The 44553-nt window shown below is 51.8% G+C and carries 23 protein-coding genes (1 of these 23 cut by a window edge); 16 read left to right on the forward strand and 7 right to left on the reverse strand.

Going from position 1 to position 44553, the window contains the following annotated elements:
• The 7 genes from ACFPOF_RS16700 to ACFPOF_RS16730 form a co-directional block, all read left to right on the forward strand.
• A protein-coding gene (locus tag ACFPOF_RS16700; RefSeq protein ID WP_378134634.1) for a DUF4838 domain-containing protein crosses the window boundary here: on the forward strand, window positions 1–693 show its 3' portion. 1239 nt of this gene lie to the left of the window's left edge; 693 of the gene's 1932 nt are visible here — the last part of the coding sequence; its start codon lies off the left edge, out of view; its stop codon occupies window positions 691–693.
• A 138-nt stretch (window positions 694–831) separates the two neighbouring features.
• Complete coding sequence (locus ACFPOF_RS16705) at window positions 832–2514, forward strand: extracellular solute-binding protein (protein ID WP_378134636.1); 1683 nt, start codon at window positions 832–834, stop codon at window positions 2512–2514.
• Between the two features lie 69 nt (window positions 2515–2583).
• The gene (locus ACFPOF_RS16710) at window positions 2584–3483 is read left to right on the forward strand and encodes an ABC transporter permease (protein WP_378134638.1); all 900 of its coding nucleotides are present in this window, start codon (window positions 2584–2586) and stop codon (window positions 3481–3483) included.
• A gap of 36 nt (window positions 3484–3519) precedes the next feature.
• Window positions 3520–4386, forward strand: a complete 867-nt coding sequence (locus ACFPOF_RS16715) for a carbohydrate ABC transporter permease (protein ID WP_378136005.1) — start codon at window positions 3520–3522, stop codon at window positions 4384–4386.
• Between the two features lie 90 nt (window positions 4387–4476).
• Window positions 4477–6234 (forward strand): sensor histidine kinase, encoded by a 1758-nt coding sequence (locus ACFPOF_RS16720; RefSeq protein WP_378134640.1) that lies wholly within the window; start codon window positions 4477–4479, stop codon window positions 6232–6234.
• Window positions 6235–6237: 3 nt separating this feature from the next.
• Window positions 6238–7887: a response regulator gene (locus ACFPOF_RS16725; protein WP_378134642.1), complete on the forward strand. Its 1650-nt coding sequence runs from the start codon at window positions 6238–6240 to the stop codon at window positions 7885–7887.
• Between the two features lie 86 nt (window positions 7888–7973).
• Window positions 7974–12752, forward strand: a complete 4779-nt coding sequence (locus tag ACFPOF_RS16730) for a DUF4838 domain-containing protein (protein WP_378134644.1) — start codon at window positions 7974–7976, stop codon at window positions 12750–12752.
• A gap of 98 nt (window positions 12753–12850) precedes the next feature.
• Here the strand turns inward: ACFPOF_RS16730 and ACFPOF_RS16735 are convergent, their stop codons facing one another.
• The 4 genes from ACFPOF_RS16735 to ACFPOF_RS16750 all read right to left on the reverse strand — a co-directional run bounded on the left by ACFPOF_RS16735 (window position 12851) and on the right by ACFPOF_RS16750 (window position 20254).
• The gene (locus ACFPOF_RS16735; RefSeq protein WP_378134646.1) at window positions 12851–13936 is read right to left on the reverse strand and encodes a peptidylprolyl isomerase; all 1086 of its coding nucleotides are present in this window, start codon (window positions 13934–13936) and stop codon (window positions 12851–12853) included.
• A gap of 71 nt (window positions 13937–14007) precedes the next feature.
• Window positions 14008–16578 carry a right-handed parallel beta-helix repeat-containing protein gene (locus ACFPOF_RS16740; protein ID WP_378134648.1) on the reverse strand — a complete coding sequence of 857 codons (2571 nt, stop codon included), beginning with the start codon at window positions 16576–16578 and terminating at the stop codon, window positions 14008–14010.
• A gap of 233 nt (window positions 16579–16811) precedes the next feature.
• Complete coding sequence (locus tag ACFPOF_RS16745) at window positions 16812–18842, reverse strand: hypothetical protein (protein ID WP_378134650.1); 2031 nt, start codon at window positions 18840–18842, stop codon at window positions 16812–16814.
• A complete protein-coding gene (locus ACFPOF_RS16750; RefSeq protein ID WP_378134652.1) occupies window positions 18839–20254 on the reverse strand; it encodes a sialate O-acetylesterase in 1416 nt (471 codons plus the stop codon). The genes ACFPOF_RS16745 and ACFPOF_RS16750 overlap by 4 nt, the downstream gene beginning before the upstream one ends.
• Window positions 20255–20464: 210 nt before the next feature.
• Here ACFPOF_RS16750 and ACFPOF_RS16755 point away from each other — a divergent pair, with 210 nt between their 5' ends.
• Window positions 20465–21517, forward strand: a complete 1053-nt coding sequence (locus tag ACFPOF_RS16755) for an NAD(P)/FAD-dependent oxidoreductase (protein ID WP_378134653.1) — start codon at window positions 20465–20467, stop codon at window positions 21515–21517.
• Window positions 21518–22515: 998 nt separating this feature from the next.
• Here ACFPOF_RS16755 and ACFPOF_RS16760 read toward each other — a convergent pair.
• Both ACFPOF_RS16760 and ACFPOF_RS16765 read right to left on the reverse strand, forming a co-directional pair.
• Window positions 22516–23580, reverse strand: coding sequence for a Gfo/Idh/MocA family protein (locus tag ACFPOF_RS16760; protein WP_378134655.1), 1065 nt, complete (start codon window positions 23578–23580; stop codon window positions 22516–22518).
• Window positions 23581–23624: 44 nt separating this feature from the next.
• Complete coding sequence (locus ACFPOF_RS16765) at window positions 23625–25874, reverse strand: helix-turn-helix domain-containing protein (protein WP_378134657.1); 2250 nt, start codon at window positions 25872–25874, stop codon at window positions 23625–23627.
• Between the two features lie 384 nt (window positions 25875–26258).
• Here ACFPOF_RS16765 and ACFPOF_RS16770 point away from each other — a divergent pair, with 384 nt between their 5' ends.
• Genes ACFPOF_RS16770 through ACFPOF_RS16780 form a run of 3 tightly spaced genes read left to right on the forward strand, consistent with a single transcriptional unit; the run spans window position 26259 to window position 29654 of the window.
• Window positions 26259–27161, forward strand: a complete 903-nt coding sequence (locus tag ACFPOF_RS16770; protein ID WP_378134659.1) for an ABC transporter permease — start codon at window positions 26259–26261, stop codon at window positions 27159–27161.
• Between the two features lie 16 nt (window positions 27162–27177).
• Window positions 27178–28044 carry a carbohydrate ABC transporter permease gene (locus ACFPOF_RS16775; protein ID WP_378134661.1) on the forward strand — a complete coding sequence of 289 codons (867 nt, stop codon included), beginning with the start codon at window positions 27178–27180 and terminating at the stop codon, window positions 28042–28044.
• Between the two features lie 44 nt (window positions 28045–28088).
• A complete protein-coding gene (locus ACFPOF_RS16780; protein WP_378134663.1) occupies window positions 28089–29654 on the forward strand; it encodes an extracellular solute-binding protein in 1566 nt (521 codons plus the stop codon).
• A 233-nt stretch (window positions 29655–29887) separates the two neighbouring features.
• Here ACFPOF_RS16780 and ACFPOF_RS16785 read toward each other — a convergent pair whose 3' ends face one another.
• Window positions 29888–30037, reverse strand: a complete 150-nt coding sequence (locus ACFPOF_RS16785; RefSeq protein WP_378134665.1) for a hypothetical protein — start codon at window positions 30035–30037, stop codon at window positions 29888–29890.
• 353 nt (window positions 30038–30390) lie between these two features.
• Between ACFPOF_RS16785 and ACFPOF_RS16790 the strand changes: the two genes are divergently transcribed.
• The 5 genes from ACFPOF_RS16790 to ACFPOF_RS16810 form a co-directional block, all read left to right on the forward strand.
• On the forward strand, window positions 30391–31146 hold the full coding sequence (locus ACFPOF_RS16790) for a hypothetical protein (RefSeq protein ID WP_378134667.1): 756 nt from the start codon (window positions 30391–30393) through the stop codon (window positions 31144–31146).
• Window positions 31147–31213: 67 nt separating this feature from the next.
• Complete coding sequence (locus tag ACFPOF_RS16795) at window positions 31214–35077, forward strand: S-layer homology domain-containing protein (protein WP_378134669.1); 3864 nt, start codon at window positions 31214–31216, stop codon at window positions 35075–35077.
• Window positions 35078–35172: 95 nt separating this feature from the next.
• The gene (locus ACFPOF_RS16800) at window positions 35173–36540 is read left to right on the forward strand and encodes a dicarboxylate/amino acid:cation symporter (RefSeq protein WP_378134671.1); all 1368 of its coding nucleotides are present in this window, start codon (window positions 35173–35175) and stop codon (window positions 36538–36540) included.
• A 320-nt stretch (window positions 36541–36860) separates the two neighbouring features.
• Window positions 36861–43964, forward strand: a complete 7104-nt coding sequence (locus ACFPOF_RS16805; protein WP_378134673.1) for an RCC1 domain-containing protein — start codon at window positions 36861–36863, stop codon at window positions 43962–43964.
• Window positions 43965–44045: 81 nt separating this feature from the next.
• Window positions 44046–44553, forward strand: a 508-nt coding sequence (locus tag ACFPOF_RS16810; protein ID WP_417286517.1) for a S8 family serine peptidase, incomplete at its 3' end; no start/stop codon positions are given.

Genomic DNA, 44553 nt, shown 5'->3' on the forward strand with positions numbered 1-44553 from the left:
AATTTGAGCTATCTGAAAGCATGGCAGGCAATGTTCGGAGGAGAAGGCTTCGACTTCGACTATCATTTCATGTGGGCCCATCAGAAAGATCCCGGCCAAGTCGCGATATCCCGAATGCTGTACGCAGATATCCGGCATCTGCGCGAGATCGGATTGCATGGATACGTGAGCTGCCAGGTGCAAAGAGCGTTCTTTCCGAACGGGCTCGGCGTTACTGTCATGGGAAGAGCGCTATGGGACAGCACTCTGAGCTTTGAAGAAATCGCAGCCGACTATTTCCGTTCGGCTTATGGCGATGCCGGGGGGCAATGCCTGAACTACTTGACGGAGCTGTCGAAATTGTTCGATTTGCTTCATCTGGATGCCCCTTTCTCCACCTCCGAAGTTGGGCGCAACCCGGGCTTGTTTGAACGAATCGGCTCGACGCTGCGGAATTTCAAGCCGGTCATTGAACAGAATTTGTCGTCTCCGGATGCGTGCCGCTCCGTTTCGTGGATGCATCTGAAGGTGCATCAGGAACTATGGCTGGAGATGACGGATGCGTTGGGACTGCTTTATAACAGCGAAACAGAGGAAGCGCGCGCGCGATGGACAACTTTGAAAAACAGGCTTTGGGAAAAGGAAGAGCAGGTTCAGGAAGTGCTGGATGTATTCAATTTCGTGTACGTCTATGACGGCATCTTCGGGGGTTAGCATTCGGCAGACAGGATAAACCGACGTAAAAAGGTGTGCATGAAAGTAAAGTGTTGTGTATAGAGATGTCTTTTTTTCAGCCGATATAATAAGCTTGCACACGAACGAACTGCACAAAACGACGAGGGGGATTCGGAAATGAAACGCAAGAGCAGATTGGCGGTATCCTGTGTTCTTATTGCGGCGCTGCTGGTTGTAACCGCATGCAGCAGCAACAAATCGAATGAAGGCGCATCAAGCTCAAGCCCGCCTGCGGAAAGCAGCGCAGCCCAGACGAGCGGTACGGACAACGGTAAGAAGGAACCCGTTGAAATTACGATGGTTCGCGATAACGCAGCGGACATCAAGTACATTTCGGGCGAAACGATCGATAAAAACGCCGTAACCGACGCCTTGCAGAGAGACCTTGGCATCACGATCAAAAACTTATGGGTGGCAGAATCCAACCAGTATGCCCAAAAAGTGCAAATGAGCATTTCGTCCAACGATATTCCGGATTTGATGTTCGTCGACATGCCGCAGTTCCAGCAGTTGATCGAAGCGGACATGATTATGGATCTTACGGACGTCTACGAGAAAAATGCGACAGCGGATACGAAAGCTTATTTAACGGGAGACGGCGGCATTCAATTCGAGTCGGCCAAGAGCGGCGGCAAGCTGATGGCGATTCCCGCAACCAACGGTCCATACGGCGCATCAACCCAGGTATGGATCAGAAGGGATTGGTTGAAGCAACTCAATCTTGCTGAGCCGAAGACGATGCAGGACGTCATTAATATTGCAAAGACATTCGCCGAGAAAAAACCCGGAGGAGCAGGCAAATCCTACGGTTTGCCGATGACGAAAGAATTTTTGGCGGACGCTACGTTCGACATTAAAGGCTTCTTCAACGGTTTCCATGCGTACCCGAACCAATGGATCAAGGATGCTTCCGGGCAACTGGTTAACGGGAATATCCAGCCGGAGATGAAGACGGCGTTAAAGCAACTGCAGGATATGTACAAAGAGGGGCTCATCGATCCGGAATTCGGCGTCAAAGACGTGACGAAAGAAGGCGAACTGCTCGCCGCGAACCAGATCGGCATCGTATACGGTCCGTTCTGGCTCAGCGCATGGCCGTTGTTCACGAGCGCGGTCAAAGACGGCAAGTTGGTGCAGGATTGGTGGCCGTACCCGATCGTATCCGTCGACGATAAACCGGCGCTGTCGCAAATCGAGTTGGGCGTCGGCGGCTACTACGTCGTATCGAAAAAAATGAAGCATCCGGAAGCCGTCATTCAACTGCTGAACAAGTGGGTTCAAGCGTACACGAAGCCTGAAGAAACGGACAAGGTATATTTCCTCCAGAACGAGGAAGCGTCGAACTATTGGAAGCTCAGCCCGCTCCGCGTATTTTCGCAGACGGAAACCGTTCTGCTGGGAGAATCCGTGCCCAAAGCGGTCGAAGCGAAGGACGGCTCCAAGCTTGAAGGGGGGGAAGCGCCAAGCCGTTATGGCAAGATCATGAAATATTTGGATGGCGATGTGAAGGAATGGGCAGAATATCCGATTTCCGGTCCGGGCGGGGCCTTCTCCATCATGTACGACTACTTGCAAAACGACCGGTACCATAATAACGGTTTTTACGGCGCTCCGGGGCCGGTCATGCTTGAGAAGAGGCCGATTCTAGATGCGAAGATGAACGAGGTATTCGTCAAAATCATTATGAATCAAGTATCGATAGACGAATTCGACAAGTTCGTAGAAGAATGGAAAAAACTGGGCGGAGACGAAATGACGAAGGAAGTCAACGAATGGTACGCCGGCACGGCTAAGAAATAAGCAGGATAAGCAGGGAGGGGAACTGCAATTTGCGGCCATCCCCTTCCGATTTTTAGGAGGTAGCCGGAAATGATCATCAAGAGGTTTACGAAGGAATGGCCGCTTCATCTTCTGTTGCTGCCCGGCATCGCTTTCGCGATTGTTTTCAGCTACGTCCCGATGGCGGGCATTGCCATTGCCTTCGAGAAGTTTATTCCTACTCGGGGCATCTTTACTTCTCCATGGGTCGGATGGAAAAACTTCGAATATATGATCCACTATCCCGACATTAAACGGATCATGTACAACACCTTGTACATCGCGTTAATGAAAATCATCTGCGGCTTGATCGTGCCGATTACGATCTCGATATTGCTGAACGAGCTGCGCAAAGCCTTTTTCAAGCGGATCGTGCAAACGCTCATTTACTTGCCGCACTTCTTGTCGTGGGTGCTGCTTGGCGGCATTCTGATCGACTTGATGTCGCCGTCATCCGGAATTATCAACCAATTTCTAGGCTTTTTCGGCGTCAAACCGATTTTTTTCCTTGGGAGTAATGAATGGTTTCCGTATACGCTCGTCGTTTCGGACATTTGGAAAGAGTTCGGCTTCAGCACCATCGTCTATTTGGCGGCGCTCACGGGCATTAATCCTTCTTTGTACGAAGCGGCCGAAATCGATGGCGCGAGCCGGTGGAAACAAACGTGGCATATTACGCTGCCGGGCATACTGCCGATAGTCGTTCTTATGGCGACCTTAAGCATCGGCAATATTTTGAATGCCGGCTTCGAGCAAATTTTCAACTTGTATAGTCCTGCCGTGTTTGAGAGTGGCGATATTATAGATACTTTCGTTTACCGCATGGGATTCGAGCAGGTGCAGTATGGGCTGGCGACGGCTGTCGGGCTATTGAAATCGGTCGTTTCCTTAATTTTAATATCCATATCTTATACGCTCGCTTACCGGTTTGCCGGATATCGCATTTTCTGAGAAAGGAGGAGGGGAGCTTTGATTGCAGGCAAGTCCATGGGAAGAACCGTTTTTATTATCGGGAATTACGCTTTTCTGACGGCGCTTTCCCTGCTGTGCATCTTTCCGTTAATTCATATGTTCGCGTTATCGTTAAGCTCCGGGGCTGCTGCGGCAGCCGGCAAGGTTTCCTTATGGCCGGTGGATTTCACGACTGCCGCTTACCGGAACATCGTCAGTAAACCGGAATATTTAACCGCCTTCGGTATTTCAGGGAAGCGGCTTATCCTTGGAACGGCGATCAGCGTGGTTCTGACGATTGTTACAGCTTATCCCTTATCGAAAGACAACAGCGCTTTTCAATTCAGAACGTGGTATACGTGGTTTTTCGTGTTTACGATTTTGTTCGGGGGCGGTCTTGTTCCCTGGTTTATGACCATCAAGCAGCTCGGGCTGATGGATACGATCTGGGCGCTTGTGTTGCCCGGCGCGCTTACGGTGTTTAACGTCATTTTGCTGCTTAACTTTTACCGCGGGCTGCCGAAAGAGCTGGACGAATCGGCGAAGATGGACGGGGCGGGTCATTTCCGGACGCTGTGGAGCATTATCGTTCCGCTGTCCAAGCCGGCACTGGCGACGATCGGCTTGTTTACGATGGTGGGGCACTGGAACAGCTGGTTCGACGGTCTGATCCTGATGAATCGGCCGGAGCATTATCCGCTGCAAACTTTTCTCCAGACGATCGTCATCAAGAAAGACATGCGGTTCATGACTTCGCAGGATGCGGAGCTGCTCCGGTTAATATCCGACCGTACGAGCGGAGCCGCGCAAATCTTCGTGGCATCCCTGCCTATCCTGCTCGTCTATCCTTTCCTTCAGCGGTTTTTCATTAAAGGGATCGTATTAGGAAGCGTCAAGGAGTAGAGGGGGGACGAAAAAAGCCTGCTTCCCTTACCCGTATGATAAAGTGGAAATACGACACAATGTCATAGGACTTTGGGGGAACAGAACACCATGAAGAAGCTGAACGACCTACTGCGAAAGCGGACCACGATCTTCGTGAAATTGATGCTGACATTCGTCGCGGTGTTACTGCCGTTATACGTATTGACGATTATCATTAACCATAAAGGCGAAGAGAGCATCCGCAAGGAAATTTTCCAGTCGATCTCGGACCGCAACGATTTCTACTTGAAAACGCTTAAGATGGAAGTCGAGCGTGTAATGCGCGTCCTTCCGGAGTACGTCGCGGACAAAGACTTGATGACGTTAAGCGCAAGCGGAAACAGCTTAAGCGATTACCAGAAGATTGCCTTTATTAACGCAGTCCAAAGGCGTCTTCAGTTGATTAAATACAACAGCATTTACATCGAAGAGGTTAGAGCGTACATTCCGCTGCTTCAGCGGACGATTCTGAGCTCGACATTCAATACCTCCATTGATTTTCCGGAGTTCGAAGCGCTCCAGCTCAAGAACAATATCTCGAACAGTCCGCTCGTTTATTGGAACGACCGGTTGTTCGTCAGCATGCAGTACCCCGCTATCCCGAACCGCCGAGCGCTGTTCGTCGTCGGCGTGGAAATCTCGGTGCGCAAGCTGAAGGAAATGTTAAGCGAAATGATCAGCATTCCCGATGGAAACGCCGCGCTGCTCAATTTGAACCGGAATTGGACGATATCAAGCGAGCGGGACGATTCGAAAATGTCGGCGTTTCACGATTACTTCGCTGGCCGGATTAAGCAGGGAGTGAATGCAGGTTACGATACGCTGCGCATCGGCAACGTGTCGTACCTCGTTTCGTACACCTATTCCAAGGAACTGGAATCGTATTTGGTGAGCTACGTGCCGGAAAGCCATGTCACCGATCCGATCAACAAATACCGGTATTGGCTCATGGGCGTTTCCGTATTGTCCGTGTTTATCGTTTTGTTCTTCTCCCTCTCCATCTTTCGCATGATTCATCGTCCGTTAAAGCGGCTGATCGGCGCGTTCAAACGCATGCGGACGGGCGATATGATGCCGATCGTGTCCGTGCCGAGACAAGACGAGTTCGGTTATTTGTACAATGCGTACAACGACACGGTGATGCATCTGAAGACGCTGATCCAGGAAAATTACGAGCAAAAAATTCACAGTCAACGGTCCGAGCTCAAAAGGCTGCAATCGCAAATCAATCCGCATTTTCTGTACAACTGCTTTTTTGTGCTATGCCGGTTAATCAAATCCGAAGATTTGGAGCTTGCTTATAGCTTCTGCCAATATGTCGGCGACTACTTCCAGTTCATTACGAGGGACGATTCCGATCAAGTGCCGTTGGAGACGGAGTTCAAGCATGCGAGAACGTACGTCGAGCTGCAAAAGGTATGTTACGGGGAGAAAATTCAAATTTCCTTCGATGCCCTCGATCCCGCACTGGCAAGGTTTAAGGTGCCGCGCTTGATTTTGCAACCGATCGTTGAAAATATTTATAAACATGCCGTTTCGAAAATGTTGAGCGGGGGACAAATTGTCATCCATATGGAAACCCAAGGCGAAGATTTAACCGTGTATATGGAAGATAGCGGAAGCAGCCTGGCCGACGTTGACATCGCGCGGCTGAACGAACGACTTAGCCTATCGGCTCATGGCATCGAGGACACGACCGGAATTATTAACGTCCACCGGCGCATTCAAATCATGTATGGTCCGGAATACGGATTACACCTTTCGAGATCGAAGCTGGGTGGATTGCAGGTCGCCATCCGGTTGACGCTTAAGGAAAGCGAGGGCTAACGCATGTACAGATTGCTCATTGTGGACGACTTGCCAATCATTACGAACGGATTGGTCGAGCTATTCGAGAAAGAAGGAAATGCCCGGCTGGAAATCTACAAAGCGTATTCAGGCTTTGAAGCGCTTGAACTGATGAAAAAACAGCGCATCGATATCGTACTTTCCGACATCTTGATGCCCGGCTTGGACGGCATCGAGCTGCTGCGGCAAATCCGCAGAAGTTGGTCGATGTGCAAGGTGATATTATTGACGAGCCACAGCGAATTCAGTTATGTGCAGAGCGCGCTCTCGCTGGGTGGACTCGAATATATTCTGAAGACGGAGAACGACTCGGTGATCGTCCAGGCCGTACAGAAAGCGATTGACCGCCTGGATGAGGAGCAGGACGCGAGAAAACTGATCGAGAAGGCGCAGGCGCATATGAAGCTGGCGCTTCCGACGCTGCAGAGAGAGTATTTATGGCTTTTGCTGCAAGGGAAAAAGGTGGAAAATGAGCTTCTGGCCGAGCATTTCGCGAACATTCAGCTGTCTTTCCGGGTAGCCGATCCTGTGCTTTTGCTAATATGCCGGGTGGATGACTGGAACGAAATTACGACGGCGCCGGACAAAGCGTTGATCATTTATGCCGTTCAAAATATCGCCGAGGAATTTTTGGCCGAATCCGCCAAGCTCGTCTCGCTCGTGTACGAGCCGTCCAAAATCGTATGGATATTGCAGCCCCATTCCACCCTTGCGGAAGACTGGGAAAGAGCGTTCCATTATGTGAACGGCATGACGGAAATGATTCAGAGCAAGTGCCGGGAACTGTTGAAGCTGTCCGTTTCCTTCGTGCTTGGCAGCCGCGAAGTCGCCTGGTGCGACCTTGCCGAGCGGTTCCGCGCGCTGAAGTTTCTCCTTGTGCGCGGACTCGGCAGACAAAGAGGCACGCTGTTGACGGACTTGAAGGCGATGACGTATTCCGATGAACGGCGCGCAGGACTGCAGGAGCCGGTACCCAAAAGCGACGAGCTTCCAATTAAGATGCAACTGCTGATGAACGGGCTGGAGAACGGCAGCGAAACGGATTTTTACCGGCTGTATGAAGAGTTGTCGCCGATTTTCACGGACGAACGGGTGTCTCGTCTACACAAGCTCGAACTTTACCATGCGTTGTCTTTCATGTTCCTCACTTTCGTAAACAAATACGATTTGGAGAAGGAGCTTAAAGACCAATGCGATTGGGATCGGCTAATTCGTTACGACGAGCAAGTCTCCTGGGAAGAATGGAATCTCTATTTTCAACAGCTTGCCAGCGCTATCATCGCCTGGAACCTTAACGAACAAGAGCAGAGCACCCACGAGGTCGTCAAGAAGGTACATGATTTTATCGAAAATCATATTTCGACGGATATTTCGCTTATTCATTTAGCGGATCACGTGAATTTGAACCCCTCTTATTTATCGCGTCTCTATAAGCAAATTACCGGCAACGCTTTGTCCGATTATTTGACCGAAATCCGAGATCGGAAAGCAAAGGATCTATTGAGGAAAAGCACGCTGAAGGTGCACGAAATCGCGGCGGCGCTCGGCTATAACTCCTCCCATGCGTTTATCCGTTTTTTCAAGAAAATAAATCGGATGACGCCGCAGGAGTACAGGGAGCAATGGGGATAGCGAGAGGGGGGTGAGGCCGCAACGCGCTCATCTTATTTTGTGTTGCGTGGAAAGGGTTTTAGAAAATAACTTTTGGAGGCGCTTTCATGAAAAGGTCATCTGGAAAACGCACGACGTTGATCACGCTCATTTGCTTGCTGTTTTCTTCCTATTCTACGGCATTCGGTGCAGGCATAGCGGCTAATCCCAAAGCTGCCGCCAGTGATCTTGCCGGACATTGGGCGGAACCGCAAATCGCGGATTGGTTAGACAAGGGCTTGCTCAAGGGATTTCCTGACGGAACGGTACGACCGGACCAAACGATTACGAGAGGAGAGCTGGCTGCTCTCGTTAACCGGGCATTCGGATGGGTAGAAGCGGCGGATATTCGTTTTGCGGATTTGGCAACAACGAATTGGGCTTATTCCGATATCGCCATTGCGATAAAATCGGGTTACTTGCAAGGTTATGCGGATGGAACGATCCGAGCCCAAGAAAAGGTTTCCAGACAGGAAGCCGCAGTCGTCATCGCCCGGTTGCTGCAGTACGATTTGACGAAAAATACCGCCGGGGCTGAAGCCTTTACGGATGCCGCTCAGATGGCCTCCTGGAGCAAAGGGGCGATTGGCGCGGCTGCGGCGAAAAATCTGATAAAAGGCTACAAGGACGGCAGCTTCAAGCCAAAAGCCGTCATCACGAGGGCGGAATTAATCGTCGTATTGGATCGGGCGATGGCGGAACGGGAGGTTGTTTATAGCCAAGCGGGTACATACGGCCCGGCCTCCGGAACCCAGAGCATTACAGGCGATGTAACGATTTCCGTTCCCGGGGTTACGCTGCGAAACATGAAGATTACCGGTAACCTTACCGTGGCTGAAGGAGTCGGGGAAGGCGACGTCTTTCTCGACAACGTAACGGTAAAAGGAACGACAACCGTCAAGGGCGGCGGCGCAAACAGCGTTCATTTGAAAAACGTGAATTTAAACATCCTTCGAATCGAGAAAACATCGACCGGTGTCCGCATCGTTCTCGAAGGTACGACGACCGTCGTCCAGGTAATCGTGGCTTCCGGAGTTGGAACGGGAACGACGATCGTGATCGATCAAGATGCGAGGATCGATGCGCTATATTTGAACGAGATCATTAAGGTACTCGGACAGGGCGTAATCGACAAGGTCATCTATGGCGAGAAAGGGCAAGGGACGACATTCGAGCGCAAGCCGAATAAGGAAGAAGGCGGTTCTGCATCCGGCAACGGCGGATCGCCGACGACAACGCCGGAACCTTCTTCGTCGCCGGAACCTTTGCCGAGTGCTCTCGTGAAAGAAGGGATAGCCAATGCGGATATCCTGGTCAGCCCGCTAGCCGGCAAGATGGAAACGCTTGCGGCAGAAGAGCTTCAGCGTACGATTAAGATGGTTAGCGGAGCAGAGCTGCCGATTTACAAAGGACAAAGCGATGGGGATGCCCTTAGCGCGCAGCTGTGGGAAAACGAGCTTGACGTTCATCAATTCGGCAGTTATCCGATTCGACTTTCGCTGATTAATAACAGCAGCCATCCTGTTCGCGTTAAAGTGGCACAGACGGATGCTGGTCCAGTTACCGCTTACTTTGGGAATGAAACGATGCTGGGGGCAAAACAAAGCCAAACGATAGAAGGTACGATTACCGTATCGAATGGAGCTGCGGAAGGAACGCATAACGTTTCGCTGCAGGTAAGCTCTGACGAAGTTCAGACCTCCACGCTAACCTTAACGGTAAATCTGGACAGAAATCTGATCAAGAACGGCGGGTTCGAGATCGGCGGGAGTCTGCCCGACGGGTGGATTGTGCCGTCCGGCGCGCGGGATAATCAAGTGGCTCACAGCGGCTCCGGCTCGCTGCGGATCGATCTTGGACAGTACCCGTATATTAACGCAACGACCAATCAGCGCCTGATTTTGGAACGAGGCCATCAGTATACGCTTCAAGCCTATGTGAAGGGGAGTGCCGCTTCCGGTCAGAAGATTGTATCGCAAATCATGGAAATGAAAAATGACGGAAGCTATAAAGACGGTTCCGGCCAACAGGTTACGAATATTACAGATCAATGGTCGTTAGTGAAGTTGACCTACACGCCAAGCGTAACGGCTGTATTCGATTACAACTGGGTTTATTTCTATGCCGTCGAGGGAACGGATCACCTGTGGATCGACGATGTAACTTTGATGGAAACGCCGCCGCAGAACCCGATCAGCAATGGAGGATTCGAAACGGTCGCTGCGGATGGGCAGCTTCCGGCTGGCTGGAACGTACCGTCCGGTGCACTGGATAGCCAAGTGAAATATGAGGGAACGCACTCGCTTCGCATTGATCTTGGGCAGAGAGATTACATTTATGCGCGTACGGACCAACGGATAATCCTTCAGGCGGGCCATGAGTATACACTTCAGGCCATGGTAAAGGGCAGCGCCCCGTCAGGCCAGAAGGTTATCGCGCAATTCGTGGAAATGGGGAATGACTGGTCCAGCAATCCCGGCACAGATCAGACCTCGTTCAACGTGACTGATGAATGGACTAAAATAGAACTCAAGTATACGCCGGATAAGGCGACCCAATTGGACTATGCGTGGATCTACTTCTACATCGTGGCCGGAACGGATCAGTTATGGATCGATGATGTGACGCTGAACGAATCGGCAAGCGAGACTCAGAACGCCGGAAGCCAACATGTTACTGTGGTAACGTCTAGCGACAACATGGATAATGAGCGGCTTCAGATTATTTTGGGAACGCCGGACTCTAATCCGAAACTGTCCAGCTTATTCGGAGACGACGTGGCCTATCTGCACAATTCCGACGGCTTTGCCGTCAGGAAGGCGGGTAATCGGATTTATATTATCGGCACTGAACCGAAGGGGGTGCTGAACGGAGTCTATGATTTTCTGGAAAAGAACGCCGGGGTATTGTGGACGCGCTCAAGCACGACGGATAAGGGGACTCTATACGATCCTCTAGCCACGATCAAGGCAGTAAAGGCGAATTATCGCGAGAAGTCACCGTTCCAAGTCCGCGGGTTTAATCTTATCGGGTATGGAGCGAACGGGGAATACCACGAGGATCCGGGCACGGAAGCCATGATCGCAAGCAATAAAATGAATGCCAAGATGGCGGAGTTCGCGAATCAATCTCTATGGGAGAGACATGAGCAAGTAGGCGTACAGTCGTTTACGCTCGGTCATAATCTGGGCTACTGGCTTCCGAATGAAGTATATTTCGCAGAACATCCCGATTATTACAATACGGATGTCAGCGGCGAGAATTACATTCCGGTCGCGGATGACACTCAAATCAACTTCTATCATCCCGATGTTCCGGGGGTGATCGCCGGCCGCGTGAAGCAGTTCCTGAGCGAAAACCCGATCGAATATGTTGGAATCGGCATTAACGATACCCATTATTTTCAACAAGGAGAGCTGAGCCGCTCGCCTTTTACTACGGCTGCTGGCGTCGTCATTCAGCCTAACGAAGCGGATTACCAGTCGACCGTATTCTTCTCGTTCCTGAACAAGATCGCAGCGAAAGTGAAAGTAAGCAATCCGAATGTCAAAATCGTTACGTTTGCCTACTTCTTCACGGACGTTCCGCCGAGAGTCAAGCTGGAAGATAATATTGTTGTCGTTCTGGCACCGCTGACCGGGGATGACCGCGTTCCTTTCAACACCGCCGATGAGACCAATTCGAATTATCAACATCGGCTGAAGCTGGAGGGCTGGCTGAAAAATACGAAAAACGTGGTCATGTATAACTATTACGGCTCTTTCAACTCGGACACTTACGAAAGGCCGATTGCCGAGAAGGTTCAAGCCGATATGAAGTATTACAAGAGTTTGGGGATTACGGGGGTCATGCCGGAGATCGTCATGGATGCCAGAATTCCAAACTGGTCCATTAATGCACTACAGTTCTGGTTGTTCCAGAAGCTCATGTGGAACCCGGATGTCGATCTTGCCCAGCTTAAATCCGACTATATTCGGAAAGCCTATGGTGCAGCGGCCGAACCGATGAAGAGGTATTATAACCTTATCGAACAGGGCTGGAATCAGTATCACGATCCTATTGGCTATAATACGAGCCCCAAAACGTATATCGGCAAATACATCATTGAAGCGGGAATTAAAGATGCGGCACAAGCAGCTTTGAATGAGGCATGGACGCTGGCGGACGCTAAGGCGAAGGCAAGAATCGAACCGATCAAGACGACGTTCGAACGAATGGTATTAGAGTATAGCGAGCAGTCTGATTTAGAAGCGCACGCTTTGAGAACGACCTCTAGTAAAGAGGATATTGTCGGCGTGACCGATTTCAGTCAAGGCCCATGGGCGAATGCCGAAGCGGTGACGGGATTCTACGTGATGAACACGAAGACACCGGCACCCGTACAGACAAAGGTACGTCTGTTGTGGGACGATAATAACTTGTACGTCGGCTACGAAAATTTCGATGACGATATATCGAAAATCGTGGCAAGCGATACCGCACCGGGAGAATGGTGGGCTAGCGGCGCGGACGACGACAACGAAACGTTTATTACGGGCGACGCGACCGGCTCCTCCTACTACGTCTTTTTCAACAATACGAAAGGCTTGAAGCTGGAATATAGCGGACCCGTCCAGAACAGCAGCTTCAGCAAGCCATGGGAAAATTATACGAAAGTCGGCGATGACCGGTGGATTTCGATTCAGGTGATCCCTTTCGACAGCATCGGCGTCAATCCTTATGTTAACAAAGCGCTACAAGGCTATTTCTTTAGAAGCTATCACGGCATGGGAGGATTTTTCGGCTGGGGAGGCGGGACGGTGTGGAGTTTTGCGGACTTCTACCCGATCCGACTGCAGCAGGACTGATGTCTATTAGCGAGTAAGCACATAGAGAAGCCCCCTTGTCTTGTCGTCAACGGCGATGTCTGCCCGACGAGACAGGGGGGCTTATTGACGTGAACCGGTTATTTTGTCTCGCGCAAAACGACCGTAGCCTTTTGTGCCATATTGTCGATATACGCTTCATAGCGGTCGCGGACGTAGGCGATTGCGACTTGCTCTCTGACTTCATCGAAATCGCGGGCAGCTGCGTCTTTGCGTTCTACGCACTTTACGATCAGATAGGCGTTGCCGATCTCCAGAATTCCACTGGATTGGCCGGCTTTCAGCTTGGAGACTTCGGACAGCAGCTGCGGAAAATATTTGCGGTCTGTTTTGGCCGAGGCGCTGTCGAACGTTTGTGCACCGCGACTCTGTCTGTCACCTGCGTTCTCGTTATAGATTTCTGCGAGTTCGCCGAAATCCTCTCCGGCTTCAAGCTTCGCCAGGACTTCTTCCATGATGGATTTGACCGCCGTTTTCCGGGTCCGGTTCACGCTGCCATCCTCATCGACGAAGGAGACGGTTATTTTTTCAATCTTTGTGTCGTCTTTTCCGTCGTAATGGTTCGCTTTCGCCGCCTCGTCGTAATACTGTCTCAGATCCTCTTCATTAAAGGCGAGCTCGGAGCTTCTCAGTTTGTTTTCCAATTCAATCGCCAAGTTGGTCAACTTGTAGTCGTAATAAGCGGCCTCGGTATATTGAAGAGGTCCGTAAATCACCTCCTTCGCTTTTACGGCGGCCGCCCTACGTTTGTTTTCGAGGGTGAGCTGCTTGAGGAAAGCGGAGTAGGAGATGTCGCGGACGAGTCCCTTGTCCCGAGCCAGCAGTTGCTGCAGCTTGGCGCGGACGCTTCGGTCAAGGGCGCGTTTTTTTAAGCTTTGCAGCGGGGTTTCTCCCTCATAGTCCTTTGTCCAGAAGTCAGCCGTCTCTTCCCGCACGCCATAATGAATTTGAAAATATTGAAAAACCTCCGTACGTTCCGCCGAGACCCAATGGTTAAATTCGGCCAGAGAGATCGGCTCCCCATTAACGGTAGCGACAGTAGGCTCACTATGACGCTGCGGAATGAGCAGCATTAACGCGATCGCGCAGCCGACGAACGCCACGCTGACGCCAGCCCAAACGGCGTATGGTTTTCCGGCGACGATACGACGGCTCCATTGTCCCATAGAAATCAGCCTCCAATGCGTTCAAGAGGACGGCAGGAACCATCCTCTTGATTCAGATGCTGACGACGCTGTCAGCTGTAAGTGATCGTGGGATCCCAATTTACATTGTCTGCGTAATCGTTGACGACGTTGGAATTGACCCGGAAGTCGATGTTGTCCCCCGCGTTAACGGTCGTGACGACGCTATGGGTATAACCGGTGGAGTCGTCCCAAGCGATCGTTTGATTGCCCCAGATCGTCGTCAGGTTTTTCAGAATCGAGACGACGACGCCGTCCCCCGTATTTACGTTGTCCTTCTTGACTGTGCCTGTAATCGTAATCGTGCCCGCCTTCGGCGCGACCCATGTCCGGACGGCGTCACGCCCGGTTTGCGCATGCTGCGATGTGCTCATGATCGTGGAGTAATTGACGTTGCCGACCCACCAGCCTTTGGCGGCGTCCCACGTTTTGTACGTGTAAGAGCTGCCGTTCCACTCCCTGTAGTACCATCCATCCTGCCCTTGCGTTTCGCTGAAGCCTTCGGAGGCTTTCCATACTTTGCGATCTCCCCATGTAATCGTAGGGTCCCAGTTCAAGGTGTCGCAGTAGTCGTTCAGCGTATTTTTGTTGATGCCGAAATAGATCGTATCGCCCGCCGTAACCGTCGTCGTCAAATAGAGCGAATATCCCAGCGCATCGTTGTAGGCTACGACCTGTGGTCCCCACAGTGCGGAGCCGTTCTTCATCATGGTCGCGACCGCTCCGTCTCCGCACGTCACGTTGGACTTCCGCACCACTCCGGTTATCGTAATCGTGCCCGTGGCGGGGGCCACCCAAGCTCTCACTGAATCGTTGGCCGCGTCGGGCGCGATCAGGTTTTTCGTGATGATGGCGTAATATTGGGAACCGACCCACCACTGGTTAGCGGCGTTCCAGGTGTCGTTCGAATACGTGCCGTAAAATAAGTTTTTCTGCTTGTAGTACCATTGGTCTTGTCCTTGCACGTCGCTGAATTGAAGGGAGGCCTTCCAGGTCGTTCCAATGACGGGAGCGAGAGGGGGCGTCGGCGGAGTTCCCTGGTATTCGAAAGCGCCTCTGTCGGTACTGCCTCCCGCATAAGGTATGGGATTGCCCCAGTAGTCCTTGCCGCCGTTATTCGCGATCGCAACGCCGGTATTGATGGCCGGGGAATTCGGTTGAAGCTTGTAGCCGTCGACCGTGTTTCTGCCGTTGCCGCCCGAGCCTGGATTGACGAACTTCGGATCGGCGGTCGACTTGTGCGGGTCCGCCGGCTCGCTGCTGTGATGATTGCCGAAAAACGTATTGTAGTCGAAGCTTCTCGGCGTGTAGCCTCTTGTGCAGGCGTTGCAGTCGAAGGATAAAATTCCGGAGTTGTAAATAATGTTGTTCTTGAAGTTCAGCATGGAATCGCTTGTAGTGGGATCGGCATAGTCCCACAAAAACAGGAGGTTGCCCGCCGCGCTTGTAAAGATCGTGTTGTTGTAAATGTTCGCGTTCACGTTTCTGCCGCAGCTCGCGAACAGGCGGGTTCTGTCGTTCTGACTTATGTTGTACCGCACGACGACGTCGTCATTAAAAGACTGGGGCCCTTCGTAGTTGCAAATATCCATAAAGCCGCCTTCGTTGTCGTGACTATAGTTGTACTGATAGAGCGATCGGTGGGAATTGCCGTCGGCATCGAATCCGAGTCCGTCGGCGCCGTTCGGATTGCGGGTTAAATAAGCTTCGTTGTATTGATACACCGCATCGTCCGTATTCATATTCCAGATCGCCGTATGGGAGCCGCTCATTCTTCGGTCCGCATTGGAGACTACGTTATACTCCACCAGCGGGCCGGCGCTCTCGCAAATGACGATCCCGTCGCCGCCGATATCGTTAAGCGAATTGCTGCGCACGACGACATTCGTCGACCCTGCCCAAGGTCCCGCTCCGCCGTTCATCGCGCCGCGATTCATCCAGCCGCTGCGCAGGAAAATTCCCGTGCTGTCGACGGACTTGATTGTATTGCCTTGAATGAGCACGTCGTTGTACTTCGTCGAGACGGCCGCTCCCGTTACCCGAACGATAATGCCGCCTCCGTCGAGATCCCAATCGCCGATAATGCTGTTGACATCGTGTATGTCCAAGTTAAGCAAATGGATGTAGTTGACGACTCCGAAGTCGCTGGCTTCGATCCAAACCGCCCTTCTTAGCGCTCTTGTCGGACCGAGATTCGTAATTTCCAGATTGCGGATTTCCCAATACTGCTGATTGTACAGGCGCACCGTTTCCGTAACCGTCCCCGCGCCGTTAATGACGGGCTTGCTGCCTGTTCCGTACAGATCCACCACGATCGGATTGCCGCTCGCGCCGGAGCCTTTAGGCCACAGCTGGCCGGTATAGCTCGTTCCGGCTTTGAACAAAATCTTGTCTCCCGCTCCGAATGTCGTTGCGTTGACTTTCGCCAGCGTTTTCCACGCTGCGGTCGGACTCGTGCCGGAGTTGCCGTCGTTACCGCTATCCGCATCCACATAATAAGTCGTATTCGCGGCGTAAGCGGTTTCGGGTTTAAGTGCGGAAACAAGGAGCCAACAGGCGGCAGCCAGCGTCAAGCCCATCATCAGGATGTAGAAAAGCGTGCGTCTTTTCTCCGTATTCGCCATTCCTCATGCACCTCCGTCTTTTGATTAAAAACGACAATAAGTTCGGATCACCGCCTTCCCGTTTCGTTCGCGGGTAACGAAAAAAGCCCCGTTCCGGCATGCATGCATGAATGAATTCATCGTATGCCGGGGGCGGGGCGATTCCGCAAACTGTCTATTTTGAAACACCTTCATTATAAAAGCGGTTGATGCAGAAGCTCTATACGCATGACTTTACATTCATGTACTGTTTTTTACATTGGCAGCCCTGGCGCGTCGGTCGATCTATGCAGAAGCGCAACGGACAGCGCGGGAATCCGGCAGTTTACGATTTTTGCATTCCCTTCGCTGTCCAGCGCGATGGGACGACCCTGCGGTTCCGATCGGCTAAAGAGCATCCAGCCGTCTCCCGTTAAATCTCCACCGGCCAATTTTATCTCCTCGATATCGTCCAGCGAGTTGTTGACAAGGCAGATCGTTTGTTTGCCGTCCGTACGGAATTCATATACGGCCGTATGGGGGGCGTAATTGGCGATCCGGAGCGGCTGCGTGCCGCCAGTTGAACCGATCGTTTCTTGAAGAACCGCCCGGCGAATCGGATTGAGCAGGCCATGGGGGGCCTTCTGGTCGTAGGGAAGTATGAAAACGCGGCCGTTCGCGATCGTCATCCCCGGACAAATCGCCTCGCCTTGTATGGTGCAAATTTGCGAAATGACGTTCGCCGCGCCTTCTTCGTATTCGATATCCAAAAAACGGCCGAAGACAAGATGCGGTCTCATGCGGCCTTCTTTTATGCTTGCATACGTGCGGTCGTTCACGATTTGCTCGATCGTTTGCAGCTCGCGCCATTCCGCTTTGGCGATCCCGCCAAGGGCGCCGAGCCCCAGGTCGTGCAGCGTGTGAGCGGCTTCCCCGTCGAGCAGCACGAAATGCTCGGCGAACAGCCGGCGGATTTCAGCCTCACCGTAATTGCGCAAAATTTGGCCGGACAGGGCGAGGATGCCGCCCGGTTTCGGCGTCTCTGCCGCATACGTATTGGAGATGCCGTAGGCGGATAGCAGGCTGGCCCAGAACGTTTCGCGCGGGTACAGCTCTTCCATGGCAAGTGGCCCGGATGTGTGCAGAAACCCGGAGGAGCGCTCGCTCATAAGCACCTGCACGCCCTTCGCATCTTGAATGCGGAGCCCGAGGGAAGTCGCCGAGTTCAAGAAAGCTTTTTCTTCGCTTAACCAGCTCTCCGCCCGTTCTTCAGCGTAAATGCCGTTGCCGATCATATCGACGATGTTGAGCGTGATCCCTTTGCTGCCGAGCAGCAGTGCCGTTTCTAATTGATATTTCTGAAAAGCCGCAGATTTGGAGTAGGCGGTATACGGCACATTTTCCAGTTCGGGATAGACTTCCGTGTTTTCGGGAATCAAGGCGGCCGTCTGGCGGGATGTCGCGTTGAACTCCCATGAATAATGGATTCCGCTCGTCTCCATGTAGGCGGGCAGATGGGGCCGAATAATACCGGGCCGGCTACCGCCGAACGCATTTATGATGCCATGCCAGTCCCGGCCTTCGGCGGCATGAGCGCTCGGCACGCTCGACATCAGACCGATCCGGGTTTCGGGCGACACCCGGTGCACCGCGTCGCCGATCTCTTGCGCAAGCTGCACGAGGGTACTGCGGCACGATTCCAACCAGATTTGCCGGTACGGGTGAGGCTGACCTTCCGCAAGCAATCCCCGAACAAAAGCTTCCCGATGCAGCGAAGGCATGCCTGCACGCTCGGCGAATTCGCGCAAATGATGATCGCAGAAGCAGCCGCCCCACGCAAGCGGATTGTGGTTATGGAAGCGAAAATCGTCCTCCACCCATAACGCGTAGGGCTTCATCGTCGCATAAAACGCGTACAAGCCGGTAATGTATTCGCGCCACTCCGGGCAAAGCGGACAGACAACGGTGCCCGATTGGTTGCCTTGCGGATCGACCATCAATCGAAACGATTTGTCGGCGGGGAGTACATTGCCGGCGGAATCGTGCAGCAGCGTGTTCAAGGGGTTGATGGACGTCGTGACGCCGATTGCGGTGAGTGCCTCTTGGGCCCGCCCAATCGTCTCAATCCAGCGCGAGGCTTCCTCCAAGGCAATATGATTTAAATTCAAGGGTGCGATAAAAAACATGACGTCGTCGATTTCCGCAGCGCGGCAGAAGTTCGATAGCGCGTGGATGCGCTCCTCTTCGAAATGGCCGGGCTGCAACGCGAAACGCAACATATAAGCATAAGCGGACAGAGGAATCACCTTTTTTCCTGTTTGATTTTATAACCGTAGAAGGAGAGCATCGGCATATGCGTACCCGTATCCAGAACCGGAAAGGCCGAAGGATTCGTTTCGTAAGCGCCATGGACGACGGCGGCGCCTTCCAGCGGGCGGGAGAGCTCCAATTCCACCTTGATCTTGTCCGTAATCCGCCAACGCGTAATGGGGGCTTTGCCCTGACCGTCCTCGACGGTAAACACGGGCTCCCGGTTCCCTACGGCGAACAATTCGCCGGTCACATCGGCAAACATCAGTAAGATCGTCGGTGTTCCGTCATGGCTTTCAGGGTCGTATGCCGCTTGGACGATGTTGGGCGCCCGATATGCTGCGGTTTTACCGTAGTCGGCCGCCAACGCCGCCTTTGCCAATCGCCCGCCGATGAGCAAATTGCCGGCAGGACAGTTATGAATAATATCCGACAGCGGGCTGTCGAGCGAAGGCACGACATACACCCGGGAGAGAGTCATAGCGGCCGTTCTTTGGGCTTCGCGAACCTCGCCCCACCAGCAATCGGCTTCGTCTCCCTCTTCGGAGCTTGCGTTTCGGTTCAACTGCACGGTCAGGACGGATAGATCGTTATCGGACATATCCTCGCGCCAACGTTCCACCATGCGGGAAAACCGGCTTAGATAGGTGGGGGCGTTCTCGGGATCGCAGTCGCTGCAGCCTTGATACCACAGCATCCCCTTTACTTGGCCTCCCGCGCTCCGGATAACGTCCATCATATTCCGGTACAAATCGCCGTTTTCGTCCGGATTCCATCTGGACAGCGGGGAACCGCCGAGCGCGGTTTGCAGCAGGCCGATCGGAACGCCGGTTTCCTTCTTGATCTCTTTGGCGAAAGCCAGATAGGGCGAATGCCCCGGATTCACCGGCTCGCCGTTTAGCGCCTGCACCGTCCCGGTAGATTCGTTCAGCGGATGCGTTGCCAAATCCCACTGCCCGTTATGCCGCAGCAGGTGAACGCCCATCTCCGGCGGATCGTTAACCGCGCCTCTGCCGTAACCGGCCGCATTGCTTTGTCCGGCGATGACCCAAATATCGCCGACGACGACGTGATGGATCATATCGCCGCGCGTCGCAAGTTCTATCGGCTGTCGGTCGCCGACCCGGAGACAGGTTTCGATTCTGTATAAGCCCCCGGTCGGAATATCGCGTATCGCGGTATTCCACTCGCCGTTTCTGTCAGTAGCGCATCGTCTCCAAGGAACAATATCGCCGCTGCCGTCCTCCTTGACGACGCGAGTATAGACGCTCGCCAATTCATCGCCCGCGCCGGGCAGCGCCGACCAGATACCAGACAATTCGATACTCCCGAAGTTTCCCTTGCGTTGCAAGATCGCCCAGTGCCGCAACCCCCGTTGAATCTGAACGCCAAACCGTTTGGCTTCCATTGCTGATTTTCCTCCAATACCGGATTGTTCGCGAAAATTATAAACGGGATCGGCAGGGGGATCTATACACATGTTTTGATATTCGGGTACATCTGTTTACTAGATTCGATCAATTAATAATGATTTTCATTCTCATTGATAATGTGATAGGATTGAAGCAACGAAAAAAAAGCCACTCGAATCAATCCAGAAACGGAGAGGACATATGACATGAACGACAGGGAAATTTTCGACGTGACGATTATCGGGGGAGGCCCCGCGGGGCTGTACTCCGCTTTCTATAGCGGCTTGCGCGAGATGCGGGCCAAGATTATCGAGTTTCAGCCTTACTTGGGCGGCAAGGTGAACGTCTACCCGGAGAAAATGATTTGGGATGTCGGCGGACTGACACCGACGACCGGGGACAAGCTGATTGAGCAAATGATCGCGCAGGGCCGTACGTTTGATCCCGAAGTCGTACTCGGCGAGAAAGTGACGTCGATTGTGAAAGGCGAAGATGGGATTTTTGCGCTTCATACTTCTTCGGGTGCCGCGCATTATTCCAAAACCGTCATTCTGGCGATCGGATACGGGATCCTGAAACCGATGAAGCTGAAGCTGGAAGGCGCGGACCGGTTCGAGGTTGGCAACCTCCATTACACGGTAAAATCGCTAGGTCGTTTCAAAGACAAAACAGTGCTCATCTCCGGAGGCGGCAACGCGGCGATCGATTGGGCGAACGAACTGGAGCCGATCGCGAAAAAGGTGTATTTAACTTACCGCAAAGATGCGCTGAAAGGTCATGAGGCGGAAGTGTCGAGGCTGATGAGCAGTTCGGTCGTCTGTTTGTTTAACACGGAAGTCGAGAAGCTGATCGCGGAGAAAGCGGAGGAGCGCGTGGACAGGGTACTTCTAAGAAACAATGACGACAATGCTCAAGTGGAGCTGGCGGTCGACGAAATCATTATCAATTACGGTTATGAGCGTGATAGAGACTTGCTCGCGAACAGTGAAGTCCAAATTGAGATGAAAGACGAGTGGAGCATCGCGGGCACGCCGATGAGCGAGACGTCCGTCGAAGGCATCTACGCGGCGGGGGACGCGATCGCTCACGACGGTAAACTGCATCTGATCGCGGGGGCGTTCCAGGATGCCGCGAACGCGGTCAACAAGGCGAAGCAGCATATTACGCCGGATGCAAAAGAGTACGCGATGGTATCTTCGCACAACGATGTGTTCAACGAGCGCAACCGTGCGTTGAAGAAGCAATTGTTCGGGTCGTAAGGCGGTAGTGTAGCCGCATTGGTGACGAAGCTAGTCTGAGATTGATAGTAACTCCCTGCTCGGAGCTTCGTTTAGGATGGAGTTAGTGTAGGTTTCGAAAGCAACTCTCTGCTCGAAGCCCCGCTGGAGGGGCTCGCTACAAGCACTCGAAAATTCGAACATCTCACTCTCGGATGAGGCTCACTGCAGGCAATTACTCGAAAAAGTCGAACATCTCGCTCTCGGAAGGGGTTCATTGCAGGCAGTTGCTCGAAAAATTCGAACATCTCACTCTCGGATGAGGCTCACTGCAGGCCATTGCTCGAAAAAGTCGAACATCTCGCTCCCGAAAGGGGCTCATTGCAGGCCGTTGCTCGAAAAATTCGAACATCTCGCTCTCGGAAGGGGTTCATTGCAGGCAGTTGCTCGAAAAAGTCGAACATCTCGCTCTCGGATGAGGCTCGTTGCAGGCAATTGCTCGAAAAAGTCGAACATCTCGCTCCCGAAAGGGGCTCATTGCAGGCAATTGCTCGAAAAATTCGAACATCTTGCTCTTGAATGGGGCTCGCTACAGGCAATTGCTCGAAAAAGTCGAACATCTCACTCTCGAATGGGGCTCGCTACAGGCAATTGCTCGAAAAAGTCGAACATCTCGCTCCCGAAAGGGGCTCATTGCAGGCCGTTGCTCGAAAAATTCGAACATCTCGCTCTCGAAAGAGACTCGCTGCAGGCCGTTACTCAAATTAAGTCGTAGGTTTTAGATTAATCGACTGTCACGGTTTGATAGTAACTCCTCGGAGCCTTGGGATCGTAGGGTCGGAATCGGCGGTGGGGAAATGGCGCGTTCTCGTAAGAGGTTGACCTGGCTCCCCGACCGCTCCCTGTATCGCAAACGACTACAACCGAACCGTCTCTCCCGTCAGTCGGCTACGGTTGCCGGCTTGAGGAAACGGGCCACTTCAAGCAACTCGACCGGCGAGATCGGGGAGATCCCGGTGCGCAACAAGGCAAGAATCGCCTCAAGCAAACCCGTGTTCCACCGCCTCTTCTTGTCCAGATAGATGTGACGCGTACATCGCAAGAACGACTGCGACCGCATGGCGCGAATGCTCAAGCGGCGGCCCCGGCAGAGCATCTGCAGAACTCAAGCTTGCGTCCGCTGACCCATCGACAGCACTTAAGCCCCCGTTTGCCCCCGCCTCAATCCGCGCAATCAAATCCAGCAACTGCAGTACAAACGGAGCTTCCTGCGGGTCGATCTCGACCCGTTCATATTCGCCGCCGCGACTGATCCATAGCGCTTTGCCGGTTTCCAGCCGCAGCATGCCTTCCGTAAAGACAATCTCCGTTTCGTTGCGAGAGAAGCCTTTGTAGCCGGATTGCGACACGGTTGCGGGAATGCCGTTCGCAAGATGGAGGAACGCCATGCCGCTGCCTTCGATATCTCCTTTGCCCCCGTAATGGCTCGTTACCGCTTTAACCGAGCGAACGGCGGAGCCCGCAAGCCATGTGATTTTGTCGACGGAGTGCGAACCCAGATTCATCATAATACCGCCTCCCGCGAGCGCCTTCTGGAGAAACCATGCAGGCCGCTGCTCCCGGAAATAGTATAAATTACGAACATCGTTAATCATGACGAGTGTGCCTAAGCTTCCCTCGTCGATAATCCGTTTCGCCGTCCGATTCTCGGCGATGTAATGCTGCGTATGGCCGACCATCAGGCTGACGCCCCGTTGCTGTGCCGCCGCAATAATCTCGTCGCACTGGTCGACGTCCAGCGCCATCGGTTTCTCCAGCAACACGTGAACGCCTGTTTCGATGCAGAACAATGCCGCTTCCCTATGCAAGAAATGGGGCAGGGTGACGATCGCAATATCCGGCTTCTCCCTCTCGATCATTTCCTTGTAATCGGTATACGCGGAAATTCCGCTGGAGCCGCCGCCATAACGCGCCGCCAACGCACTCGCGCGTTCCTCAACCAAATCCGCGACCGCGACCGCAGCCGCTTGCTCCATTCCCGCCAGCGCGATCAGGTGATCTTCCGCGATCGCCCCTCCGCCAATAACCGCCACACGATATGTCATGTCGAACAACCTCTTCCCCGAAGCCTGCGACCGAAGCCGCTGAACTATAACGTATTTTTGCGATACTCGCCCGGCGACATGCCGGTGATCTTCTTGAACGTGCGGATGAACGAATTGGCGTTTAAGTAGCCTGTCCGAACGGCAACCTCCTGAATTTGCAAGTCCGTGCCGGTCAGCAATTCCTTCGCTTTACCGATGCGGACATCATTCAAATAATCGACGAAGTTGACGCCTTGTTTCTTCTTGAAGTAAGTCGAAAGATACGTGCCGGTAATGTTCAGTTTGCTCGCGAGAATATCCAAGGATAGATCGCCCGCATAATGCTCGTCGATATAGCCGAGAGCGAAGCTGATGATCGGATCGCGTTCTTCCTTCTTCCGGCGAATTGCCTCCGCTACCCGCGTCACATAAGCGGTCAGCGCCTTATCAAGCTGCTCCAGCGTCAAACATTCCTCGATCTCCTCCCATGGCGTTCGCTGCGCGTCTCCGTTCGGCAGTTCGGATTCGGCCTGAACGGCTTGCAACGTTTTCTGCGCTTTGATGACGATGTCGCGGGCGAACGACTGGAAAGCCGCCGCCGTCGCGCGCGAACGCGACATGCCGGCCAAGTGCCGCGAGACGAGCTGCCGCAGTTCCGTTTCGTTGCCGTAACGCAAATGCGTGTAGAACTCTTGCTCCTCTGCGGCGCCGAGCGAGTGTCGGCCGGCGGACGGCCGGACGTTAAACAAAATTTGCGTCTCGTCGTTCAGCATGCGTTCTTCCGTCATCGCGGCAGCTTGCTCGTAAGCGGAAATCAGCTCATAAGAGTGGGCGAAGATCGGGCTGACGCCGATCGTGAAGTAACCGAACGCTTTATCGAGGTCGAACGTCGGTTTCATCTTATCGAGTAACGTCAGCGCTTCGGCAGCATCGCCTTCCGTAAAAATAAGCGTCACGATCCGGTTGCGCTCGATCTGGAACGTCTGCGAATCCGGGAACCGTTCTTTGAATTCAAGCTGAATGTATTCCTTATAGATGAATACCGCCCGTTCCATTTCGCTTGTCGGCTGATCCTGAAACCAGCGCTTAAACGTCATGTCGTAGACGATGACGAGAAACGGTTTGTCCGCGAATAGCGGGCTTTTCGGCTCGCCGGTTCCCGTCCGGATCATTTTGAGCCGGTTAATGTAGGCATAATAACGCAGCGTCGTCTCGTTCTTTTCGAGATGGTGCCTGGCGTCTTCGTTGGACTTGAGCAGTAAGCTCATTTTTTCCCCGATGTAATCGAACTCGGTAATTTGCGTCGAAAGCAGGCCCGGCTTCTGCCGCTTCAGCGCGTCGACGATTCTCTTTAATGGCCGGTTCACTCGGAAGCTGAAAAGGACCGATGCGCCAAGGCTGATCAAGATCGCTACGCCTAGCAGGCCGATGAGCACGAGATTCAAATGTTTGATCTGGGACGAGATTTTTGCATACGGCATCGACAGGACATAAGTCAACCCGCTGTCATGGCCTTTGGCATAGAACACATAATTGCCGTTTTTCTTGAAGTAGCCTTCCTGTTTCGGCATTTCGGCAGGGACAAGCGTCTGATCGGACTCGGATGTACGATAAAGCGATTCTCCGCTCGTGCCGAGCAGCGAGAACTGACTGTCCGGGGGAAGGAACGCTTGCGTCATTTTACGAGCGTCGAGGAAAGCGATCATGTACACTTCCGATTGTCCGTATTCCTTCATGACGATGGGATACAGAAGACCGATCGGCTTCTTCTGATGCGAGAACACTTCGGAGAAGACGGCTGAAGGAAACAGCTTGAAGCTGTAATCTTTGGCAAACTCCGTCTGCCAGAACGAGAAAGAATATATGTCGCTCAAATAGAATTTCTCGAACATTCGCTCCGGCTTGACCGTGCCTTCTTTTTCGATCATCAGATTGCTTTTCGGAAAATAGAGCATGACATTGTTCAAATAGAGTGACTCGTTAGAGAGCATATAGATGATGTCTTTCTGAACTTGAGACACCATCTCGTAGTTCACGTTCTGCCTGTCGTTCTTCAAGACGGACTTTAAGATGGACATGTGGTCGTTGAAATACAGTTGCAGCACCGTTTTGCGGACGAGTGCCAATTGTTTATCGTAATTTTCGCTTGCGAAGCCGAGGTTTGAGCTGCTGTTCTTGATGATCTCGTCCTGAATCGTATTCCGGAAAAACGTATAGGAAAAAATGTTGAACGACAACATCAAAGCAATAATCGCCAGGAAGCTGGCGAGCAACTTAAAGAGCAAAGAGTTCATTTTGCTGCGTATGAAAGTCATTCTGCCGGCCTCCCGATCCCTCGTATCACCTCTTTCCACTATAGCGGACGATCTAATTCCTTCATAGATGCAGCGACGTTCAGGCGATATACGAATTTCAATATCGTTACCCGATCTTTCGATTGTTGCAAAAAAGCGCGTTATTCAAAGAACGGAAGATTTCGCTTCGGCGGCGCCGGGACTATGCTGAGGTCGTGTCTGAACACTCGCTCAGGGGCATCCTTCACCGCCTTTTCGCTCCCTGCTTCGTCACTTTTGCTCGACGTACCCCCGGTACGCCTTCTCAAAAGTTCCTTGCATGGAACGAAAATTCGGCAAATCCTGCTCCCCTCGGAGTATTCAGACACGACCTAGGTCACATTCCGGAGCGAAAGGAACATCGAGATGACGCTGAGTCAGAAATGGAACAAAGGTAAATGGCTGTTCGCCATGTCTATCCCATGTTTGTTGTATTACCTCATTTTCAAGTATGTGCCCATCTTCGGGATTGTCGTGGCCTTTAAGGATTACAACTTGTACAAGGGCATATGGGCGAGCGACTGGGTCGGCCTGAAATATTTCAACCTATTTTTCGACAGTCCCGACTTTTGGTTGCTGCTTCGCAATACGTTCTTGCTTGGCTTCTACAATCTGGTGTTCGGATTCGCGGCTCCGATCATCCTCGCGCTTCTTCTTAATGAAATGAGGCTGCAGGTGTTCAAAAGGTTCGTCCAGACGGTCAGCTATTTACCACACTTCATCTCGAACGTCGTCGCTGCGAGTATGGTTATCATTTTCCTGTCCCCGTCGGGTGGGATGTTTAATCGAATGCTGGAGTCGATTGGACTCGAATCGGTCAACTTCATGATTCAGCCGGGATGGTTCCGTCCGATCTACGTTCTGTCCGAGATCTGGCAGCATGTCGGCTGGGAATCGATCATTTTCCTGGCAGCGCTCACAGCGATCGATCCTTCTTTATATGAAGCTGCAGGCATCGATGGGGCGAACCGTTGGAAGAAAACCCTTCATGTCACGCTTCCGGGCATTTCCTCGACGATGATCGTTCTGTTTATTTTGAAAATCGGCAGCATGATGGAGATCGGCTTCGAGAAAGTGTTTCTGCTGTCGAACCCGGCAACGTTTGCGAAAGCGGACATTTTGAGCACTTACGTCTATCGGACAGGTCTCGTCAACGGCAATTTCAGCTACGGCTCCGCAATCGACCTATTTACCGCCGTTGTCAGTTTCGTCTTCCTGCTGAGCGCCAACTACATGAGCCGCAAATTCACCGGCAACAGCCTGTGGTAGAAGGAGATTAGCAGCTATGAGAAAAGGATCGGTATTCGGCGTCGTAAACGGGCTCGTGCTCATCGTCGTTGCGCTTGTGACGTTATTTCCATTCATCTATATGATTTCGGTTTCCTTAAGCGGCAGCAACTACGTGCTAAAGGGCATGGTCAGTTGGTATCCTCGCGGTTTTAACGTCAACATGTACAAGATCGTACTGGACGACCCGCGCATGATGAGGGCGTACTGGAACACGATCGTCTATGCCGCCGTCGGCACGGCCGTCGCCTTGGCTGTGACGGGATTAGGCGCGTACGCTCTCTCGAAGAAAGAAATGTTTTTCCACCGCGGCTTCACGATACTGATCGTCATTACGATGTTTTTCAGCGGGGGCCTGATTCCGACGTTCCTCGTCGTCAAACAGATCGGCATTATGGACTCGATCTGGGCCATGGTGCTCCCGAGCGCCGTCAGTACGTGGAACTTGCTTATCATGCGGACGTTCTTCGCGAATATCCCGAAGGAGCTTGAAGAATCGGGCAAGCTGGACGGGCTCTCCGATGTGGGCATATTCGCCCGTATCGTCGTCCCGCTGTCCGGTGCGATCTTCGCCACGATCGGTTTGTTTTACGCGGTCGGAATTTGGAACAACTTCCTGAATCCGCTGCTTTACTTACGCAATCCCGACCTGTTTCCGCTCCAAGTGATTTTGCGGAACATGCTGCTCGTCGGCCAAGCCGGTGCGGGCGATCTGACCGCTGCGAAGGGAGGTGATTCTCTCATCGTGGAGGAGTCGTACAAGTTCGCTGTCATCCTCGTCTCCACGTTGCCTATTCTTTGCTTGTACCCGTTTTTACAACGTTATTTCGTAAGGGGCGTTCTGATCGGCGCTGTCAAGGGTTAAGAAGTGCGTTATACTACTTACAAAGATAAAGGAGCCTGTCTACGATGAAAAACAGAAAAATCATTATGGCGATGCTGCTGGCGATCGTCCTCCTGATCGCGGGTTGCAGCAAGTCGAATAATAACTATAATGCTTCTCCTTCGGCTTCCGGGTCGCAGCCTGCGTCCGAAAGCCCGTCCGCAACGGCGTCGGCGACGCCTGCGGCGCTTACTGACAAGACATTCACGATGTTGACCGATTCCAACCCGAGCTGGCCGTTCGATAAAAACTGGCCGGTGTGGAAATGGATCGAAGAGAAAACAGGCGCGAAATTCGACGTTCAGCTTCCTTCGGGCACGCTGTACGATGCGCTCAACTTGACGTTCGCTTCCGGCGATCTGCCTGATCTCATCTTCATGCCTGACCGGACGCAAGCACTCAAGTACGGGCAACAAGGCGCGCTTGCCAACATTCTCGACTATAAAGATAAAATGCCTAACTTCCAGCAGTGGATGGACAAATATCCGGAAGTGACGAAGTCGTTCCTCGCTGCCGACGGCAAAATGTACATGCTGCCAACACAAGGTTTCGGCGAGACGAACCGTGTTGTCTGGATGTATCGCAAAGATATTTTCGATAAAAACGGGCTGACGCCTCCCACGACGTACGACGAGTTGTACACGGTGCTGAAGAAATTGAAAGAGCTGTATCCAGACAGCTACCCGCTCGCATTCCGCAACGGCATGAACGCGATGACGAACTTGACGCCGAACTTCGAGACGAATCCGACATATTACAAAAACGACAGCGGCGAAGTGAAATTCGGACCTGCCGAAGACAACTACAAAACGATGGTCGGTTACTTGAACAAGTTCTATAAAGAGAAGCTGATCCCGTCCGACTGGCTGACCCTGCAAACGAAACAATGGCAAGACTTGTTGTCGACGAGCCAGGCATTCATCACCGTCGATTACATCGGCCGGATCGACTTCTTCAACGCTGCTCTTCGTCAAGAAAATCCGGACTTCACAATGGCATTCATGGCGCCTCCTGCAGGCTTGCCAGGCGGCAAGCAGCAGAACCCGTACACGCAAGTCGTTGAGAACAACCTGGCGATCTCCGCTTCGTCCAAAAATATCGACGACATCGTAAAAGTATTCGACTTCTTCTACAGCGAAGAAGGACGAACGTTGCTGAGCTGGGGGAAAGAAGGCGAGACGTACACCGTTGAAGGCGGCCAGAAGAAGCTTAACTCTACGTTCACCGATTCCTCCGACTTCCGTAAGAAAACAGGTCTTGCGACGAACGGCACGTACACATGGATCGACTATGACGCTCATCTTAGCCTGGCGTCCAAGGAGCTCAAGTTCGCTTACGAAGAAGCGCGCAAATACGACAGCAAATTCAATCCGAAGCCGTCGTTCACGGACAAAGAATATGAAACAATCTCGATCACGGGAGCAGCCATCGACAAGTACCGCGACGAGCAAATCAGCAAATTCATTCTCGGCTCGTCAAGCTTGAACGACTGGAGCAAATACATCGACGAGTTGAACAAACTCGGTTTGCCGCAAGTAACCGAGTTGACGAAAACCGCGCTTGATCGCACGGAGCAGATTAGTTTGAAGTAAACGTGTTATGTGAGCTAGGTGAGTGCGAGGGCCCCGGAATCCGTTCCGGGGCCTGTTTTGTAGTATGGTGGTATGTGGCGTGTGGGCGAGGGCGTGCGTGATGCTGGCGGGGAGGCGAGGCGGGCATTTACGTTATTGATATCCGCATCATCCACCGAAGTAATGTTCTGCTGGAACACTAATCGCACTGTATCTCCGTCATCCGTCGAAGTAACGTCCTGCGGGAACACTAATCACCGCATATCTGCATCATCCGTCGAAGTAATGTTCTGCTGGAGCACTAATCGTCCCATATCCGCGTCGTCCGTCGAAGTAATGTTCTGCTGGAGCACTAATCGTTCCATATCCGCGTCGTCCGTCGAAGTAATGTTCTGTGGGAACATTAACCGCCCCATATCCGCGTCGTCCGTCGAAGTAATGTTCTGCGGGGAAATGCCCCGTACGCTACCCGCTGACAGGTAGTTCCTACGGTAAGTGGTGATAACTCACAATTAATTCCGATAAAAACGATAGGAAATTGTGAAAAAGCTATTGACACTGCCGTTGTACGCGTTTAAGATGGGGATACGTTAAACCCGAGTTAACTACGCGGATTTAAGAAGAAGAAGCGGAAATCTACTGGACAGCCAGAGATTCGACAAGAGCGCATCAAGTATGCGCCCTAGTTGAGTCTCTTTTTTTATCCGCGCAAACGACAAAAAAACAAAGCTCACTGAGCGAAAGGGATGGATCACACATGAACAAAATCGCAACCTCCAAGCTAAGCTTGTCCTTTATCATCGCTGTACTGGCGTTCGCCGTATTGACTTACGCAGCCGTATCCGCCAATAAGAAACCGCAAGCTGAGCAACCGGCAGCAGAGCAAGCTGTATCGACGGAAGCGCCCGCTCAACGGGAGGCGCAGCCTGCATCGCCTGCAGCCGAGACGGCGCCTCAGCCGGAAGCTTCGGTCGTGACCGAAACGCAACAGCCTGCAACGGCAGCGCCATCCGACGCATCGGCCAATACGCAAGTTGCGGTGGCAGCAGAAGCTCCAGAAGCGTCGCCTGCTTCGGACAAATCCGAGAAGCCGGCCGCTTCTTCCAAAGAAGCGAAGCCTGCTCCTCAGCAACCTAAAGCGGTCGCTTCCGCTCCAACTGCGAGCGCTTCGAAGAGCGCCGCTCCTGCTCCAACAACAGCGCCAGCAGCGACACCAGCACCGGCGAAACAAGAAGAGAAAGCGCCGGCTGTCTCTCCTGCTCCTAAAGAAGAAGTACCTGCATCTTCGGCGCCGGCCTCAACGGAAACGAAGAAAAAATCCGTCACGTTCACGACGAAGTCCAGCAGCCAACCGAAAGCCGATGCTCCTGCCGCATCTTCCAGTTCTTCGTCTAGCTCGTCGTCAAGTTCGTCCAGTTCTTCTTCCGGTTCCTCGTCGTCCGGCTCGTCCGGTTCCGGTTCCTCGTCGTCCGGCTCGTCCGGTTCCGGCTCCTCGAGCGAAGAAGATTGCTAATCGCGGATTTACCGAATCTCTACGCTCAGAAGCATGACTACTTAAAAGAAAGAGAGGTTCTAAACCTATGAAATCATTCTCACTCAAGAAGCCCAAGCGGCTCTTATCTCTTGCTTTGGCAACAGTTCTGGCATTGCCCGCGTTCGGCGCGGGCATCGGCCAGGCGAGTGCGGCGGCTCCGCCTAGCGTTTCCAGTCATTATGATTATTTCAAAGACGTATACACGAATCTGAAGAACGTTGATTCTCATATTTTCAAAACGATTACGTACGAAGATCTTGTTACAATTTTGGGAAGCAAGGGAACGTTCGCGATTCTGATCGGCGGAGCATGGAGCGATGAGACGCAAGCGGACATTGGTTATATTAATGAAGTTGCCAAAGCAAACGGCGTTAAAGAGATTTACAATTTCGACACGAGATTGGATGGGGCAAGCCCGGGATTGGATATTGCCGTCACACATGATCCACTGACAGCAACATCCGTCAATGGAGGCAACACGACGACCAACTATTTTGACTACACAGAATATTATGTTGAGTTGGTCAATAAATATTTGACGAATTTGACGACGTTGTCTTCCGTATCCGCTTCTTATGTGAACAAATCCAAATTGGTGACTGGTACAACGCCGATTCAATCGTCGGTCGTAGCACAAGGAAGCGCCAAGGCTGTACAATCGCCTTACTTGCTTATTTACAATAAGGATCACAAATTGAACGGAGAAAACGCGCCGGTCGTTTCCTATCTGGAGAAGCACGGACCGAGCAACGCGACGTCTTATACTTGGGATTCATACTTTAAGGATAATGCCACTAATGTAACCAATTATAAAGCACAAGTAAAAGCGGTTTTCGATGAAGCAACCACTGAAGGGTATGCTCCGAATAACTTCGATAAGTTGAATAGCTGGGATTTCATCGGACCGCAATTCAACAGTCATAGGGCAAGCGGATCAGTTGAAATTTTCCCTTCCAAAACAGTAGACGGCAAAGTCGTTCCTGACCTCGGAGCAAACAATGAATACGAGATCGATTCCACGCTTGTTTTCGAACATGTGACTTACCACGAAGTTAATAAGCTGTTGGCGAGCTCTGGCAGGTACGCGTTGTTATTCGGAGGTTCTTGGTGCCCGAACACGCAAGCCGAGATTAGATGGATCAACCGCTACGCGAAGGCACATAACATCGATAAAATTTATTTCTTCGACACGCGTCTGGATGCCGGCGTCGGTATGACGGTCCGTACTCCAACTGCAAGTACTCACGATGATGGCACAACCTTGCAAATTCGTGACCATCAAACGGCTAATCCGCTGGCCTATTTGTACGGGGCTCTTGTTGAAGCGAATTTGAAAAATATTCAAACTTCTTACCTGATTACAAGCAATAGCAAGGTAACTTTTATCGATCCGGCCACATCGCAATCGAGATCGGTAAATAAACTGCAAGTTCCGTATCTCTTCACGTTCGATAAAGACTACAAGGATTCGAACAATAGCCCGGCTCCGATTCTCGGACACGTAGAGATCATGAATACATGGCCGAATACTTATACGGGCACAGGAGCGCAGTATTCAAAGTACGACGCTGCCGCAAACTCTCTCTTTTCCAGATTTGAAGGAGTGCCTCCAACTGGCTTTAACGTCGTAGGCGTAAGCGCAGCAGGAGCTGCCGATGGGCAAATTACCGGAGTTTCCGGTGGCGGAGTCATTGAATATCGGTTGAAACCTGCCGAAGGACAAGAGACGGCCTTCACACCGATTACTGGAACTACCGTGACAGGTTTGGCGGCAGGCACCTATCAAGTGCGTTTTGCTTCCAAAGGCTTTAATACTTCTTACAATCAGTCGACGGGGACCGGTACAGTAACGTATGCGGCAATCAACAATAATTATACGGAAGTAACTATTCAGAGTCCTCAGTTGCCTCCGACGGGATTACATGGCGTGAAACCTACAACGACCGCCAATGACGACGGTAAAGTGACGATCGATGAAAGTACAGCAATCGAAGGGTTGCAATACAGCGCTTCGCAGGGCGGAGCTTCTGTTGACGTAAGTACCAGAACGATTTCCTCATTGCAACCGGGTACTTACTATTTCTGGTATGCGTCCAAACCAGGTTTTAATCAAAGCGAAGCAACAGAAGTAATTGTACCAAGTTATAGTGAAGTTTCTCCGCCGTCCGGATTGACGGCAAAGGCTACGACAAGCCTGGAAAATAACGACGGCCAAATTGAGGGCGTTACGGCTTCCGATTATACTCTTCAAATTAAAAAGCAATCGGATGCAGTAGAGGCTTACACGAATGCGGTTGCTGTTGATGGGGCGATTAAAAATCTGACCCCGGGTGTCTATCATGTTAGATATGACGCGCATGGCGAGCTTCAAGCCAGCCAGCCGGTCACTTTAACGGTAAGAGGCAACCAAGCATCTCCTACAGGACTGTTGGGTGTAGCTCCGACTGCAGCGCTTAACGACGGGCAGATAACGGGCGTAAGCAGCGCATTGGAGTATCGAATAAAGGATACAGGGAATTATCAAAGCGTTACGGGTTCCGTTATTGCGGGGCTCGCGGCAGGCAGTTACGAAGTTCGCGCCAAGCAAACAGAGTTGTACGTGGAAAGCGCATCGACGACAGTCAATGTTCCAGCCTATGTTCCACCGACAACAACACCAACAACGCCAACGGCCCCAACAACTACAACACCGCCAGTTGATAATAGCGGCGTCGTATCGACTCCGGGCAGCGGCAACACCGGCACGGTAACGGCCAAAGCACCGGCGAAGACGGACGCTGCGACGGGCGACACGTTGGCGAACCTCTCCAAGGAGACGGCGGCTAGCATTGTCAGCAATGTGAAGAAATCGGAAGCAGAGGGAAGAGCGACTGTCGTTGAAGTGAAAGTCGAGACGACGGAGCAAACGAAGTCTGCGCAATTGAGCATCCCGAAAGAGTCGTTCGCCGAAATCGCCACCGGAACGAAAGCGAATGTGAAAGTCGAATACGGCAACGTAGGTACGATCTCTTTCGATCCAAAAGCGGTTCAGACGATTAACGCGGCGACGGGTACCGGCAATGTCAGCATCATCATTGCGAAGAGCGAACTGACGCCGGAAGGCAAAGAAGTGCTGGGCGATCGCCCGGTGTACGACTTCACGGTTTTTGTCGGCAACGACAAAGTGTCTTCCTTCGGCGGCGGTGTGGCGAATATTAGCCTTCCTTACACGCTGAAGGCGGGAGAAAATCCGGAATCCGTTGTCGTTTACTACGTTAACGATGCAGGCGAACTGGAGACGGTACGCGGACAATTCAACGCAGCGACCGGCACAGTCAACTTCTCGACGAAGCACTTCTCGCAATACATTATCGCGTACAATGCAGTAACGTTCGACGATGTCGCAGCTACGTCCTGGTACGGCAAAGCTGTCAGCTACTTGGCGGCTCGCGACATAACGGGCGGCACGGACGATACGCACTTCAGCCCGAACGCGGCGTTGACGCGTGGACAATTCATCGTGCTGTTGCTGAAGGCTTACGGCATTCAAGCGGCAGAAGCAGGTGCGGACAACTTCGCCGATGCTGGCAACAAGTACTACACGGGCTATCTGGCAGCAGCCAAGAAGTTGGGCATTGCAACGGGCATCGGCGACAATCAATTCGCGCCGGATCAATCGATCACCCGCCAAGAGCTGTTTACGCTGCTCTATCGTTCACTCGGTCTGCTCGGCGAACTGCCATCCGGCAAAACGGGCGCGACAGTATCGTCCTACAACGATGCCAACCAAATCTCAGTCTATGCGCAAGAAGCGATTCAGTCGCTCGTGGAAAGCGGCGTTATTTCCGGCAGCAACGATAAGCTGGACCCGCGCAGCGTAACGACGAGAGCGCAAGTCGCGCAAGTGCTGTACAATCTGTTGTCCAAGTAAGCCGAGTCCGCGCGACTCGAATGTTCAAGGGGACGGGGAGCCTGCGGGCTTCCCTTTTCCAGTGCTGCAATCATTCTTAGGAGGGTCTGACCGACATGAACGACATCCAAAATAACTTGCTATCGGCGATCGAGACCAACTGGTACAGCTTCGTCACTTCGATTTTCGTCTTCTTCATTCTTTATTTATTGGCCAAAAAACGCGTAGGCTTCGGCTCGAGGGTCATCGTCGGCCTCGTGCTTGGCTTGCTGGTAGGCATTCTTTTTCAGAACCTCGACTACGAGACGAAAGGGATCACGACGTTCGGCAGTATTTACGTCAACCTCATTCGTATGCTCGTCATTCCGCTTGTTTTCGTGCTCGTGCTGAACAGTATCTCGTCGCTCACAAGTTTGGACTATTTGCGTAAAATCGGCTTTAAAACATTCGCATGGTTCCTCGGCACAACGGGTGTAGCTTCCATTATCGGCTTGCTCGTCGCATTGGCGTTTAACCCGGGAAGCGGCATTCAGCAAGCGGTACCGGAAGGTTTCGAGGCGCGTGAAATCCCGACGTTCTCTGAAGTCATTTTGTCTCTCGTTCCTTCGAATCCTTTTAACGAAGCGGCGGAAGGGAAAGTCGTTCCGATCCTCATCTTCGCGATCTTTATCGCTGTAGCGATCGTCAAAATCGGCTCCAAGAACGCCGAAACTGTTAAGCCGGTGCGAGATCTGATCCAATCGTTAACGCAAGTGCTTCACCAAGTCGTGAAGTTTGTCATCCGCCTGACACCATACGGAGTATTTGCGTTGATAGCGGGCATCACGGCCAAATACGGCTGGGATACGCTCGAGGAACTCGGCAGCGTCATTATCACCTCGTATGTGGCGTTAATCATCCATTTCGTGCTCGTGTTTGGCGGCCTCGTGCTTCTTGTGGCGAAAGTTAACCCGATTAAGTTTTTCCGCAAAATCTATCCCACTATCGCTGTCGCTTTCACAACACGAAGCAGCTACGCAACTTTGCCTGTGAATCTCGAAGTGATCACGAAGCGGTTGCACGTATCTCCGCGCATCGCAAGCTTCGTTGCTCCGCTCGGCGCATCCGTCAATTTCAACGGCTGCGGCGGCATCTGGCCGGCCATCGTCGCTGTGTTCACCGCGAAAGTATTCGGCATCGACCTCTCTGCAACCGACTATATTATTCTGGTTGCCGTCAGCATCATCTCTTCGATCGGCGTCGCAGGCGTTCCAGGCCCGGCTGTTATCTCGACGACCGTCGTACTGACCGCTCTCGGTCTGCCGCTCGAAGGCATCGCCATCGTCGCCGGCGTCGAAGCACTCATCGACATGGGCCGCACGGCAATCAACGCGACAGGCACAACCGTCACATCATTGCTCGTCGCGAACTCCGAAGGCGAATTCGACCGCGAAGCGTTCAATAGCAAAGAAGACGACGAAGAGATTGCTTTGGGTACGGCTTGATGGAAGAGTGTGACAATCGTTATGATAGATGGGCTCCGTGTGAAAGTTGCGAAGGGCTTGAATAAGTGAGAACCTCGAAGAATCTCGATTTATCGGGGTTTTTTTCTTTATGTAGCACTACCTTTTTAATACATATATCTCAGTTTATACATAAAATGTATTGAGGAAAAAAATATTTTTTTTTGGAGCGGTTAATTCGACGTGGATCGACACAATCATACAATGTTAGTCAATGACAGAATCTTCCATGGGTAATATGATGTGTAGTGGATTTTGTCGAAACATGATAAAAGTCACTAAGCTGAGGGAGCGACTGTCGAATGTTTCAGAAGAAACGTAAATGGATTCTGCTCATGATTTTCAGTTTGATTGTTCAAGGGTTTGGAGAATTTGTATGGCCGGCACGAACAGTTGAAGCTGCTTACGATCCTGCGCTTCAACCGGCTGTTATTGCATCGGGAAATTACCACACCTTGTTTGTGCAGACTGATGGAACTGTTAAGTCTAGCGGGTACGATGGCGGAACAGGTGCTTTGGGACTAGGGAGTACGACATCAAGCTACGTTACACCAACTGTAATTAACGGGCTAACAGGTGTCAGGCAAGTTGCAACGTACGGTTATAGTTCCTATGCGCTATTGCAAGACGGTACAGTTAAAAGCTGGGGACAGAATGCTAGCGGTCAGCTAGGACTAGGAGGTACTTCGAATACATACACGCCTACCCTTATTTCTGGATTGACCAATGTCAAACAAATTGTGGCAGGGAACGGGTTTGCCATTGCCTTGTTGACGGATGGCACGCTTAAGGGATGGGGAACCAATACGTACGGGGAACTTCTGGGCGCTGGGGTTTCCACGACACCTGTCACATTATCCGGGATTTCGAGTGTTAAGCAGATTGCCGTGGGGGACAAGTTTGTCCTTGCTTTGTTGACAGACGGCACTGTGAAGTCTTGGGGTTACAACAATTATGGGCAGCTTGGTCAAGGGGATATCTCGAATCGTTCGACGCCGACAGCGATTACAGGGTTAACGAATGTTGTTCAAGTTGCAGCGGGGAACTCCCATGGACTGGCGCTATTGCAAAACGGAAATGTTCAGTCGTGGGGCTATAACGGATATGGCCAGTTGGGCAACAATAGCGCAGTGGATGCTAAGTCGCCAATATCTGTTTCTTCTCTTTCAAACGTCAGATCGGTAACGGCAGGGTACCATGGTTCAATGGCTGTTCTGAAGGACGATAGCCTAAAAGTATGGGGATACAATGGTAATGGACAACTCGGAACCAACGATGTCGTCAACAAATTACTGCCAACATCCGTAAACGTGGACTTTCGAATTGCGCACGGCTATGTTGGCAGCAATGGAAGTGCTTTTGTAGTAGGCTATGAAAATAAAGTGTATGGCACAGGTCAGAACAGCAACGGTCAATTGGGGATAGGGGATTCCTCGAATAAATCGCTGTTTACTTTAGCCTCGACGCTTCAAACATCGGCTTACCAGATGGATATGAATTTATCGGTAGATACAATCAATCTCCAAGTAATTACCAATTCAAGCTCCTTTTCATCTTTCCTGATTCAAGATGGGCGGGTTTGGGCTTGGGGCTATAACTCTAGCGGGCAATTAGGCTTGGGAGACATGACAGCCCGAACTACGCCGACGCTAGTGCCGGGACTAACCGGAGTCAAGCAACTGGTTGCTGGACAGCTTCATACATTAGCCCTGATGGAAGACGGAACGGTGAAAGCCTGGGGACGCAATGATAATGGTCAATTAGGTTTGGGAGACATGATAAATCGAACGACGCCAACACTAGTGCCGGGACTAACCAGAGTAAAGCAACTTGTTGCGGGCGGTTCTCATATGTTAGCCCTGATGGAAGACGGAACGGTGAAAGCCTGGGGCAATAACGCTAGTGGGCAATTAGGCCTGGGAGACATGACCCCCCGAACTGCGCCAATACTAGTCCCAGGGTTATTTGGGGTGAAGCAATTGGTTGCGGGATATTCTCATACGTCAGCTCTGTTGGATGACGGAACGGTGAAAGCCTGGGGCACTAACGCTAATGGCCAATTAGGCTTTGGAGACACTTTCAACCGAATTGCGCCAACGCTAGTGCCGGGGCTAACCGGTGTAAAGCAAATTGTTGCGGGTGGTTCTCATACGTTAGCCCTGATGGAAGACAGAACAGTAAAAGCCTGGGGCTATAACGCTAATGGACAATTAGGCTTGGGAGACACGACAAACCAAACTGCACCAATACTAGTGCCAGGGCTATCGGGTGTGAAGCAACTGGTTGCGGGATATTTTCATACGCTAACCCTGATGGAAGACGGAACGGTGAAAGCCTGGGGCTATAACGCTAACGGACAATTAGGGTTGGGAGACACGAGCAACCGCACCGCGCCAACGCTAGTGCCGGGGTTTATCGGTGTAAAGCAACTTGTTACGGGCGATTCTCATACGTTAGCACTGATGGAAGACGGATCAGTGAAGGCCTGGGGATCTAACTCTTATGGCCAATTAGGCTTGGGAGACACAGCAATCCGTGCTACGCCAACGCTAGTGCCGGGACTAACCGTTGTAAAGCAAATTGTTGGGGGTAGTTCACATACTTTATACCTGATGGAAGACGGATCAGTGAAGGCCTGGGGATCTAACTCTTATGGCCAATTAGGCTTGGGAGACACGACAACCCGAATTACGCCAACGCTAGTGCCGGGACTAACTGGTGTAAAGCAAATTGTTGCGGGCGGTTCTCATACGTTGGCCCTGATGGAAGACGGAACGGTGAAAGCCTGGGGCTCTAACTCTTATGGCCAATTAGGCTTGGGAGACACGGTCAACCGAACTGCGCCAACGCTAGTGACTGGGCTAACCGGTGTAAAGCAACTAGTTGCGGGCGGTTCTCATACGTTAGCCCTGATGGAAGACGGAACGGTGAAAGCCTGGGGTTATAACTATAATGGTCAATTAGGCACGGGGGATACGACAAATCAAACTGTGCCAATGTCAGTGCCAACGATAACGGGAGTAAAGCAATTGGTTGCGGGCGGTTCTCATACGTTTGCCTTGATGGAAGACGGAACGGTGAAAGCCTGGGGTTATAACTATGATGGTCAATTAGGCTTAGGAGACACGACAACACGGACTGCGCCAACGCTAATGCCAGGGCTAACCGGTGCAAAGCAAATTGTTGCGGGAGACTCTCATACGTTAGCACTGATGGAAGACGGAACGGTGAAAGCCTGGGGCTATAACAACAATGGTCAATTAGGGTTGGGAGACACGAGCAAACGAACTGTGCCAACGCTAGTGCAGGGGCTAACCGATGTAAGACAACTGGTGGCAGGCAGTTCTCATACATTAGCCCTGATGGAAGACGGAACGGTGAAAGCCTGGGGCTATAACGTTTATAGTCAATTAGGCTTGGGAGACACGTCAAACCGAACAGCACCCATCCCAGTGCCAGGGTTATCGGGTGTGAAGCAACTTGTTGCTGGACAGTATCATACGTTAGCTCTTATGGAAGGCGGAATGGTGAAAGCTTGGGGAAGTAACAACAGTAACCAACTCGGAGTTCTTAGGTCTCCATCTTCTCCAACACAAGTGGATCAATTTTTGTACAAGGGGATTAGTATTCAAGCAACTGTTAACGGACCTGTTGGGGAAACATTGAATGCGAAGTACTACTTAGACACTGAAGCTGAACAAAGAGAACAACAAGCAGTTAAGTTGTCGGATGGTTCTGCCTTCGTGAAGTTCCAGTCTATCGCCAATACCTCCCTTAAGAAAGGTACACACACAGTTCGTGTCGTCATGAACACGATGTACCAATCGGTAGAGAAAACAGCGACGTTCACGGTTCAAGACGGAGCGATGAGTTCAGATACGCTGGATGCAACGTCAACGGCCACAAGCATCCTACTCAAAGGCAGGACTGAAGACCAAGCATCTCAGCTAGCCGCCAGCCCTTATCAATATTCGATAAATGGACAATCGAGTGGTTGGCTTGCCCCTTCTGTACAACTAAATTCAACCATATCGAGCCCTGCACTTGATATGCCGGGTGCATCCAATAACACAATTACACGTCTATCCAACGACTGGTGGATAATAACAGGATTTACCGGAGTGCCGAGTACTGGTGCGCTCTTCTATGTCTCCAAAGATCAAGGTAGGACGTGGACTCAACTTGCAAGTCTAGCAGATGCTAATATTCAATCAGCCCCTGTTATTACGGCAAGTGGGACTAAAGTAATTGGTCTCGTACGTTACGGAGCAACGGCTGTTCGTACATTTACTTTTGATGCGCTCACACAAAATAATATTAACATTTTCAATCAAACTGTAAATTTAAGTACCGCCAACTCTGACATTCCGTTGACAAAAAGTTTAGCCATTGTAGCAGATGATGACGGTATTGTGCATGCAGTATGGTCAGCTAAAAAGACAGGAGATTCAAATAACCTTTTTTATGCAAAGAGCATGAATATCGGGCAATCTTGGTCAACTGTTTCACAGCTGACAACGGATAACTATATTGCCTATCAATCGACAAACCCGTCCATTGTACTTGTAAATAAATCTCCGGTTATTTTTTACGAGAATCTCAAAGGTGGTGCGAATCAGTATATTACTGCAATGGTGTGGAATGGGACTACCTGGATTTCTAATAATCCTGTTAGTTCTTCTTTCACGCAGCAAGATCACAGTGAGTACGTAGATGGTAATAATGTGTATCTAGTGTGGTCGGGTGAGGAACCCTCTGAATTGAGAGGAAATATTCGATTCAGGAAGTCCACAAATGGTGGAACAACGTGGTTGCCTGAGATTAAGCTGACAACAGGAAATATATATTACCAGGATACACCAGTTATCACTGCGGATACACAAGATCAGCTTTTTGTCGTCTACAGTGGAATTGACCCTGCGGTTAGTACAACGACGAAAAATATACGCGTGCTCACATCGGCAGACGGTGCATCTTGGTCAGCGCCTATCTCACTCACTAATGCAACAAATGGACAGATGAGTCAGCCAGTCACTCTAGTGGGCAAGCAGCGGCCAGTGCTGAATAACAAACCAGTTGTCCTATATAAAGACACGGCCAATAATCGAACTTCTATTCTAGGTAACTTCGAATTGGGTTCAACCTTCACTGTAACAGGTTTGGTCTCAAACACAAAATATACGGCGAAGTTTGAAGTCAAAGACAGCAGCGGGAACGTACGTGCGACCACGAAAGAAGTATATACACTAGCGGCTGCTCCAACAGTAGCGCTGCAACAAGTTGCAGATCAGCCGGCGAAGCTGGTCATCACAGATAGCAATCCTAATATTACAAAATACCAAATCACAGCTGGTAACAAGTATCTTACCACAGAAGGCCAGCTTGTGAATCAGCCGGTCAACCTGGTGCTGCAAAACAAGGCAATCTCGCTCACAAAGCTGGATAGTAAGAAAACATATAGCTTCAAGGTTCGCGCTGTAAACGAAGAAGGCGTCTATACGAACTGGTCCACGGCTGTTCGTGTCGGGCCGCCTGCCTTGCCGCCAGCGATGCCGAAAAACGTCAAAGCCCAGCCGACGAGCAATAGCGTTACGCTAAGCTGGTCGCCAGTATCGGAAGCGACTTCTTACGAGGTCGAAGTGGACAACCAGGTGGTACCTGTTGCAGTAGGTCGAGTGCTCTCGTATAAGCATAGTTCACTTGAAGCCAACACTTTGCACCAATACCGCATTCGCGCTGTTAAAGACGGCACACCAGGGGCCTGGAGTGTGCCCATCTTTTCGCGCACACTGATGCTCGCACCAGTGTACCCGAACACAATTGTGCCTGCAGCCACCGCCAAGACGGTTACGGTAACATGGAATGCCGTAACGGGCGCGGTCGCTTATGAAGTCGAGTGGGACGGACAGCTATTTACCGCAGGCAAGCAGCTTACGTTTAAGCAAACGAACTTGCCGATGGGCAGCCGCCATACATTCCGCGTGCGTGCCATTAACGCCGGGGGAAAAAGTCCATGGAGTCCATCGCAACTCATCAGCACGACAAACACACTGCCAGACGTACCGGTACCAAACGAACCGCTCGTGGGCGATAAGTCTGTTGCCCTCAGTTGGCCAATCGTAGCGGACGCTTTAGCGTATGACATTGAGGCAGACGGTGCTATCGTACAACTGAACGATACGACAACCGCTTCGTTTAGCGGACTGACGCCAGGCTCATCACATACGTATCGTATTCGTGCAGTGAATGAACTGGGCGAAGGTGCATGGAGTGCGCCAGTCGCTATCACCACGTTTAAGCTGGCCACGCCAGCAAGTATTGTCGAAACCCTTTCGGATATATCGATTGCACTCCAGTGGGAAGCGGTAGCTAGTGCAGCTTCTTATGAAGTCGAAATAGACGGGCAAGTCGTGGGTACATCAACACCTAACTATACGAAGACGGGACTCACGCCAGAAACCGCCCATGCATTCCGGATTCGAGCGATCGGAGCCACCGGGGAAAGCGCGTGGACAAAGTCTCTGCTTTATACCGCTATGCCGGTAAAACCAGCCGTACCACTCAACGTATCGGCGACCGCATCCAGAGACCAAGTGTACTTGAACTGGAGCCAAGTAGCCGGCGCACTCGGGTACGACGTGGAACTCGACGGTGTTGTCATCGTGGACAATTTTGATGGGACGAGTTACGTCGATACGTTGCTCAATCCGTTTTCGACCCATCAATACCGCATTCGTGCCAGAACGGACGCCATCGAAGGGGACTGGAGTCCGCTCGTAACGCTGCGTACGTTGCCGGATCGGCCAACGATCCCAAGCAACATCGCGGTTACGTCTACCGCCAACATCGTCACGTTGAAGTGGGACTGGGATCCGACGGCAACGAAGTACGAAGTCGAAGTGGATGGGCAAGTATTCAGCACCAATCTCAAGAACGAGTACCAACACCGCCGGGTAGCACTCGGTTCGGAGCATAAATACCGCATTCGCACAACCAACGTGAGTGGCGTTGGTGATTGGAGCGGCTATATCATCAACAATACGCTGGTCGCGAAGCTCACCAAAGCCAAAACCGTAGACATGGGCATGGTCGGCAAAGACATTATGGACTTCAGCCGCTATACGCTCAAAGTGACCTATGATCCGAACGCCATTGAAATTGTTGACTTGTCTACTTTAACAAGTAAGAAGGAACTCACAACCGGTCGCATCGCAGGAACGGACGTCATCGTCACTTCTTTCCGCCCAGGCGAAGCCGTGTTCACGTGCGACAAAGCAATTGCACTTGATGAATCGTGGACTGGTGTCATTAACAGCATTCAGATGAAAGCCAAAGTATCCGGCGGCTCCTCGATCACGTACAGCGTGGTCGAGCGTCCGGAGACGGTTATTAACTTGCAGCCGTAACAGTTCTCGAAAAATTGATAGATTAATAGATACCATTTTCTAAAGCGGATTTTATCCATTACATTTTCCTTGGAGGCCCTTATGAGCCGATTGATGCGATATTTGGCAGCGCTCAGTTTACTGACGCTGCTTGCCACGACCTTGCTTTCCGATTTCAGCGTATACGCAGCGCAGAACGCGCAGCAACCGAAAGCCGCTTCCCGAGATAAAACCGAACTGCTCGTCAAATACAAGAGCGGCGCACAAAGCCAGACGATTAACAGCAAAGTGAAAACAAAGCTCAAGCTGGGGAAGCTTGAGTCCAAGCGTAAGTCGAAAAAGAACCGCATCGAAGTGCTGCAAGTCGGCGACGGAGATAACCTGGATCAGACGATCACAGAACTGAAAAAGGACCCGAACGTCGAGTACGCACAGCCGAACTACAGGCTAACGATCAGCGAAGCACCGCAAGATGAGCGCTTTGCGGATCAATGGGGCCTGTCCAATGTTGGGCAAACGGTAGGTTCGCAAGCCGGCACAGCCGGTGTCGATATCGATGCGAACACGGCATGGGGGCTGACGCTGGGCTCACCGTCCGTGCTCGTAGGTG

The sequence above is a fragment of the Cohnella soli genome, from assembly GCF_042655525.1.
Taxonomy (GTDB): domain Bacteria; phylum Bacillota; class Bacilli; order Paenibacillales; family Paenibacillaceae; genus Cohnella; species Cohnella soli.

Excerpts from the sequence above, each read along its gene's own strand:
- ACFPOF_RS16795 (WP_378134669.1), top strand. The coding sequence starts at position 31,214 with ATGAAATCATTCTCACTCAAGAAGCCCAAGCGGCTCTTATCTCTTGCT.
- ACFPOF_RS16715 (WP_378136005.1), top strand. The coding sequence starts at position 3,520 with ATGGGAAGAACCGTTTTTATTATCGGGAATTACGCTTTTCTGACGGCG.
- ACFPOF_RS16710 (WP_378134638.1), top strand. The coding sequence starts at position 2,584 with ATGATCATCAAGAGGTTTACGAAGGAATGGCCGCTTCATCTTCTGTTG.
- ACFPOF_RS16730 (WP_378134644.1), top strand. The coding sequence starts at position 7,974 with ATGAAAAGGTCATCTGGAAAACGCACGACGTTGATCACGCTCATTTGC.
- ACFPOF_RS16775 (WP_378134661.1), top strand. The coding sequence starts at position 27,178 with ATGAGAAAAGGATCGGTATTCGGCGTCGTAAACGGGCTCGTGCTCATC.
- ACFPOF_RS16735 (WP_378134646.1), bottom strand. The coding sequence starts at position 13,936 with ATGGGACAATGGAGCCGTCGTATCGTCGCCGGAAAACCATACGCCGTT.
- ACFPOF_RS16805 (WP_378134673.1), top strand. The coding sequence starts at position 36,861 with ATGTTTCAGAAGAAACGTAAATGGATTCTGCTCATGATTTTCAGTTTG.
- ACFPOF_RS16725 (WP_378134642.1), top strand. The coding sequence starts at position 6,238 with ATGTACAGATTGCTCATTGTGGACGACTTGCCAATCATTACGAACGGA.
- ACFPOF_RS16770 (WP_378134659.1), top strand. The coding sequence starts at position 26,259 with ATGACGCTGAGTCAGAAATGGAACAAAGGTAAATGGCTGTTCGCCATG.
- ACFPOF_RS16750 (WP_378134652.1), bottom strand. The coding sequence starts at position 20,254 with ATGGAAGCCAAACGGTTTGGCGTTCAGATTCAACGGGGGTTGCGGCAC.
- ACFPOF_RS16720 (WP_378134640.1), top strand. The coding sequence starts at position 4,477 with ATGAAGAAGCTGAACGACCTACTGCGAAAGCGGACCACGATCTTCGTG.
- ACFPOF_RS16705 (WP_378134636.1), top strand. The coding sequence starts at position 832 with ATGAAACGCAAGAGCAGATTGGCGGTATCCTGTGTTCTTATTGCGGCG.
- ACFPOF_RS16800 (WP_378134671.1), top strand. The coding sequence starts at position 35,173 with ATGAACGACATCCAAAATAACTTGCTATCGGCGATCGAGACCAACTGG.
- ACFPOF_RS16740 (WP_378134648.1), bottom strand. The coding sequence starts at position 16,578 with ATGGCGAATACGGAGAAAAGACGCACGCTTTTCTACATCCTGATGATG.
- ACFPOF_RS16755 (WP_378134653.1), top strand. The coding sequence starts at position 20,465 with ATGAACGACAGGGAAATTTTCGACGTGACGATTATCGGGGGAGGCCCC.
- ACFPOF_RS16760 (WP_378134655.1), bottom strand. The coding sequence starts at position 23,580 with ATGACATATCGTGTGGCGGTTATTGGCGGAGGGGCGATCGCGGAAGAT.
- ACFPOF_RS16765 (WP_378134657.1), bottom strand. The coding sequence starts at position 25,874 with ATGACTTTCATACGCAGCAAAATGAACTCTTTGCTCTTTAAGTTGCTC.
- ACFPOF_RS16785 (WP_378134665.1), bottom strand. The coding sequence starts at position 30,037 with ATGTTCCCACAGAACATTACTTCGACGGACGACGCGGATATGGAACGA.
- ACFPOF_RS16780 (WP_378134663.1), top strand. The coding sequence starts at position 28,089 with ATGAAAAACAGAAAAATCATTATGGCGATGCTGCTGGCGATCGTCCTC.
- ACFPOF_RS16790 (WP_378134667.1), top strand. The coding sequence starts at position 30,391 with ATGAACAAAATCGCAACCTCCAAGCTAAGCTTGTCCTTTATCATCGCT.